Here is a 57,671-nt window from a genome sequence, read left to right as displayed (position 1 = left end):
GATTACAAGCCGGCTAGAAGCTTTAGCGAACAGAAGTGGGTAGGATTTAAGCATTTTGAATTTCTATTTAAGGACGATAATTTCCTGCAAGTGCTTCGCAATACGCTGGCAATGAGCGTTATCAATATGATTCTCGGCTTTGCGACTGCAATTATTCTGGCATTATTGCTGAATGAAATCAGGAAAGTATTTTGGAAAAGAACCGTACAGACGATTTCCTATCTTCCGCACTTTTTATCCTGGATTATCGTAACCGGAATTGTGGCGACGAGCTTGGCCTCGGACGGAATCATCAATGATATCCTTATGAAGCTGCATCTCATCGAGGAGCCGATCCAATGGCTCAGTGAAGGCAAATACTTCTGGGGAATCGTCGGAGCGTCGCATGTTTGGAAAGAAGTCGGCTGGAATACGATTATTTATTTGGCTGCGATGGCATCCATCGACCCGTCGCTTTACGAAGCTGCCGATATAGACGGGGCAAGCCGCTATCGGAAAATGTTCCATGTCACTTTGCCGGGCATTAAGCCGACGATTATTATTTTGATGATTATGCAGGTCGGTCACATTCTGGAGGCAGGCTTCGAGGTACAATACTTGCTGGGCAACGGTCTTGTTGTCGACTGGTCGCAAACGATTGACATTTTCGTACTGAAGTATGGGCTTGCCCAAGGTAATTACTCGTTAGCTACTGCTGCCGGTATATTTAAAACGGTCGTTAGCGTAACGCTGCTATTGATTGCAAACGGAATCTCTAAACGGCTAGGGGAAGAGAGGCTGCTGTAATGGCAAATCATACGACCCGCCCTGGGCCAGCAACTGCTGCCGCAGCGACTAAATCTGTTAGAAGAAATAAAATTGAGCCCATCCTTTTTAATACGTTCAATACCTTGTTTATGATGGGTCTTGTCGTTGTCACACTATATCCTTTCTTGAATACGATCGTCGTTTCCCTGAATGCGGGGAATGATACGATCCGAGGCGGAATCTATCTCTGGCCGAGGGAATTTACATGGCAGAATTACAAGGCCCTGTTCGCTTCGGGAACGATATATGACGCGTTCTGGATTTCCGTGGCTAGAACGGTGCTATCGACCCTGCTGAATCTGGGGCTCACCACGATGCTGGCATATACGCTGAGCCGTCGGGAGTATGTATTCCGCAAGCCGATTACCTTGATCTTTATTTTGACGATGTATTTTAACGCTGGTTTGATTCCTGGATACTTTCTGATGAAGGACTTGCACCTTCTTAACTCGTTCTGGGTATATGTGATTCCGTCGATGATCAGCGCATTTAATATGATCGTTATCCGGACGTATATCGGGACGATTTCGGAAAGCTTGGTCGAATCGGCAAGAATCGATGGAGCCGGAGATTTTAAAATCTTCATCCGGATCATCTTCCCGCTATGTAAACCGGTGCTGGCTACCATTGCGCTGTTCGTGGCCGTGGGGGCTTGGAACTCCTGGTTCGATGCATTTATCTATACCTCCTCCCGTCAAGAACTGAGTACTTTGCAGTATGAGCTGATGAAGCTGCTGTCATCCAGTATGAACGCGAACAGCAACCCGGCAGTGGCTGCCGGCGCCGGGATGACGCAGGACTCTGCGGTGAACATGGTAACGCCGATTTCGATTCGCGCTGCCGCAACGGTAGTGGCATCCGTTCCGATTCTGCTGGTTTATCCGTTCATGCAAAAGTACTTTGTTGTTGGTCTGAATGTTGGTAGTGTCAAGGAGTAAAACATTATCGGCAAGATGGAAATTTTGAGGACGGCTTCCATCCCTCTAGGGAGATGAAAATTGGCTCATAACTGCCTTCAAGAAATACTAATACGAGGAGGAAGAAATATGAATTTTTCAGTACCGGCAGAGTCCGCTCTTAAAGACATATTCGCGGACCACTTCCATATAGGTGCGGCGGTCAGTAGTAATACGATCATAACGCAGGAGAGTCTGCTTACTCATCACTTTAACAGCATTACAGCGGAAAACGAAATGAAATTCGCCAGCGTCCATCCGCAGGAAGATCTTTACACCTTCGAGGAAGCGGATCGGATTGTGGACTTCGCGCGCAAACACGGGATGGCTATCCGCGGACATACGCTGGTTTGGCATAACCAGACCACCGATTGGTTGTTCCGCGACAAGCAGAATCAGCTCGTGAGCAAGGCCGTGCTTTATGAACGAATCCGCTCGCATATACAAACGGTAGTAAGCAGATATAAGGGCGACATTTACGCTTGGGACGTTGTGAACGAGGTCATTGCCGATGACGGCGATCAGTTGCTGCGTGCCTCTAACTGGACGGAAATCGCCGGGGATGAATGTATCGCCAAAGCGTTTGAATACGCGCATGCTGCCGACCCGAATGCGCTCTTGTTCTACAACGACTACAACGAGTCCCACCCACGCAAACGGGATAAAATTTATACCTTGGTCAAGTCTCTTCTGGATCGGGGAGTTCCTATTCACGGTATTGGCCTGCAGGCACACTGGAACCTGTTCGAACCGACCTTGGATGACATCCGGGCAGCCATTGAAAAATACGCTTCGCTAGGATTGCAGCTTCAACTGACGGAACTGGATGTGTCGGTATTCCGCTTTGAAGATAAGCGGATCGATCTGACCGAACCTGAACCGGGAATGCTGGAACGGCAGGCTGAATTCTACGAAGCCGTGTTCAAGTTGCTTAAGGAATACGGCGATGTAATTAGCGCGGTGACGTTCTGGGGAGCCGCGGACGATCACACCTGGCTCAGCGATTTTCCGGTACGGGGGCGCAAAAACTGGCCGCTTTTGTTCGATGAACGGCACAGGCCGAAGCCGGCGTATTACCGTGTAGCTGCTCTTGGAAATCATCTTCGCGGTTTGAAAGCTGATGACAAACGGGCAATTCGTCCTGTGTGATAAAATGTTCGGAATTATTAAACCGCCCTTTTCACGTTTTCAGAGAGTCGTACTTTCGAAATTAGGTTGAGAAAACCTGGCGGACCCGAGGGTCCGCTTTTTCGTCGCAGCCCGGACTTTGCAAACTTTTTTGTTTCATAAATAAATTTACGCCCAGTCCCGCATCCGCTACAATAAGACTAGAGGTCCTATGGACGCGAGGCTCGCGGCCGCAATGCCGGAAGTCCCGGGCCCGGCGGAAGGAGACGGATGCGCATGCTGCAGCAGGAAGAAGGATCTACTCGTTACCGGCTGGTTCAGCTGTTGAAGACGAGAGGCGAATTAAGCATCGGCGAGCTTTCGAAAGAGCTGACGATAACCGAAGTGGCGGTCAGGCGCCATATTCATACGCTGGAGAGAGACGGACTGATCCGTTCGACGCTGGTCAGGCAGGCGATGGGCAGGCCTTCCAGCCGATATGCGCTGACCGAACGAGCGGATGACCTGTTTCCGAAAAATTATCCCCATCTGACGATCGAATTGCTGTCGGAGCTCGAGGAAGCGGCCGGCGCCGAAATGGTCGACCGGCTGTTTCTCGGCCGCAGAGACAAGCTGGCCGCCCGCTATGCGAAGCGGATGGAAGGCCGAAGCCTGGAGGAGAAGGTGGCGGAATTGTCCTCGATTCAGAACGCCGGCGGTTATATGACGGAATGGGAGCCCTCTGAGGAGGCGGGCTCGTTCCGCTTGTACGAGTACAATTGCCCGATCGCGCAAGTGGCGGGACGGTACCGTCAGGCATGCCAATGCGAAAAGTCGCTGTTTCGGCAGCTGCTGGGCGCGGAGGTGGAGCGCACGGAGTGTTTGGCCGACGGTGGCATCCGCTGCGCGTATGCGATCAAGCAGTCGTCGGCATCCCCCTGAGAAAAGCGGCCAAGCCGCTTTTTTTTGTTTTTGTCCGTTGTGTCAAGACGAGCCCATTCTTCTTATACTGTTGTTAGCCGCATAGGCATTTGTCTCGGTTGCGACCGGCGAGTGCCCATAACGGGAATGGGGAGGTGCGTCTTGCATGGCATGGGAATTGGCGGGGTATGCGGTAGCGCTCTTGTGTTTGACCGCCGCCGCGGCGATCGCGGTCGGGGCGGCGGTTTTGAGACGGTCGCTGAAGCGATGGAACGCGGCCGTGAGCCGGCTGGACCGGGAAGCGGAATCGGCGCTTCGGCAGTGGCGAAGGCTCGGACAGGAAACGACCGATACGGTCGTCAAGGGCCGCGAGCTTCTGGAAGGCTTCGAGTCGTTCGCGGAAGGGGGGCGAGCGCTCGGAGAAGCCGCCCGGGATGCCGCCCGGACGGCGGCGGATACGGCCCATTTATGGAGCAGACGGATCGCGTTGCATATGGCCGAATCGGCAGAAAGACAGAAGCGTCGGGTCGGGGAAGCGCTCGATTGGTCGGAGCTGCTGTGGACCCTGTGGCAGCATGCCCGCCGCCGCGGCGGGGACGCACCGAACTCTTCGCCCAGGCAGGGAGACTGATGCCGGCCAAAACAGGCGAGCGGGCTTTCCGGGCAAGGACAAACGTTGGATCGGGAGGCCGCTGCGCGAGGGAAGGGGAAAAACGAAAATGGCGAACAAGAAAAACGTCAAATCGTTCGTATGGGGAACGGTTGCCGGCGCCGTGACGGGGGCCGTTGCCGCTCTGCTGCTGGCGCCGAAGCCGGGCCGGGAGCTGCGCAAGGACATTGCCGACAAGGCTCAGGTAACGTTGGATAAAACCGTCGACCTGGGCCGGCAGGCCGGTGCGACCGCGCAGTCGATCGCGAAGAAAACGACGGGAATCGCTTCGAATCTTCGTTCGAAATTCGGCAAGAAGGAAGATGGGACGGAAATCGCTTCCGTCGCGGCTGTTTCTTCCGCCGATTCGGCCGACAGCTCCGATTCGGAAGAATCGGCCGCTCATTAACCCGGTCACCCGACCGGCTGCGCGAACCGCCCGCTCCCGCAGGGCGGTTTTCTTTTTTTCGGGTCTTGTCCCCATTTTTACGATCGGTTGGTACCTTTTGCGAAAACGCCTCATAATGTATCATGTTCGTTGATCAAACCAAGTGCAGAAAGCGGTGTTCACGTGCAGCAAGCGATCGCAGTCCTGGACTCCGGCGTGGGGGGACTGACTGTTGTCCGAGAAGTGATGCGTCAGTTGCCCAGAGAGAAGATATTGTATTTCGGCGACACCGCACGCGCTCCGTACGGCCCCCGCTCATCGGCGGAAATCAAACGCTTTACCCGCGAAATCGTCGAATATTTGCTCCAGTACGAGCCGAAAATGATCGTGATCGCTTGCAATACGGCGACGGCGGCCGCTCTGGAGGATATTCGCGGCATCGTCGACATCCCGGTTATCGGCGTCATCAAGCCCGGAGCCCGGGCGGCAATCGGACGCACGAAAACAGGGGTTATCGGCGTCATCGGAACCGAAGGCACGATCAATAGCGGAGCTTACGTGCATGCGCTCAAACAGCTCTCTCCGCGGATCGAAGTGGCGTGCAAGGCTTGTCCGAACTTTGTGCCGCTCGTCGAAAACGGCCACTACCGCTCGACGGACGCCTATGAAACGGTCGCGAACGATTTGTTCTCGCTGCGCGGTTTCCCGATGGATTGTCTTATTCTCGGCTGCACGCACTACCCGTTTCTTTCCGAAACGATTTCACAGGTTATGGGGCCCCGCGTAACGCTCATCAGCTCCGCCTACGAGACGGCGCGGGAAATCAGCACGATTCTCCAGGAAAAGAACATGCTCGCCAACAACGAAGAAATGCCGATTCACCAATTTTTTTGCAGCGGGGATCCGCGGAAATTCCAGCTGATCGCCCAAGATTGGCTGGGCGAGCAGATTCGGCTGACGCCGGTCGTCTGGCAGGTGCGAACGGTCGGAGCCTAAAGGCAGCGGGTCCGTTAACCGAAAGGTTGACGGGCCTTTTTTTACGCTTCGGAAGGACGGGTTTGGCTTGATCAAAACGGCATCGTTCGTCGTTAAGGACGAGCTGCCGTTTTTGCCCGGTTCATTCATAATGAACGTTCCGCCTACATATAACGGAAAGAATCCGGAGCGAAAGGTGATGAGCAGCATGAATACGATCGGTTATGTCGTACAGCACGGAGACACGCCAAAACGCATTGCCGCCCGGTTCGGCATCTCGCCCGCCTCCTGGGCGGCATTCAATCCGCAGTGGAACGGCGAGCCGCTCATTCCGGGAGAACTCGTGCAGGTGCCGGTGCGTCTGCCCAGGCGTTACGTCGTGCAACAAGGGGATACGTGGGAATCGATCGCCGAAAAGTCGCAAGCTTCCTTGCGTCGTCTCCGGGAAGTCAACGCCGAATCGCCGGGTCAGCCGGAAGCGGGGCAAATTGTCGAGCTTCCCGCGGCGGATACGGAAAGAATCGTCCGGCTGACGGCCGAATACGGCTCGCGGCAGCTGGATAAGGACCTGGATGCCCTCAAGCGCCGCTATCCGTTTGTTGCCGCTTCGGTTATCGGAAAGAGCGTCATGGGCAAGCCGATCCATTCGCTGCGAATCGGCGAGGGCGCTTTCCGGCTTCATGTAAACGGCGCGATGCACGCGAACGAGTGGATTACGGCATTGGCGCTCATGCGCTTCGCGGAGGAGTACGCGAGAGCCTGCAAGCGGAAAGGGACGATCGGAGGAAAACCGGCCGCAAGGCTGTATGACCGGTGCACGCTATGGATCGTGCCGATGGTGAATCCGGACGGAGTGGACCTCGTGCTGGACGGCATCGCGCCGGATCATCCCCGTTATGCGGAGCTGCTGCGCTGGAATAACGGCAGCGACCGTTTTCATCGTTGGAAAGCGAATATACGCGGCGTCGATTTGAACGATCAGTTTCCCGCGCACTGGGAAGAGGAGCGCTTCCGCCGCGGGGCAGACGACCCCGGTCCGAGGGATTACGGCGGCTCCGCTCCGCTGACCGAGCCCGAAGCGAAGGCGCTGGCCGATTTTGCCCGGGAGACCGATTTTCACGCGGCGATCGCGTTTCATACGCAGGGAGAAGAAATCTATTGGAATTATCGGGGGATGGAGCCTCGACATTCGCTCGCTTGGGCGCAGCGGCTCGGTAAAGCGTCGGGATACCGGCCGGTGCGGCTCGAAGGGAGCGACGCCGGCTTTAAGGACTGGTTTATTTCCGAATTCAAGCGCCCGGGCTTTACGGTGGAGGCGGGCTGGGGAAGAAATCCGCTTCCGTTGGAATCGCTGGCGGAATGGTATACGGAAATATTGGCGCTCTTGGCGGAAGCGATGGAGCTGTCCGATTGATCGAAAGGGCTTTTTCGGGGTACAATTTTGTTGTGCGGGCCTGATCGTCTCCTCGGCTTTGCCCGACGCGGGCTCCGCTCCTTCTTCCGGGGAGGCGGGGCCCGGGCCGAAACGATGCGAGAGGGGGAGGGAAAATGCCCCGGAAATCCGCCCAGTCTTGGATGAGATTGTGGACGCGCTTGCCTGCCAGGGTATGGAGGGTTTTGCGAGCGCCCGAAGTATCGATTGCGGAGAAGCTGCTTTTTGCCGTGCCCGTTTTGCTGTATTGGGTGCTGCCGGACGTTATGCCGTTCGTGCCGATCGACGATATTGCCGTAACGGTCGCGTTGGCCGGCTGGTTTGCCGGCCGGGCGGAGAGGAAATACGGCTTGGCCGATTCCGCGGGAGCGAAGAGAATCAAGGAAAGCCGCTAGAGCGGTTGCGCAGTCGTCCCCGTTTCATTACAATAGAACAAGACCTTCATATCGGGACGGGAGCGATAAACGATGAAATGCAAAATTACGCGAAACGCGGCAAAGGTGCTGCAGCGCGAACTGGATAAGCCGGAGAACGAAGGATTGAAGCTGCGGGTGTTCGTTACGCACAGTCACGGGGATCATGCTCACTATGGCATGGATCTGGGCAAAGCGCAGCCGGGGGAAGAAGCGGTATCGACGGATAAAGGCATCGACGTAATGTTGAAGACCGGCGAAGAATTTCTGGACGGGATCGTCATCGACTATCTGTACTTCCCGCAAGAAGGCTTCGTCATTACGAATCCGTCAAAGGGCAACCATGGCGACCACTGAAATGACTTCCCGCAAGCTGAACGACATTCGCATTTGCGACAAATGCCGCCACATGCGGATGAAGACGGCGCTGTCCAAGCTGCAAAAGCTCGACCCCGACGCCGAAATCAAAGTCGGCTGCAAATCGTACTGCGGTCCGTGCGCGAAGAGGGCATTCGTCTTCATCAACGGCCGCTACGTCACCGCGCCGACCGAAGACGAAGCGATCGACAAAGCGCGGTCTTATTTGAAATAATCCCCGGCCCGGCTCGAAAGCCGATCTTGCGGGACGTCGCCTGAGCGACGCTCGCGAGATCGGCTTTTTCGGTCGGGAAGGTAGCCATGAGCTCTTCGCCGCTGTATCAAAGTCCCGATGCTTGCGAGGAAGCAAACCAAATCGATTGGTCATGGCGACCTCGCCCCCTTCGCCTGCGCGCCGTCGATTCAGTCGAGTCGTGGCGGCTCATCTTGACCCGCCTAATGCATACCCCCTCACGCATTTGAGTAAAAATGACTCATCTTGCCGCTTTAGCCCGCCCGCTGTCGATTCAGCTGAGTCGTGACGACTCATCATCTTGACCCGTTATATGCAAATCACCGGTTAGCGGTCAAGAAGGGGACTGGACGGACTACATGGCGGCACCATGCGGGGCGGACGGTCAAGAAGGGGACTGGACGGACTACATGGCGGCTCCCAGGCGGGGTGGACGGTCAAGAAGGGGACTGGACGGACTACATGGCGGCTCCCAGGCGGGGTGGACGGTCAAGAAGGGGACTGGACGGACTACATGGCGGCTACCAGGCGGGGTGGACGGTCAAGAAGGGGACTGAACGGACTACACGGCGGTATGCGGCGAGGGGAATGGCAGTCACCATGCAAAAAGGCGGCGCGGGGGCTCCATGTCCCCGCGCCGCCTTTGCGGCGATTGAAACTTATTCGCCGATCGAGAGCTGCGTCGTGCCGTCCTCAAGCTCGGTCAGCTCGGCCTCGTACCCGAGCTGCTCGGCGACGAAGCCGAGCGGCACGAGCGCCGTTCCGCCGACGAGCTGCGGCGCGTAATCGAGCGTCGCCGTCCGGCCGGACGATGTCGCTTCCGTGCTGCCCATCGTCAGCTTCAGCTCGGCGTCGCCGCGGGTCAGCACGACGGTTTTCGTCGCCTGATCCCAGGTCAGCTCGGCGCCGAGCTCGGCCGCGAGCTGCTTGACGGGCACGCGCAAATCCTTGCCGTCTTCCTGCAGCGCCCGGCCGGTAAAGACGTGCTTCTCGCCGTTCAACAGCGTCGAGAAATTAACGACGTCATGCTCCGAGTTCAAGACGGCGTCCTCGGCTTCGAACACGAGCTTGTCGTTCAACGCGTCCACGTTGCCGTCCGTTACGCGGTAGGCCGGATCGTCCTTGGCGATCGCTTCCGCGATCCATTTGTTGACGTCCATATGATGGTGCGACAAGTCCTTGTACAGATCCAGGTCGTACGTCCAATCCGCCGTTTGGAAATCGTACAGCTTGACGTTCGGATATTGCGCGAATTGCTCGTACATCCATTTGCGCATTTCGATCTGGTACTGGAACCGCGTCGGATTCGTGTTGTACCAGGCGACCTGGCGAAGCACGCTGTAAGGCGGATAGTAGAAATAAAATTCGACGTCCGGATGCTCCTTGATCAGCGACAAAATATTGCGCTCGAAGTTCGCCTTCAGCACGTCCGGCGTTTCCTCGACGAGACCGAAAAATCCTTCTTCCGCATTTGCCTTCTCGTACGCTTTCGCCACCCGTTCCTTGCCGAACGTGACCATCCAGTTCCAGTTGCTCAAGTAATCAAGGTTTTGCTTGGGCGTCCCCTTCAATTGAAGCGCGACGCTTTTGAAAAATTGTTCGTACGCCGTATAGTTGAACCAATACGGATAATCGTTCCACCACTTGTTATCGTACATATACTCGGGAATTTCATACGTGCTGTCGGCCGACTTGCTTTTAAGCGAGAAGTAATCGAGGCCCCACAGCACTTTTTTCACCTTGCCCGTGCCCAGCGCAAGATTGGCGACGAGATGATGCTCCTCCGAAATGGAGCCTTCCATCGACAGCTTCATGGCGGTTCCGCCCAGCAGTTCGCCGACTTCGGAAGGAACGAAGTTTTGCGTCATCGACGTGCCGATAATGATCGTGTCGTAATCGAAGTTTTTGGCCAGCCCGGGATTTTGGTACCGTTCTTCCGTCGAAAACCGGGCATTGTACCAGGTTGCCTTATGATAAAACTGCAGCGGGTCGATAAACGCGGTAAGCAGGGCGACCGCCGCGGCCACGACAACGGCCAGCATGGCGAACGTAAGGCAAAACCGTCGGGCGCGGACCCGCTTGGGGACGCTTCGATTGCCGTGCAGGGCGGATGAGGCATTGGAAGTCATCGAAGTGGTCACGCCTTTCTTAGAAATTAAAATAGAGGAACTCGCTGATGCGGTTCAAATACAGCAGCGAAACGATGAACAGCACCGCCATGGCGAGCGCGACCTTGACGCTCGGCTTGAAGCTCTCCGCCCGTTCCGAGGAGTTTTTGGCGAAAAAGACGATCGGCAAAAAGACGACGAACAGCAAAATCGGGAAAGCGAAGCTTGTCAGCTGGTCGAGGCCCAGACCGTTCAAGCCGACCATGCCTTTCAAAATCCGCCACGCCTGGTCCATGTCCTCCGCCCGGAAAAAAACCCAGGTGAAGTTAATGAACAGGAACGTAACGGCAATCGCCAGCCATTTGGGCAGCGGATGTCCCCGGCGCGTCCAGATCCGCTGCAGCGCTTGTCCGACGCCGTGCAGGAGGCCCCACAAAATAAAGGTCCAGCCCGCCCCGTGCCAGAAGCCTCCGATCAGGAAGACGATGATCAGGTTGACGTTGGCACGCGCGAAGCCTTTGCGGTTGCCGCCGAGCGGAATGTAGATGTAATCGCGGAGCCAGCGGCTCAGCGTCATATGCCAGCGTCTCCAGAAGTCGGTGATGGAAACCGCTTTATAAGGCGAGTTGAAGTTTTGCGGCAAAATAATGTTGAAAAACAGCGCAATCCCGATCGCCATATCCGTGTAGCCGCTGAAATCGAAATAAAGCTGCAGCGTGTAGGAAAGCGAGGCGACCCAGGAATCGGTAAATTCCGAAGCCGACTTGAAGCCGTCGTTCGCATAAATGGCGAACGTGTCGGCAATGACGACTTTTTTAAACAAGCCGATGCAAAAAATAAACAGGCCCTTCGCCGCGTTCGACCAGTTCCACACTTTGTTGCGCAGCCGGTCGAACTGGGGCATCATTTCGCCATGGTGAAGAATGGGCCCGGCGATGAGATGAGGGAAAAACGTAACGAACAGCACGTAGCTGACGAAGTTCGTTTCGCGTACTTTGCCGCGGTAGGCGTCGACGAGAAACGCAATTTGCGTGAACGTAAAAAAGCTGATGCCGAGCGGCAGGATAATTTGCAGCAGCGTGTACGATTGACCCGTCAGTTCGCCCAGATTTTCCAGGAAAAAGTTCGCGTACTTGTAGTAGCCCAGCAAAGCCAGATTGGCGACGATGCCGAAGGTTAAAATCGCCTTCCGTTTGCCGAGCGACGAGCCGGAGGCCGCGACGATCCAGCGCCCGGTCAAATAGTTGAACAAAATGGAGGCCAAAATCAGCGGGACGTATTCGATGTCCCAGTACCCGTAAAAAAACAAGGACGCGAGAGCGAGCCAAGCCTTCGCCGCCTTCGTCCATCGGAAGCGGATGAACAGAAAGTAGACGATGGCCGTTACCGGCCAAAACACGAACATAAATTGATAGGTATTAAAAAGCATGTCTTCCCTCTTTCTCTCGGCAAACCGCCTTTTGTCGAGTTCTGCCGGAAGTTGCAGAACTGCCCTCATTAATGGTAAACAAAACTCGAAAGGACGTCCATGCTTATTTTCTTAACTTTACCTGAAGTTTTCAAATCAGCCTTCGGATCCGCCTTCAGACGCTTCTTCAGCCTTCCCGTTCTCTCGCAGCGTCTCCACCAAATCGTGCTCGATCACGAGATCGGACACCTTCAGCTCGAGCTTGGCCGCTTCGGCGCCCGCGAGGCATGCCGACATGTCGGTCCGCTCGCCGCTGTCCGTTTGGTAGCACAATCCGTTTTCCATGATGCCGTCGTTCGAGGGCACGTAATAAAAGTTGCCTTGCGCAAAGGCCCCGTCGCGGAAAACGACCGGCTTCCCGGCCTCGGAGATCATGCTGACGCCCATCAGCTTGAGGTCGGAGACGGGAATTCCGAGCAGGTGCAGGAGCGTCGGGGCCGTGTCGATCTGGCCGACCGGCTTTTCGTTTACGCCCGCGTGCGCGTCATGCGGAAAATGAATGAAAAACGGAACTTTGCGCTGGAGGGCGTCTTTTTCGAGGTCGCCGACTTCCCGCCCGAAAAACCGCGCGAACGTTTCCGTATCGTTCAGCGAGCTTTCGTGGTCGCCGTAAAAGACAAGTATGGTTTCATCCCACAAGCCTTCCGTTTTCAGCCGTTCCACCAGCTCGCCCATCGCCTCGTCGACGTAGTGGGCGGCTTCGAGGTAGTCCCCGAACGTCGTTCCGGCGAACGGCCCCGCATCGAAATCGACCGACGACGACGGCAGGTTGTAGGGGTGATGGCTGGAAATCATGATCGTCATCGCATAAAACGGGGAGCTGGCGCGCTGCTTGATCTGGTCGATCGTCTGCCGGAAAAAGGATTTATCCCCGATCGACCAGCCGATCGGCTCGTCGTTCGCATAATCCTGAAGACTGTAAAATTCGTCATACTCCATGTTGCGGTACATGTTGTTCCGGTTCCAGAAGCTTCCGTCGTACGCATGGTGCACGGTCGCGTCATAGCCTTCCTCGTGCAAAATCGAAGGGAGGCAATCGAAAGCGTGATTCGCAAACCGAACGAACACGGAACCCGTCGACGCCGGATGCAGGGAGCAATTCGTCAGAAAATCCGCGTCGGAGGTGTTTCCTTGTCCGGTCTGATGGTAAAAGTTCGGAAAGTAAAGGCTGTCGCCGATCAGCTTGTTCAAATTCGGCGTTACTTCTTCCCCGTTCACGGATTGGCCAAGCACGAACGTCTGAAACGCCTCGGCCTGGACGATCAGGATGTTTTTGCCCTTGTAGGCGCCGAACAGCGGGTCGGTTTCGACCGCTTTTTGCAATTCCGCGCGGTTTTCGAACCAGTCTTCCGCTTCCGCGATTTCGGCTTCGCTCGGCCCGCTGCCGAACCAGTTTTCGTTCGCGTACCTGTACACGTCGTAGCCGTGAAAGCCGAACAGCCCCGTCACGTTGTAGATCGGCACGTTCCACCAATTGCCGACGAACAGTCCGCTGGCCCAGCCGTTCTTTTGCGTATTGACCGGGACGGCGATCATATAGATGCCGGCGACAAGCAGGGCGACTCCGAGCGCGAAGCGAAGCAAAGCGCTGCGCATCGTCCTGCGTCTCGGCACGCGGCCGAGTCGCTCCAGCCGGGACGGGCGCAGCCGCCAGCAGGTGAACACGGCCAGCGCGACCGCCACCGGGATGTCGGCAAGCAAAATCCAGTCGCCCGGCTTGAGCAAGCTTCCGATACTGTCCTCGAGCGCGCTCACCTGGCCGGCCTGAAGCAGCACCGGAACGGAAATGAAGTCTTTAAAGTAGCGAAAATAGACGAGATCGGCCAGCATGACGACCGAAAAGACGAGGTCGAGGAGAGCGAGCGCGACGGCCCGGCTGCGGCGCCCGAGCCAGACGGTCCAGAACGTCGCCAGCACCATCGCGCCAAGGTTGACCGTCCACTTCCAGTGGTTCATGCCGCCGACGTCGAGCTGCCCGTCCAGCCAATTCAGCTTATACAGCATCGAAGCGATAAGCAGCATCGCTCCCCAATACGGCCAAAGACGGAGCCCGTACAGCGAAAGCCGGATACCGCTTCGAGCCGCGGTTTGCAGTTGAGACATCAATGGGATCGCTTCCTTTCCTTATGAAACAATCGCGTCGTTTTGTCATCGGAATGTAATCGTTCTGTAAACTTTATGCCAAAGTTCAGTATATCGGAAACGGCAAGGACGTTACAAATCCAATGATAGGCTCGGCGTTTGCGCCCCGGCGGCGATCCGTTACAATAAGGAAAAAGGAATGACGGGAAGGAAGATCCGCAAAGTGAAGGATAAAAGGAATGAAGACGCGCTTCCGGCCGAGCCGGAAGCTTATTTCGAATCTCTGTTTCCGCAGGACCCGGAGCTTGAGCGCATCGCGGAAACGATTCGGGAGCGGGGGATGCCGGAAATTTCGGTCGAGCCCGCTTACGGAAGGCTGCTGACGATGCTGGCGGCATCGATCGGAGCTGCAGCCGCGCTCGAAATCGGCGCGCTCGGCGGGTACAGCGGAGTCTGTCTCGCCAGGGGGCTTGCGCCGGGCGGCAAGCTTACTTCGCTGGAGCTGAAGCCCGAGTATGCGGAGCTGGCGCAAGCGAATCTTGCCGCCGCGGGCTTCGGCGATCGCGTCGAAATGCTTGTCGGCAGCGCGGCCGAGAGTCTGGCGAAGCTTGCCGCGGAGGGGCGGACGTTCGATTTTTTCTTTATCGATGCCGACAAGGAGAACTATCCGCTTTATCTCGAATGGGCGATTCGTCTCGCCAGGCCCGGCGCGTTGATCGCGGCGGACAATACGCTGCTGCGCGGCCGGACGCTCAACCCGGACAAAACGGGGCCGGCCGTCAGGGCGGTGCGCGAATTCAACCGCATCATCGCCCGCGACGAGCGGCTCATCGGCACGCATTTGCCCTCGTTCGACGGGCTTGCTTTGGCGACGGTAAAAAGAGCCTGACGCTTTTTCCCTCAGGCCGAGCCTGCGGAAGGTCCGGTATCGCGCCGGACCAGCATGGCATAAGTCCAAACGGAAGTCGCGAGCAGAAAGAAGCCCGAAACGATGAACAGCCCCTCGATCCCGATGAAGCCCGACAGGAACCCGCCGGTGACGGGACCGATCATGTTCCCGAGCGACAGCGCGCTGCTGTTGAAGCCGAACGCCCGGCTGTCCAGGCCTTCGGGAGCATAGCGGCGAATCAGCGCATTGACGGTCGGAATCAGGCCGCCCATGAAGCAGCCGAGCAGGAAGCGGGTGACGAGCAGCTGCCCCACGTTGCCGACGAACGCCTGCGGGATGAACAGAAGGCCGGCGCCGACGAGCGAAAAAAACAAAATCCATTTGGAACCGACCCGGTCGCTGATCCTTCCGAGAATCGGCGCGGATACCATGTTGGACAACCCGGTGACGGCGCCGACGAAGCCGGACAAAAACGCCAAATTTTCCGCGCTGCCGTGAAGATGCTGCACATAAAGCGGAATGAGCGCCATCGGCGCGAGCATGGCGAATTGAATCAAAAACGTGATGGACAGGAGCACGGGCATTTGCGGAACGCGCATCAGGCGGCGCAATCCTTTCAGCAGGCTGGCCTGTGCCCGCAGCGCCGCGGCTTTGCGGTCGAAATTTTCCTTGACGACGAAGCTGCAGAGCAGGGAAGCGGCGAACATCAGCGAGCCCGTAATGTAAAAGATCGGCCGGAAGCCGAACGTATCCGCCATCAGCCCGCCGATCAGCGGCCCCAGAATCGTGCCCGCCGTGGCGCCGGACTGCAGGATCCCCATGGCGAAGCCCATGCGCTCCTTCGGCGTGCCCGCGGATACGAGCGACGTGGCTGCCGGGACAAAGCCCGAAATGACGCCGTTTGCGACCCGAAGCAGAAGCAGATGCCAGGGAGAGGTGGCAAATCCCATGAGCACGATGACGATCGACATGCCGAATCCGGAGCGAAGCAGCATCATTTTGCGGCCGTACCGGTCCGACAGCTTGCCCCATAACGGCTGAAAAAGGAAGGCCGTAACGAAGTTCGCGGCGAATATCAGCCCGGCCCACACGCCGATGCGATGTTCGCCCGTTACGCCCAAATCCTGCTGCAAATAAAGAGACAGAAACGGCGTGATCATCGTCATGCCCGCCAAGACGAGAAAATTGCCGAACCACAGTACTCCCAGGTTGATTTTCCATCGCTGCAACTCGTTCACCTTCTAATCGTTCGTCTGTCGATCCTTCCAGTATATCACATTCAGGTAAACGGACTGTCGCCGATTGTCATAGCATTGTCATACTCCCCTCCGGCATCCATGTTGTGGCAGCGCTGCAAAAAGGGCATAATGGAAGCATTGAGAACGTTACATCGACAAAAAAGGGGAAGCTGCTCCATGTTTAATGACCGTTTCTTGCGCGCGTGCCGAAGGCAGTCCGTCGACCGGGTGCCTGTCTGGTATATGCGCCAGGCCGGGCGATACGACCCCGAATACCGGAAAATCAAAGAGAAATATTCCTTGCTGGAAATTTGCCGCCAGCCCGAGCTGGCCGCGGAAGTGACGATGATGCCGGTCCGAAAGCTGGGCGTCGATGCCGCGATTTTATATTCCGATATTATGAATCCCGTGGCCTCGATCGGCATCGATTTCGATATCGTCAAGGACGTCGGTCCCGTCATTCACAATCCGGTGCGCAACGCGGCCGACGTGGAGAAGCTTTCGCCGATCGACGTGGAGGGCGATCTGCCGCACGTGCTGGAGACGATCCGGATTTTGGCGTCGGAGCTTGACGTGCCGCTCATTTCGTTCGGAGGAGCGCCGTTTACGCTCGCCAGCTATATCGTGGAAGGCCGGCCTTCCAAATCGTATATGAACACGAAAGCGCTCATGTACGGAGAGCCCGCCGTTTGGCACAAGCTGATGGACAAGCTGTCCGACATGGCGGCGGAATATTTGCGCGCGCACGTCCGCGCGGGCGCCAAGGCGGTTCAGTTGTTCGACAGCTGGGCGGGCTCGCTTGCTCCGCACGATTTCGCGGAGTTCGTGCTGCCTCATGTCGAATCGATTTTCGCCCGGCTCGCGGATCTGGACGTGCCGAAAATTTATTTCCCGGGCGTTAGCTCCGGAGAGCTGCTTCCGCATCTCGCCAACCTGGAAGCCGACGTCGTCGGGCTCGACTGGCGGGTGCCGATCTCCGAAGGGCGGCGCCGGACCGGCGGCAAGTTTGCCGTTCAAGGCAATCTCGATCCGTACGTTCTCACCGCTCCGCAGCGCGTGATCCGCGAGCATGCCCGCCGAGTGCTGGACGAAGGGATGAAGGAGCCCGGATTTATTTTTAACCTCGGGCACGGGTTGTTTCCCGACGCTTCCCTTGACAAGCTGCGCGAGCTGACGGAGTACGCGCACGAATATTCGGAACAACGGCTGAAGCCGGGGGTGTCGCGATGAGCTTGGGAACGAAGCCGACCGGCGTTCTCGTCATGTCGTACGGAACGCCGGAAAATATGGAAAGCGTCGAAGCCTATTATACGCATATTCGTAGAGGTCATCCGCCGACGGCGGAGCAACTGGAGGATTTGAGCGCCCGCTACCGGGCGATCGTCGGCGGCGTGTTTCCGCTGCGCGAAAATACGAACCGCCAGGCGGCCGCGCTCCAGCGCACGCTGGACGAAAGGGCCGGACCGGGCCGGTACGTTTGCTACCAGGGCCTGAAGCATGCCGCTCCGTTTATCGAAGACGGGATCGCGGCCATGGCCGGGGACGGCATCCGCGAGGCGATCGGCATCGTGCTGGCGCCGCATTATTCGTCGATGAGCGTCGGCGGCTATTTGAAACGCGCGCAGGAGGAAGCCGCGAAGCACGGCATCCGCTTCGCCGGCGTGCAAAGCTATCATCTGCACCCCGAATTGATTTCCGCCCTGGCGGAAAGGGTCCGGCGGGGACTGGACAAGTTCGGGGACGCCCGCGGCGACGCGATCGTTCTGTTCAGCGCCCACAGCTTGCCGAAGCGCATCGAACAAACCGGCGATCCGTATCCGGAGCAGCTGCTGGAAACGTCGCACGCGGTGGCGATGGCCGCCGGCGTCGACCGCTGGCAGTTTACGTGGCAAAGCGCCGGCCAGACCGGCGAGCCGTGGCTCGGACCGGACATTCTCGAAACGGTGGACTCGCTGGCGCGCGAAGGCGTCCGGTCGATTCTGGTCGCTCCGGTCGGCTTCGTTTCGGATCATCTCGAGGTGCTGTACGATCTCGACATCGAGGCGAGCCGGTACGCCGAAGAGCGCGGAGTGCGGCTTGAGAGAATCGAGATGCTGAACGACGATCCGCAGTACATGTCGGCGCTCGCGGATTCGTTGGCGGCGGCGGAGAAAGAGCTGGAAGACGGCCGATAACGGCCAAGGGGAACGAACATTTAGGGGGCTTGCGACATGGGACGGGACGGGCGCAGGATCGCCGTTATCGGCGGCGGACTTACCGGGCTTAGCGCCGCTTATTATTTGCTTCGGCTTGCGCGGGAGCGCGGGCAGAAGGTCGAAGCGATCGTGATCGAGGGCTCCGGCCGGCTCGGCGGCAAGGTGAACACGCTGCGGCGGGACGGTTTCGTCATCGAGCGCGGGCCCGATTCGTTCCTGGGCCGGAAGCTTCCGATGCTGCATCTGGCCCGGGATCTGAACTTGCTGGATGAGCTCGTCGGAACGAATCCCGCCGCGGTTAAAACTTATATCGCCCTGGACGGCAAGCTGAATCCGATGCCGAAGGGCATGAATCTCGGCATTCCGAACGATCTCGGGGCGTTCGCGAGAAACAGCCTCATTTCCCCGTTCGGCAAAATGAGAGCCCTGGACGATTTGCGGCTCCCCCGCCTTGCGGAAGAGAAGGAAGAGACGGTCGGCGCGTTTCTGGAACGGCGTCTCGGCAAAGAAATGGTGGAGCGGATCGCGGAGCCTCTGCTTGCGGGCATTCACGCCGGCGACCTGTACAAGCTCGGCCTGTACGCCACCTTTCCGCAATTTGCGGACATGGAACGGCGTTACGGCAGCGTGATTCGCGGCATGATCGAAGCGCGGCGCACGGCCCCGGCGGCGGGAGCGAAAGCGGCGCAATTGCGCTCGGCCGCGGTCGGCGGCGCGAGCATCCCGCCGACGGCTTTTTTGACGTTTCGCAGCGGCTTGTCGGTCGTGATCGAAACGCTGGAGCGGCGCCTTCGCGACATGGGCTGCGAAATTCGCCTCGGCGGCGAGGTCGAAACGCTCGAAAAAGCCGGAGCCGCGGGTGCGGCCGAAGACGGAAGCAGCGGGCGCTACCGGCTTCGGCTGGCCGACGGAACCGTCTATGAGGCCGACGACGTGCTGCTCACGCTGCCGGCGTATGCCGACGCGCGGCTTCTGGAGCCCCATCTCGACGTTTCGGCGCTTTCGACGATGGACTACGTTTCGGTCGCCAACGTCGTGCTCGCCTACGACGACCGGGAATTCGGCCGCAAGCTGGACGGTTCCGGCTTTCTCGTGCCGAAGTCGGAGGGACGTACCATCACGGCCAGCACGTGGACGTCGTCCAAATGGCTGCATACCGCTCCCCGCGGGAAAAAGCTTATCCGCTGTTATGTCGGCCGGGCGGGAGACGAAGACGCGGTCGAGCTTGACGACGAACGAATGGCGCTCGCGGTGCGGCGAGATTTGCGGGATTTGATGGGGCTGGAAGCGAAGCCGCTATTCGTGGAAATTACCCGGCTTCGCCGGTCGATGCCGCAATATCCCGTCGGCCATCTCGAACGGATCGCCGCGCTGCGGGACGAGCTGAACGCGCGTTTGCCCGGCGTGCTCGTCGCCGGAGCGCCGTTCGAAGGGGTCGGCCTGCCCGATTGCGTCGAGCAAGGAAAAGCGGCGGCCGAGCGGCTGCTTGCGTAAACGCGACTCATGTAAAACGCCGCTTCCTCCTCTTTTCCTAAACACGACAGCAACCAACGCGAAAACGCCAGCGACCAGCGCGAAAACGCCCGCGGTTTACGCCTAATCCCGCCGAATTGTTTCATCATCGCTCCAATACGCGAATACAATGAAAGTAAGCCTGAACGGCACATTGCCTTGACAACGAAAATGTAAGCGCTGACAAGCGCGGAGCCGCGCTTGGCGCTCGGCGATGCCGGCCTAGCCGCCGAACGCCGCCATGCGTCACCGTATGCCGTGCGCAGATTGGCCTTTTCGCGTAAGGATGCGAGTTCATGATTTCGGGAGGGAATGGCGATGGGAACGCGTTTGTTGTCGGAGTCGATCGTGAAACGGCATTTTCCGCAATTGAGATACGTGCGCATTCATTCGAACGGCAAACATGCCGCCGTCATTTACGCGTGGAACGAGCAGCTCCGGCTGCCGGCCAAAGACGAAGCCGAGCTGGCGCGCTTTGCGTCGTCGCATTTGCTTCCGTACGTTTGCTTCAAAGTGAAACCGTATTCGATGGTGCAGGACGACCGGGTTCCCGTCGCGGGCGATTTGCCGGACATCGTCGTGCAGGCCGCGATGAACCGGGAACTGGACCAGCACCGGATCGCCGCCGTTTTGAGCGGGATGCTGGCGGGCGGCAGCATGCATTTTACCCGGTACGAGGTCGCGACCGGAACGATTCATTTCGATGTCCGGACGGCTTCGACGATTACCGATATCGAAAAGGAGCTGATCGGCAAATACTTGAACGAGCTCATTCCGCTGGGCTCGAATCATAAGATCACCTATCGGCAGTTCATTCGCTCCTAGCCGAGAAAGCGAGAAACCTCCGATCCCGCGCGTTGATTCGGGAATCGGAGGCTTCTCGCTTTTTTATGAAATCGAATCAGACCATTTGCTTCAAATACGGGGTTACGTCTACGTTCAGGCTGTCGGCAAGCCGTTGGCCGAGGTCGGCGTCCGCGCGGTAGAAGTTGCAAATCGCGAGGAGCTTCGTTTGCTCCGCGACCTGCTTCAGGTCGTTGGACAGATTTTTGACCAGGGCCGCTTTCTGTTCGTCGGAATAGCGATTGTACACTTGGCCCGCTTGGCCGAAGTCGTTCGGCTTCTCGATTTTGGCGCGGGCGGCCTGGCCGCCGACCGGAGCGCCCGCTTCCCGGAACGACTTATCTTCTTTCGGCGTGTGCTGATGCCGGTTCGGCTCGTAGTTGATCGATTCGGCCTGCTGCTTGAACGGCATCGCTCCGTCGCGCTGATTGTTGCTCACTTGCGCGAACGGGCAGTTGATCGGCAGCTGCAAATAGTTCGTGCCGATGCGGTAGCGCTGCGTATCCGAATAGGAGAACAGACGGCCTTGAAGCAGTTTGTCTTCCGACGGTTCGATGCCGGGCACGACGACCCCGGGGTTGAAGCCGACGGATTCGGTTTCCGCGAATACGTTGTCGGGGTTGCGGTTCAGCGTCATCGTGCCGACGAGCTGAGGCGGAATGACGTCCTCGAACCAATCCTTCGTCGCATCCAGCGGATCGAAATCGAAGTTGTCGATGTCCGCCGGATCGAGGATTTGGACGTACAGATCCCATTCCGGATAATCCCCGCGCTCGATCGCTTCGTACAAATCGCGGCTCGCATGGTTGAAATCGCGGGCCTGAATTTCCGATGCTTCCTCCGCGGACAGATTCCGGATGCCCGCTTTCGGAACCCAGCGAAGCTTCACGTAAACCATGTTGCCGTAAGCGTTGATCCATTTGAACGCGTGGACGCTCGATCCGCGCATTTCGCGATAGTTGGCCGGAATGCCTTCGTCCGAGAACAGATGCACGAGCATGTTCGTCGACTCCGGCGTCAGCGACATGAAATCCCAGTACCGGTCGGGATGCTGGAGGTTGTTCCGCGGATCGGGCTTCAGGGAATGAACCATATCGGGGAACTTCATCGCGTCCCGGATGAAGAAGACGGGCAAGTTGTTGCCGACAAAGTCGTAATTGCCTTCCGTCGTATAAAATTTTACGGCAAAGCCCCGCGGATCGCGAAGCGTTTCCGGCGAATGCTGGCCGTGAATGACCGTCGAAAAACGAACGAACACCGGCGTTTCGGTATCCGGATCCTGCAGGAAAGCCGCTTTCGTATAGCGCTTCATGCTGTTTTTCAGCGTAAAAACGCCATGAGCCCCCGCTCCGCGCGCATGAACGACGCGTTCGGGAACCCGTTCCCGGTCGAAATGGGCGAGCTTTTCGAGCAGTTGATAATCTTCCAGCAGGGTGGGGCCGCGGGTTCCGGCCGTCTTGGAGTTTTGATTGTCGCCGATCGGGACGCCTTGATTGGTTGTCAATCTGCTCATTCATTCGTTCTCCCTTCGAATCATGAAATTGGATAAACATGCCTGGTGCGAGCAACGTTTGTATGACTTAATGTAAGGGAAGAAGGAAGGGGCGTCAATACACTTAATAATATCTTCATAATAAGAATAATTCTAATCTACTAGTACCGCAAAAATTTTCAATTTCTTATCAACGTTCCTAGCCGGGGTCTCGCCGATTCGCATACAGTACAATTTATTGGAATCGGTTACATTGTATTCATCCTATTCGCCGCAGCGCGTCCGATTTCCTTCCGGAAAAGCCATATCCGCGCAAGTTCACGCAAATTATCGTCAGCGGAACGTATCGATGAAATGGAGGGCGCTTTTGGACAAGTACCTGTCTTTCAGCCAGACGATGCCGACCTCCGACTGGAAGCCCGTTTCGGCGATCGGAAGCGTGGCGATGTCGGGAAGGGAGGAGGAGGTCATGACGGATTTGGGCAAAATCGTAAGGCCGATGCCCGCGGAGACGAGCGCGAGCGCGATGGCGACGCTGCTGCACTCGCATAAAATAGGCGGCTCGGCCCCGGACTGGCGGAATTGGTCGAGAACGCGTTCGTGCATGCCGATCGTTTTATCGGTTTTCAGCGTCAAAAACGGATAATCCGCAAGCTCCGCCACGCTGACGGCGCCGGGCGCGAAACGTCCCAGCCAAGCCCGGGGAACGACGGCCACGAACGGATCGGACGGCAGCTGCATGACGTCGTAAGCCTGCGGCCCGGATACGGACTCGAACGGCAGACGGGTGACGACGACTTCGATGCTTCGCTGATTGAGCAGTTCCCCCAGCAAAAAGTGGTCGCCTTCGCGAATTTTAAACGTAACGTACGGATACCGTTCATGGAATCGCTTGATTTTCGGAGGGAGCAAAGCCGTGCAGGAGACGACGGCCCCGATCGCCAGCATGCCCCGGATGCCTTCGTCGAGCTCTTTGACTTCTTTTATCGATTCGTGAAATTGCAAAAGCAGGCTATCGGCCTTTTGGCGGAGAAGCTCTCCGGCATGCGTCAACCGAAGCTCCTTCCCTTTGCGGTCGAACAGGACGACGCCGAGCTCGTCTTCCATTTGCTTCAATTGGCGGCTGAGCGGTGGCTGCTCCATATGGAGACGTTTGGCGGCGCGCGTAATTTGGCCTTCGCTGGCGATCGCCAAAAAATAACGAAGCTGGCGGATGTCCATGGCTAGTCCTTCTTTCCGTTATACCTTTTCGGTATGACCGACCGATAAATCCGATATTACTAATATACGAGCTCTCTTGGTATCATTCAACTACAAGCCATCGAACGCAAGGAGACGAAAAAATCATGAGCCTAACGATACCCGTGATCCATCCGACCGTCAAAAAAACGAAAACGCCGGCCGCAAGCCTCGGGTTCGGCCGCGTTTTTACCGACCACATGTTCATTATGAACTACAACGCGGGCAAGGGGTGGCACGAGCCGCGCATCGTGCCTTATCAGCCGATCACGCTCGATCCGGCCGCCAAAGTTTTTCATTACGGGCAAACGGTGTTCGAAGGGTTGAAAGCGTATCAAACTTCGGACGGCCGCACGCTGCTGTTCCGCCCGGAACGCAACATCGAACGCCTGAACGATTCCAACGCCCGTCTCAGCATTCCGCCGATCGACGAGGAGCTGGCGCTGGAAGCGATCAAGCAGCTCGTGGCGGCGGACCGGGATTGGATTCCCGGCGAACCGGGAACCTCGCTTTATATCCGGCCGTTCGTCATCGCCACGGAGGCCGCGCTCGGCGTGGCGCCGTCCAGCGAATACCGGTTCATGATCATCCTGTCGGCGGTCGGTTCCTATTATGCGGAAGGAATAAATCCTGTTAAAATATACGTGGAGTCCCGTTATGTACGGGCCGTGCCCGGAGGCGTGGGCGCGGCGAAAACGGCGGGAAATTACGCGGCAAGCCTGCTCGCCCAGCAGGATGCCGCGAAGGAAGGCTTTTCCCAGGTGCTGTGGCTGGACGGCGTTCACCATCGGTATATCGAAGAAGTGGGCAGCATGAACGTGTTTTTTAAAGTGGGGGACAAGGTGCTGACTCCGGCGCTTAACGGCAGCATTCTGGACGGCGTGACGCGAAACTCCGTCATCCGCCTGCTGCAGAGCTGGGGAGTCGACGTCGAGGAACGGCAAATTTCGATCGACGAGCTGGCGCAAGCAGGCGCGGACGGCAAGCTGGCCGAAGCGTTCGGCACGGGCACGGCGGCGGTCGTATCCCCGGTCGGCGAGCTGCATTGGCAGGGGGAGAACCTGCGGATCGGAAACGGGCAAACGGGCGAGCTGACCCGCAGACTGTATGAAACAATTACCGGCATTCAGCGCGGGGAGTTGCCGGATCCGTTCGGCTGGACGATGGAGCTGTAAGCCTTTTGTCAAGAAGAGATTTGCGCGCGGCTTGCCGTTGCGGCGCGACAGGCGGAACCTCGGCGTTGCCCAAAGCCGCCAGATGAACGTCCCCTCCGCTTGGGGGCAAGAGGCTGCGCTTCCCGCCGTTTGCCGGTATAATGGGGCTATGAATTCGGAGCGGGCGACAAAATTCGCCGGCGGATGGAGCGTGCGGCGTGGCGGGTGGAAGCGGAATAACCGAAAGCGGAGTAACGGCCGTCATTTTGGCGGGCGGCCGTGGAAGACGGATGGGCGGGCGGAACAAAGCGCTGTTGGCGTTTGACGGCGAGCCTTTTATCCGAAAACAATGCCGTGCGGCGATCGAATGGGCGGAAGAGCTCGTGATCGTCGCCCCGGCGTCGCCCGAGCTGGCCGGCGCGGTCGACGGACTCGCGAGACTTGGCCGCGAGATTCGCTTCGTCCCGGACGATTTCGCGGGCGAAGGGCCGCTCGCCGGGCTGCACGCCGGCTTGAAAGCCGCGGCGCGTCCGCACGTTTGGGCGCTGGCGTGCGATCAGCCGCAGCCGAGCGTCGCCGCGGCCCGATTGCTGCTGGAGCGGCTGACGGAAGAGGCGTGCGCCGCCGCCGTCCCGCTCATCGGCGGCCGGGCGCAGCCGCTGCACGCGCTTTACCGGGCGGAGCTCGCTTCGGCGTGCGCGGAGCTGCTGTCCCGCGGCGAGCGAAGGCTCGGCGCGCTGCTGGACGCCATCGCCTGGACCGGCGTCGCGGAGGAAGAATTCAAACGCGCCGGCGCGTCCGCCGCGTTTGCCTTCGATGTGGATACGCCGGACGATTACGGCCGGCTTTTGCGGGGCGAGGCAGGCTCGACGGAGGCCTAACGGTTCCGTCGGCGGCTAGCGAAGACGCTATGAGGCATTAAAAATCGGCGCCGCTCCGGGAAAGGGGAGAGCAACGTGAATATCCTGCAAGTGGTCGGCTTCAAAAACGCGGGCAAAACGACGCTGGTTTGCGAGCTGGTGACGGCGCTGGCTCGGGATGGGCTCAAAATCGGCACGCTGAAGCGGGACGAGCACGATTCGTTCGAGCCGGACGTGCCCGGCACGGACAGCTGGCGGCATCGGCAGGCGGGGGCGGCGGTTACGGCGATTGCATCTCCGTCCAGGACGGCCTGGTTTGCCGGCGTTCCCCGAACGCTCGACGAATTGATCGACGGGATGAGGCCGTACGGCTTGGATTTGCTGCTGGCCGAAGGCTTCAAATCCGCCCCCTATCCGAAAATCGCCATCCTCCGTTCCGAAGCGGATCGCGAGCTGCTGTCCCTCCCGGGCGTTGCCGCGGCCATGCTGCGGGAAGACTCGCCCCGGGCGCAAGCCGAAGCCGCGGGGCTCGGCATCCCGGCGTTCGGATCGGAAGGAGCCGATCGGCAGGCTTTGATTTCCTTCGCGCGGCGGCTTATCGGCAGCGGAATTCGCGGAGAATGAGCCAGCGCGTTTCTTTATTATTTTCGCCGAACCTCGAACGGTCATCCCGTCCATCGTTTACGGTTCCACCTGCAGCGAACGCGAAGCTGAGCGATAGAGATGCCGAACCTGGCGGATCCGAAATCAGGGGACGCATGGAAATGTCTCGATTGGGCTTGTTCGTTCCGGAAGCCGTAGACGCCCCCCCCCCAGCAGTAGACGATTTTATCCCTCCATCGGACGAATGAGGACTTAAACCGTCCGCCCCGCCGGCCTATAATGAAACTACGATCGCGTTCTCCCTGCTATAATCGGATTGAGCCAACAATCGAAAGGACGGCGCGAAGCGATGAGTTTGGGAAGGCGCGTATTTACGGCATTTTTCGTGTTTATCATCGTGCCCTTGTTCGTGCTCGGCACCGTATCCTATCTCGTGTTTCAGCATGTGACGAGAGAGAAGTACGAGGAGCAGCTGGAGCTGTCCATGAACTCGATCGGACGCAACATCAACAATATGATCAAGGAAGCGAACTATTTTTCGGATTTTTGGGTGACGACGAAAGACAGCGTGCAAAGCGTCGAGCAGTCGATCGGCATGGGCGGAGCGCAGGCCGCTTCGGGGGAGGATCCGTACATCCAGGAGATGCTCGAGCGGCAAAAGCTGAGCCAGCGCGTGCTGCTGACGTACCCGGGCATCAAGTCCGTCACGCTGTACGGCAACGACGGCAAGGTCGTGAACGTCCGGTTCATTCCCGACGAGCCGCTGCCGCTCGAGAAGCTGCAAGCGAACCCGCTGTATGCGGAAGTGCTGAAAAAAAACGGCGCCCCCGTCTGGATCGGGCCTTACGAGGATCGGCTTTTGACCGGGGAAAACAACCTGTTCACCCAAATCCGGGTGCTGCTCGACATCGATACGCTGCAAAGCAAAGGCATTCTCGTCATCCGGTTTCAAATGAACGAGCTGAACCGCCTTTTCGATTTTTACAACACCGGCGCCAACGAAAACCGGCGTTACCTGCTCGTCGGGCGCGGCGGCACCGTCATTTACGACAGCGGGGAGACGCTTGCGGGGGAGAACTTTTACCTGCATGCGGACACGTCGGGCAGGCTCGATTTGACCGAAAGCTACGAAAGCTCGAAAATGGATTTCCTCGGCGAAACGAGCCTCGTTTCCGTTCACAATCTGGGGGACATCAAGCGGCTGGGCACCGGCGACTGGACGCTCGTGACGGTGACCGATTGGGACTATTTGACCGGAGATCAAACCCGCGTGCTGAGCTGGGTCGTCGGGATTACGATCGCGTCGCTCGCCTGCGCGCTGATTTTCAACCTCATGTTCGTCCGGCGGACCGTGCTGTCCTTCGTTCGCGTGGCCGGCGCGATGCGGCGCGTCGAGCGCGGCGATCTGACGACGCGGGTGCCGGTGACCGGCAACGACGAGACGGTTATTCTCGCCAAGGGCTTCAACAGCCTCGTCGCGCGCGTGTCGGAGCTGCTCGACGAGGTCGTGCGCGAGCAGCGGCGCAAGCGCAAGGCGGAAATGATGCTGCTGCAGGCGCAGATCAAGCCGCATTTTCTGTTTAACGCGCTGGAGTCGATCAATATTTTGGCCGTCCGGAACGAAGGGCGCAAAGTCAGCAAAATGGTGCAGCGGCTCGCGAACATTTTCCGCATCAGCATTCAGCAAAAGGAAGAGATCCGCATCGATCAGGAGCTGGAGCATTTGCGCAGCTATTTGGAAATCCAGAAGTTCCGGTTCGAGGAGCTGTTCGAGTTCGAAATCGACGTGCCGGAAAGCCTGCTGCATTGCCGCATCTTGAAGCTGACGCTTCAGCCGCTGGTGGAAAACAGCATCCAGCACGGCTTCGAGGGCATCGACTACTTGGGCAAAATCCGGGTCTCCGCGGCGGAGGAGGGAGATTGCATCGTCTTCTACGTGGAGGACAACGGAATCGGCATTCAGCAGCCGCAAATGGCGCTGTTCGCCTCGGGCGGCGCGACGACGCTCGAAGCGCTGTACGAGGAGGCGGCCGAAACCGGCGAAAGAAGAGGGCTTGGCGTCGGCAACGTGAACGACCGGCTGAGAATCCATTACGGGCCGGGCTTCGGATTGATTTTGTGCAGCGCGGAAGGAATGGGAACGATCATCAAATGCGTGATCCCGAAGTCGGCGAATTGAACGGACATCCCCGAGAAAGGGTGGAGCGGATGAAGCTGAAGATTTTGCTGGCGGACGACGAAATCAACATTCTGAAAAATCTTCAGGCGGTCGTGCCTTGGGAAGAGCTGGGCGTGGAAGTGGTGGGGCTCGCCAAAAACGGTCAAATCGCGCTGGAGCTGGCGCGCGAGCATCGGCCGCACCTGGTGCTGTGCGACATCCGGATGCCCGTCATGGACGGCATCGAATTTTTGGGCGCGCTGCGGGAATTCGACGCCGAGGCCGAGGTGATCATGATGACCGGCTACCAGGATTTCAGCTACGTGCGGTCGGTCATTCGGTACGAGGTCAGGGATTACGTGCTCAAGCCAATCGATTACGAGGAGTTGGCCCGCACGATTCACCGCCTGGCCGAAGGCATCCGCGAACGCAGCGCCGAGCAGCAGACGATCCAGCAGGAGTGGAAGCAGGTGTTCAGGCTCGCCTACGAAAAGGTGCTCTACGATTTGCTCATGGACGTCGGGGGAGGGGCGGCCAAGCCGTTTTTGAAGCTGAGCGAGCTGTCGGGGGAAAACCTTTCCTTCGCCATGCTGCTCATCGATGTCGCCGACTACTCCCGCAAGGAAAACCGCTGGGACGAAAGGGAGCGCAAGCTGTGGAATTTTGCCGTGCACAACATCGTGCAGGAGCATTTCGCCGGGCTCGAGGTTCCGCACTCGGTGCTGCAGATGCGGGGCGGGGAATGGTGCGTGCTGATCGAGCGGATGCCGCCGGACACGTTCAGCCGGAGCGATTGCGCCGTTTGGGCCGACGATTTGCGGCGAAAGGTGGGCAGCTATTTGAAGCTCCAAATCCGCATTGCGCTGCATCCGGCGGCCGTATCGCTGGACCGCCTCGCCAAAACCTACAAGCATTTGCAGCGGTCGCTGAATTTGACTCCGGGGGCGGAAGCGGAGGTCATCGTGCCGGAGCCGAAGCGGGCGGGGCAGGAGGAGACGCAGCGGCTGTGGGATCGGATCGAGGAGATGGTGACCGGGCTGAAGCGATGCGACCGGCGAAAAACGGAAGCCGCGCTGCGGGAGCTGAACGACAGCTTCCAGCGTCTGCCGGATGCGTCGTACGAGCGGGTAGAGCCGATTTTGCACTATGTATGCCTGCATCTGCTGCGGGAAATGCGGGCGCTGGACGTCATCGGGCGGGAGGACGAGATCGACTACTGGAACCGCATCGACCGCAGTCCGGGCATCCGCGAGACGCTGGCGGTCATCAACCGCCTGATCGACCAGTCGATCGACAGCGCGATGAAGAAAAAGACGAGCGACGTGCTCATGCTGTCCGCTAAAGACTATATCGAGCGCAACCTTTCGTCGGAGCTGAGCATCGACCAGCTCGCCGAATATTTGGGCATCAGCGGCAGCTATTTCAGCCTATTGTTCAAACAGCATTTCGGCGAGACGTTCGTGGAGTACGTCACCCGCCAGCGGATGGAAATGGCCAAGTCGCTGCTGGCGCTCAGCGACAAAAACGTGACGACGGTCGGGCTCATGGTCGGATATGCGGAACGGCGCTATTTCACGCGCGTGTTCAGCAAATACACGGGGATGCTGCCCTCGGAATACCGCGAGCGGTCGCATCGGCAGCAAGGGGAGCCGATAATGGCCGCGAATCCTAGATGGACCGACAAGGAGACGTGACGGATGGGGAAAACGGAGCGTGCCTGGCAGGAACTTGATCTGAAATGGAAAATCGGACAGCTGTTCGTCTGCGGCTTCGACGGCCTTTCGCCCTCGGCGGGCATCGAGCGGCTGATCGGGGAGTACGGCATCGGGGGCGTCGTCTATTTTCGGCGCAATTTGCGGGATGCGAAACAGGCCGCCGCATTGTCGGCGCAGCTCCAAAGCTTGTCGTCGGTCCCGCTGCTGACGGCCATCGACCAGGAAGGAGGAATGGTCGTGCGGCTGGAGGAAGGCGTCGCCGTCATGCCGGGCGCGATGGCTGTCGGCGCGGCCGGCAACCCGGAGCTGACGTACGAAGCCGCGTTTCTGGCGGGCCAGGAGCTTCGGTCGATCGGAATCAACCTGAATTTCGCGCCGTGCCTGGACGTCAACAACAATCCGGAAAATCCGGTGATCGGCGTCCGCTCCTACGGCGAAAATCCCGAAGCGGTGGCCGCTCTCGGCGTTCAAGCGCTGCGGGGCTACCAGGACGGCGGCGTGGCGGCGGCGGCCAAGCATTTTCCCGGACACGGCGATACGACGGCGGATTCCCATCGCGAGCTGCCGGTCGTGCCGCACGGACGGGACCGGCTGGACGCGGTCGAGCTGCTGCCGTTCCGGGCGGCGATCGCCGCCGGGGTCGACGCGATCATGACCGCGCACGTCGTGTTTCCGGCGTACGAGCCGGACGGGACGCCGGCGACGTTGTCCCGTCGCATTCTGACGGGACTGCTGCGCGAGCGGCTGGCGTTCCGGGGCGTCGTCGTGACCGACTGCCTGGAGATGAACGCGATCGCGGGGACGATCGGCGTCGCGCGCGGAGCGGTCGAAGCCGTCAAGGGGGGCGCCGATCTGGTGCTCGTCAGCCATCGGCTGGACCGGCAAATCGCGGCGCTCGAAGCGGTGCACGAAGCGGTGCTCGCCGGCGAAATTCCGCTGTCCCGAATCGACGAGGCGGTGGACCGCGTGTGGCGGCTGAAGGAGAAGCGGGGGCTGCTGCGGGCCGAAGCGGAAACGGAAGCCGAAGCCGAGTCCGAGGCCCGCCGCGATGCCGCCGGCCGACCCCGGGGCGCCGCCGAATCCGCCGGAGAAGCCGCGGCTTCCCGGTCATCGGCGCCGCCCGCGTCCGGCATCCCCGTCCGGACGGCCGCGGACGACGCGGCCGCGAGGCTCTCCGAAGCGGCCGTCACGGTCGTGAAGGGAGAAGCGCTGCTGCCGCTCCCGCGCGAAAAGCGCGTACTGGCCGTATGGGCGGAGGCGAGAGTCGGAACCGAGGTGGTCGAGGCGATCGAACAGGAACGGACGCTGGGGGCCGCGCTCCGGGAGGAAGGGTACGCGGTCGCCGAGCTGCGCATCGGCCTCGACCCGACGGCGGCGGAACGGGAAGCCGTCCTGCGGGAAGCGGAGACGGCGGAAACGGTCGTGTTCGCGTCCTACGATGCGGCGTTTCACGCCGGGCAAGCCGCCCTCGCGAACGAGCTTTGCGGACGGCCGGACAGCGCGTTTGTCCTTGCCGCCGTCCGAACGCCTTACGATTTGTCGGCCGTGCCCGCCGCCCCTCTTTATATTTGCGCTTACGAAAATAAACCGGCGATGATGGCCGCGCTCGCGGGCGTCCTCGCGGGGAGACTGCCCGCCGGAGGCGTCCTGCCGGTAACCGTCGGAGCGTATCCGGCCGGAAGACGCGGTTAAGGGAAATCGCGTTTTCCGGTGTGTTAAAGCCATAAAGTCTGCGTTAAAAGCCTGCCGCTCCCGCGTCCGAACGGGAAGCCGCGGGCTCTTTATTTTACGAACGGGAACCGGTTCTGCTAAACTGAAGCTACTTTGTACAGACACCGGGGGGCTTTGTCATGGCCAGAACGAAGAGCCGGCGCGGCGCCGGCGCGAACGGAATCGCGTTTTCCGGCTTAACGGGCAAAATTGCCGAATGGAGCCTGTTTTCCAAATTTTTTTACGGCATCATCGCCATTGTCATTACGGTGTTGTGCTTCTCCAGCGTCACCTCCTATCTGTATTCGCGGCAAATATTCGAACGCCAGGCGGCCGAGACGGCAACGCGTCTCGTGAACAACATCAATACCGGGTTCGAGGACAACCTTGACCAGGTGGACCGGATGATCATGTCCATCTATCTCGAAGCCGAAGACGACGATTCGAAGACGAGCATGAAGGAAGCGCTCTCCCCCGAGCCTTACGCTAACGTAACCGAGCAGTATGAAGCGCAGCTGGTCGTGCAGCGGTTTTACGAAAGGCTGCTTTACCTCCGCAAGGACTTCAACGGCATTTATATTTACGTGTCCCCCGAGAAGCAGTTTTCCTACGCCGCCTACGGCACGGCCAAATGGGGGTACGACCCGACGGTCGAATCCTGGTACGCCAAAACGGTCGCCGCCGGCGGAAGAACGGTCATCTCCCCGCCCCACGAACCGTTTCAATTGACGTACGACAAGCAGGTAATCTCTTTTTCCCGCGTGCTCAAAGGGATCGTACAGGACAATATCAACGTGCCCGACGGCGTCATTTTGATCGATTTGTCCATAGACGTGCTGACCGATATCGTCGAAAAGGCCGACATCCGGCCGCCGACCGGCATTTTGCTATTGGACGAGACGGGCGAGACCGTCTATTCGCATGCGCTCGATCTTCCCCGGGGCAGGCTGGACGACGCGATTATCGAGCGAATGAGCCGGCAGGCGAGCGGATCGTTTACGGCGGAAGTGAACGGGATCCGTTACTTGCTGTCGTACAGCACGATCGAAGTGACCGGCTGGAAATCGCTGACGCTGACTCCCTATTCGGAGCTGAACAAGGCGGGCAACCGGCTGCTGCTGATCCATCTTTTGATCGGGCTGATCGCGATTTTGCTGACGATTTTGATCGCCTATCTGCTGGCCAATCGGATTTTCAAGCCGATTTTCGAGCTGAAAAAGGGGATGGCCCGCGTGAAGCAGGGCCATTTCGACGTTGCGCTTCAGCCGTCCTCGGGGGATGAGCTCGGCCAGCTCGTGCTGAGCTTCAACAGCATGACCAATACGATCAAAAGTCTGATCGTCGAAAAGTACGAGGAGGAGATCGCCCGCAAAAACGCGGAATTCAACTATCTGCAATCGCAGATCAATCCGCATTTTATTTACAATACGCTGCAAATCGTCAGCGGCATGGCGGCGCTCCACAAAGTGCCGGACATCGGGACGGTTTCCAAAAATTTGGCCAAAATGCTTCGCTACGGCATCAATTTGCAGCAGCGGACGGTGCCGATCCGCGATGAGATCGACAACGTCACCTGCTATATGGACATCCAGAAGCTGAGGTTCAGAGGATTTTTCGATTTCGATCTGGATGTCGACGAAGATATTTACTCGTGCTACACGATCAAATTGATTTTGCAGCCGCTTGTCGAGAACGCGATCGCGCACGGACTCGAAGCGAAGGGAGAAGGCGGCCGCGTTCGCGTCTCGGGCAAGCGGTCCGGGCAGGAAGTCGTGTTTGAAATCTACGACAACGGAGCCGGCATGACGGAGGAAGAGGTCGTGGCGCTTATGGCGTCGATCCGTTCGCCGGAGCAGGCGGAGCGAGGCGGGAGCCCGAAGCCGGATTCGGCAAAAGGGAGCCACAATTTCGTGGGCTTGCGCAACATTCATCAGCGAATTCAAACGATGTTCGGGGAGCCTTACGGCCTTTCGATCGACAGTTCCAAAAACGAATGGACCCGGGTCATCATCCGGATCCCGGTCCGAACGACAAGCGAGGGGTAAACGATGCTGCGAGTATTGATCGTCGACGACGAGGAGTGGACCCGGATCAGCATTCGGGAACAAATGGACTGGGCGAAGCTCGGGATGGAAATTGCCGGGGAGGCGCGCAACGGGCAGGCGGCGCTCGAAATGATTCGCGAAAATCCGCCCCATCTGCTCATTACCGACATCCGGATGCCCGTCATGGACGGCATTCAGCTGCTGGAGCGGGTGCATCGGGAATTTCCGCATATCCTTTGCGTGATGCTGAGCGGATATTCGAAATTCGAATACGCGCAAAAAGCGGTCACCTACCAGGCGTTCGATTACGTATTGAAGCCGATCGACGAGGATCAGCTGGAGCGCACGCTGCTCCGGGCAGCCGCGAAGCTGAAAGAAGACGAAACGCGCGAAAACAGCCTCATCGAGCTGCATATTAAAGTCAACGAAAGCGGACCGCTGACGAAGGAACGGCTGTTGACGCGGCTGGCGACCGAACCGGGCTTAAACGCCTCCCAAATTCGGCAAACGGCGGCCAAAGCCGGTCTGGCCGAGCTGTGGCCGAAAATGGCGGTTTTGGTTTTGCAGGCGGACAACTTCGCGGAAATCGCGCGAACGAAATATAAAAGCGATGCGGGACTGACCAGCTTCGTCATGCTGAACTTGCTGGAAGAGCTGTTGCAGCCGCTTGGCGACGGAGTCGTCTTCCGCAAATACGGGCAGCAGAACGAGTTCGTCTGGATCAAAGGGCTCGACGAAGCGGACGACGAGCGGGAATTGAACGAGCTTTACGCGGGCATTCATTCGGTCATGGACAAAATCGAAAGGCTGAACGGGCTTCGGCTGATCGCCGGAGTCGGCAGGGAATTCACCGATGCGGCCGACGCGGTCCATTCGTACGAGGAAGCGGCCGAGGCGGTTCGCAACGCCGGCATCGTGCACGAAGGCCGGATCGTGCATACCGACGAGGTCAGCAGCCGAAACCAGTATTACATGTATCCGGACGACAAGGAAAAAGCGCTTTTGTACTACGTGGAAAACGGATATCGGCGCCAGGTGCGCGATCAGGTCGGCATGCTTTTCGACGAATGGAAAGCGAGCGTCACGATCCATCCCGACAGCATCCGCAATACGATGCATGAGCTGACGGTCAGCGTCCGCAAGCTGCTGAAGAAATACAACGCCGTTTTGGAGCAGGTGCTGCAGCCGTCCGAGCAGGCGGGCATCGCCTGGTCCGAGCTGCAATCGTACGATCAGATGAAGCAGGGGCTCGAGGCGATGCTGGAGGCCGTCATGGCGTTTCTGGGCTCGGCGCAGAAGACCGGAGCGAAAAAGGCGGTCGGCGAAATCATTCACTATATCGACACGAATTACGGACGCGAAATTTCCTTGTACGGCGTCGCGGAAACGTTCCATCTGAACCCGGCCTATTTGTCGAGAATGTTCAAAAACGAAGCGGGAACGACGTTTAACGAATACGTCAGCCAGGTTCGCATGGAAGCCGCCGCCCGATTGTTGAGCGAGGAACAGCTTAAAGTGAACGACATTTCCGCGCTGGTCGGCTACGAGAATGTCAGCTATTTTTTGAAAAAGTTCAAGGATTACTACGGATGCACGCCTTCGGAATACCGGAAAAACAGAACTTGATACAAGATTGCATAGATAAAAGTATCTATGTATTTACTGTGCTTAAGCCTTCTGACTCATTTACAAAAAAAGGATTTTTTACTTATAATCTTTATAAAACCATAAATGAGGTGAAAATATACTAAAGAATAAGGCCGTGTTAATTTTCGGGAGGTAAGTATGAGATTTAAAGAAATTTTATCCTTGGGTGGATTTGTATTGGTAATTGGAGCGGCTATAGCCCTATCGTCCGGCGAAATTAAGGCAACTGGAGAGAAGACACTAATCGAACAACTGGAGGCAGGCACTGCACACATACAATACCAAGAACCTATGTTTGAACAATGGAAAGACGATCCTAAACTCATCCAAGAAATTGTAGACACTTGGGACCGTAGCCAAGCTATCATAGAAAAGAACTTGATTGAGGAATTAAGTACAGAAAACGGTTGGCAAAGGATAAACAGTGCGGATGTTAGTATAGAATTCACCAATTATCTTACCCAAAAAGAAGCATTTTCTTTTAATGCTGCTTTCATGGGAAAAGCGCGTCAGGATGCATTAAAGATTGGGGATTACTGGCCGGCGTTATTGTTAAATAAAGAGCAAGGTAAAGCCTATCTATTCTGGGAACGAAAAAATGGAAATGCTGTCGTGGTGACCCTCTTGACCAAGGTAAATGAAGATGGAGTTCGTGAATGGTATGAAAAAGGTCCGGCTGAAGAATATGCTAAGTAACGATTCGAAAAAGTAAAACGAATCCCTTCAAACAGATTCAGACAATAAAATAAATATAAAGTCAAATTAAGCGGCCTTAGTCCAAAATTTTGCGACTAAGGTCGCTTTCTTTTCACAAAGTAAAAAAAGTATAACGAAACAGGTCAAAGGATTGGAATGTGCCGCCGAAAGCCTACGGCTAGGGTCTGTCAATAATTTTGTGTAAACTCTTTTATAGGCATCTCTCCGAAGGGGAGATTAGCCTCCTCAAGGTAAGTGCTGGCCGATCCGGTCCGGAAAGAAGACGGAGAGCTGCAGGAGCATCTGTCCCCAGTTTTGAACACGACCGGTCCATTTGCGGGTGACGTCCATCGTGACTAAGTACAGCATTTTCAGTAGCGCCTCGTCGCTTGGGAAGATGCTTTTCCCTTTGGTGACTTTTCGCAATTGGCGATGATAGCTCTCAATCATGTTCGTCGTGTAGATGAGCTTACGAAGCTCAGGCGGATACTTGAAGAAGGTGGCGAGTTCGTCCCAATTGCTGCGCCATGAGCGGACAATAAGGGGATACTTGGCGCCCCACGTCTCCTCAAAGCGGTCGAGTTCCAGCAGAGCCATTTCCTCCGTAGCAGCCTTGTAGATGGGCTTCAGATCGGCCGTCACCTTCTTCAGATCCTTGTAGGAGACGTAGCGCGTGGAGTTGCGGATCTGGTGGATGATGCACTTCTGAATCTCCGTCTTCGGATAACAGGCAGAGATCGCCTGGGAGAAGCCCGTGAGGTTGTCGACACAGGTGATAAGGATGTCCTGAACGCGGCGACTCTGAAGATCGTTCAGGGGGCTAAGCGAGAACTTCGGGGACGCGTTCACGGCGATCCACATGCCCAGCACGTCCTTGTTGCCGTCCATGTCGATCCCAATGACCATGTAAGCAGCTTTGTTCACGATCACACCGTCTTGCTTCACCTTGAAGTGGATGGCGTCCAGGAAGACGACCGCGTATACGCCCTGCAACGGCCGATTCTGCCACTCTTTGATGAGCGGAATGATCTTATTCGTGACATTGGAAATAAAGGTTGGCGAGACCTCCAAACCATAGAGATTCTGCAGATGGTCCTGGATCTCCCGCGTGCTGACGCCTTTGGCGTACAGGGCGACGATCTGATCCTCGATCCCCGTCACGTTGGACTGATGCTTCTTCACCACGAGCGGCTCGAACTCGCCCAGGCGATCCCGTGGCACGGCAATCTCCTGGTCGCCGTACTCGCTAGTGACGATTTTCTTGCTCTTACCGTTGCGACTGTTCTTCGTCTGCTTGTTCTGCACGTCATGCTTGCTATAGCCCAGGTGCGTATCCATTTCGGCCTCTAGCATTTCTTGCAGCGTTTCGGCAAACAGGTCCTTTAGCGCATTCTGCGCATCCTGTGCGGTGACCAGATTATTCTCCTTGATGAAACTCCGCAGCTGCTCTTTCGTCCATAATCCCATGTGTGCTCCCCAACCTCTCCATGATTTCATTTTAGTAGGTTTGAGAGTTTACACAAAGTATTTTACAGACTCTACGGCTATAATGAACGACGAGGACATCTTATTCATATACGGAGGGGTCAACATGACACGCAAAAAGAAAACGTTAGCCATCGGCGCGGCGATCGCGCTGGCGGCGACGGTGCTGACGGCTTGCGGATCGAACAACGATTCCGCGCCCGCGGGTTCCGGCGGATCGGAAGGCGAAGGAGCGTCGACGCTGCGTTATTTGACGTGGACATATTCCGGCCGGAACGTTTCCACCGACGCCTGGATCCAGGACGCGAAGGATCAGCTGAACGTTACGATCGATATGCAAAACGTGCCGAGCGACCAATACGGAACGACGCTGAAAACGAAGTTTGCGTCCGACGACTTGCCGGATCTCGTCATGACGCACGGCATCGATAAAAATTTGTATATGATCGCGGAAAAGCTGTCGATTCAGTCGGATCAATTCGTCGACTTGTCCGATCTGCCTTCGGTCGCGGAGTTTTTGCCGTCGGTCATCGAAGCCCGCAAAAATAACCCGGACGGCAAGCTTTATTATGTCCCGGTATCGACGAACGCGCTCGGCGTGCTGTACAACAAGCAGGTTTTCGAGGACAACGGCATTGCGGTTCCGACCAATATCGAGGAGTATACGGCGGCGATGGATAAGCTGAAGGCGGCCGGCATCGCGCCGATGGCCGGCGGCTTCAAGGACACGTGGGCCGCGCAAATCGTTCCGTTCATCGCCTTCGGCCAATATATCAACGCGAAGGACGAAACGATCCGGGAAAAGCTGGCGACCGGAGAGCTGAAGTACGCCGACATTGCGGACGACGTGAAGAAGGTGCTGAACGTTCAACTTGACTGGGCGGAAAAAGGCTACTTCTCCGACGATTACCTCGGCACCGACGCCAATATCGCCAGCCAGATGGTGGCGACCGGCAAAGCCGCGATGATGGTAACCGGAACGTGGCAGCTCAGCGTCATCCAAAGCGCCAATCCGGACGCCGAAATCGGCTTCTTCCCGCTGCCGCTGAACGAGCCGGGCGAACCGACGGTGCTGCCGACCAGCGCCGACGAAGGCATGATGATCAACGCGAAGACGAAGGACGTCGAAACGGCGAAGAAGGCGATGGATCTCTATTTGAGCGCCGAGAACCAATCCCGGATCATTCAGGACCTGAACGGCATCCCGACCAACACGAAGGTGCAGGTCGACAATCCGTTCGTCGAGGAAGTGCAGGGCTATATGGAAACGGCGGAGGTGCAGCCGGACTGGTGGGCGACCAACGGCAACTACCAGCCGACCGGCACGACGTTCAACATGGAAAAACAAATGCAAAATCTGCTGGCGAAAGGCATCACGCCCGACGAATTCATCGCCGATTACGACGCGGCCAACGCCAAAGCGCTGAACAAATAGAGCTGAACAAATAATCGCCCCGCCGTAAACCCGACTGCAGACTTTTGAACCCGCGCGGCCGGCTTCGAACCGTAACGGAGCCGGCCGTACGGCCGTTCAAGGAATGAAAGGACTGCCAAAGATGATCAAACAGAGACGCAATTGGATCGTGGAGATGAAGTGGCTCGTTTTCGTTATTCCCGCTCTCGCGTTTTACCTCGGCTTTTTTTTGATTCCCACGCTTAGCTCGACATATTATTCGTTTACCGATTGGGACGGAATCACGACGGAATTTATCGGCCTCGACAATTACAGGGAGATGTTTCAGGACCGGATGATCCTGGCTTCCTTTCGCAATACGATTTTGTACACGGTCAGCATCACGATTTTGCAAAACGCGATCGGCCTCGCGGCCGCGCTCCTGCTGGTCCGCAAGTTCCGAGGCGTCAACTTCATGCGGACGATGCTGTTCATGCCCTATATTTTCTCGACGCTGCTCATCGGTTACGTTTGGGGCTTCATCCTGGAGCCGAACATCGGCGTCGTCAACAACATTCTGGACGCGCTGCATCTCGAATCGCTCAAAATGGGCTGGCTGAGCGAACCCGGACCGGCCCGCTGGATGATCATTCTGGTCACGATTTGGCAGTGCATGGGCTATTCGATGGTCATCTACATTGCCGGCCTCCAGGGCATTTCCAAGGAATTGTACGAAAGCGGCGATCTGGACGGCGCTTCCCGCTGGAAACGATTCCGGCATATTACGTTCCCGCTGATCGCGCCTTCTTTTACGATCAATATCATTCTCAGCCTCATCGGCAACCTTCAGCTTTTTAACCAGATTTACGCCTTGACGGGGGGCGGGCCGGGCTACGAAACCGAATCGGTCGCCACGATGATTTATCAGCTCGGCTTCGGCAGCGGCATCCGCTGGGGATACGGGTCCGCGCTGTCCGTGACGCTGTTCGTCTGCATTTTGATCATCACGGTCGTCATGGTGACGATTTTGCGCAAAAGAGAGGTGGACATGTAATGAACCGTTCGCTGCCTCTGCTCGGCCGGATCGGAAAGGCGCTGCTGTGGTGCTTTACGCTGGTCTATATTTATCCGATCGTCCTGATTTTTCTGTCCGCGTTCAAGACGCCGGCCGATCTTGCGGCCAATCCGTTCGGACTCCCGGAAGCGTGGACGGGCGCTTCGTTCTCGAAGGCGTTCGATACGATGCATTATTTTCGTTCGATCCTCAATACGATCGGCATCGCCGTCGTGTCCGTCGCGGGCGTCGTCATCTTCGCCTCCATGGCGGCTTACGCGATCTCCCGGCGCAACAATCGCTTCTACAACGCGGTGTACTTGCTGTTCCTGGCGGGGATGATCGTGCCGTTTCAAATGGCGATGATTCCGTTGTACAAGGTGCTGCAAGGCCTGGATATCATCAACACGTACCAGGGCGTCATTTTCATTTATCTCGGCATGCTGGCTCCGTTTTCGGTCTTTCTGCTGAGCGGATTCGTGCGGGGCGTCCCGAGGGAGCTCGAGGAAGCCGCGCTCGTCGACGGCTCGGGCATGTATCGGACGTTTTTCCGCATCGTGCTGCCGCTGCTCAAGCCTGCGGTCACGACGGTTACGGTGCTCAACCTGTTCTCGGTCTGGAACGATTTTCTGATGCCGATGCTTTATTTGTCCGACAGCCGCAAGGCGACGATTACGGTGCAGCTGTCGTCGTTCCAGGGCATGTACTACAACGACTGGTCGCTCATCTTCGCTGGCGTTTGCCTGATCGTGCTTCCGATCCTCGTCGTTTATCTGTTTGCCCAGCGTTTCATTATAAGCGGCATTACGGCCGGAGCGGTAAAAGGGTAAACATCGCAAAAAAATGCGCTTTTATCTTAAAATCGATCAACTCGTTTTCGTTTGGAGTGCGGTACTCTAGTATCGGAAGAAAAGCGCGATTCGAGGGGGGCGGCGGATGAACAGCCGGGGCTTGAGGTTTTTGAGTTTTTGGTCGATCAACGACGAGTTGAAAACGGAGCCGCTTCGGGCGCAATTGGACGAGCTGAAAGCGGCGGGGCTGGACGGCGTTATTTTTCATCCCCGGTTTTATCCGAACCGGCCGGCTTATATGAGCGAAGCGTACTTGGACATCGTTTCGGATCTTGTTTTATATGCGAAATCGATCGGCATGGAGTTCTGGCTGTACGACGAAAACGGCTGGCCGTCGGGCACGGCCGGGGGGGAAGTGCTCGCAAGGCGACCGGATTCGACCTGTAAATGGGTCAAAGGGACGGAAACGGCAAACGGAGAAATGCGGATTTCGTTCGGGTCGAAGTTCGCGGTGTCTTCGTTCGACTCCGAGACGACCCGGCTTTTTATCGACATTACGCACGAAGGCTACCGGAAGGGCTTGAAGCCCGAAGCCTTCGATTATGTGACCGGCTTCTTTGCGGACGAAGTGGCGTTTCTGGACGGACACGGCATTACGGTCAAAACCGGCGCGCTGCCATGGAACGACCGATTCCCGGAGATGTACGAGGAACGGTACGGCGAAGCGCTTTTTCCGCTGCTGCCCCTTTTGTTCAAGGAAGGGGACGGGTTCGAGCGCGTTCGCGCCCGTTTTTGGGAAATGCTGACGGATGCGCTCGTCGAAGGCTTTTACAAGCCGATCGGGGAGTGGTGCGCGGCGCACGGCAAGCGGTTTACGGCGCATTTGAAGGGCGAGGAAAATCCGTTTTTCCAATTGTCCTACAGCGGTTCGTGCTTCCGGGTGCTGAAGGGGGTCGAGACGCCCGCGATCGATGCGCTGGAACGGTACCCGGGCAACAACTTCTATCCGCGGATCGCCCATTCGGTCGCCGTTCAGCAAGGAAGAAACGGCTGTCTCGCCGAAGCGATGGGCGGCAGCGGCTGGGGCGTTTCGCCGGAATCGTTTGCGAACTATATTTTATGGCTGGCCGGCCACGGCATCGGGGAATTCGTGCTGCACTTGAACCAGTTCAGGCTGAAAACGCAGGCGATCCAGGACTGGCCGCCGTCCATGCCGTCCCATTTGACGTGGAAGGAGGCGTTTCCCGAGCTGCTCGCTTCCGTGAAGGAAAAGGCGTCGCGGCTGCCCGATTTGCGCGCGGAGCCGGACGCGCTCGTCGTCACGCCGACTCGCGGCGTCGCGGCGCTGTTCGATCCGGCCGACGCGGGGCAAATGAACGAGCACGACGGCTCGAGCGTGCCGGACTCGGCGAGCGGGCGAATCAGCAATCGTTTCGTCGAGCTGGTGGAGCGGCTGCATGCGGAAGGTATTCATTACGAGCTGTCCGAGGAGCGGGCGATCGAAGAGGACGGCCGCATCGAGGACGGCAAGCTTTGGATCGGCCGGCGGGCCTACCGCAGCGTCCTTGTCCCGGAGGGCTGCCGCTGGAACGATCCGGAGCAGGAGCGGCGGCTGCGCGACGCCGGCATCCGGGTGCTGGGAGGGGACGACTGGCGGGCGGCGTTTGGCGGACGGCGCGGAGCCATCGTGCCCGCCTCCGCGGAAGCATCGGCTCCAGCCCCGGCGGCTCCGGCTCCGGTTATCCCGGAGCAATCGGAATGGGCGTGCGAAGCGCCGCGAACGAACCGTTTGTCCGTCGAGTTCGAAGCACGTCCGGAGGGCTCGCTTGGGGCGGAGTACGAGCTTGCGCAGCCGGTTCGGATCGGCAGCTTGACGCTCGTGCTTCACGATCCCGTCGCAAGCGCAAGCGTAAACGGTCAAGAGCTTGGCTTGACCGAGGAAGGCGGACGGTTCGCGGCCCGCGTCCCGGACGAGCTGCTCGCCGGGCAAACGAAGCTGTCCGTCCGCGTCGTTCCCGCTCCGGGAGGGGAGCCCCGCCCGGCGGCGTTCCTGCTGGGGAGCTTTGCGGCCCGCAGCCTGTCGCCCTTTGCCGAGAAGGACGGTCGGCAATGGAAAACGGAAGGCCCGTTCGCGCTCGCTCCGATCGGGGAGATCGAGGCCGGAAACTGGATCGTTTCCGGGTTTCCGTTCGCGGGCGAGCCGGCGACGGCCCGCAAAACCGCCACGCTTGCCGAGCCGATCGGCGGCGGGCGGCGCGCGCTGCAATTGACCGGCATAGAGGCGGCAGCCGCCTATGTCCGGGTCGGCGAGACCGGCCTCGGCTGGTGCTGGGGGCCGGAGTGGACGGTCGGGCTGCCGGAAGGGCTGCCGCCCGGAGAGCATGAAATCGCCGTCGACCTGTACCCGAGCACGTTCAACGTGTACGGCCCGCACCGCCATATCGACGGCGACCGGCACTTGACGAGCCCTGCGCAATACGCGGGCGAGAAAAACTTCGCCGACCGGCCGGATGCGCCGGAACGGACGCTTGGCAAGGACTGGCATTTCGCGAAGTGGGAGCTGACCGGACCCGTTCGCATCGTAAGCCTGGACGGAGAGTAAGGCTAAGGCCGCGACTGACCGCGATTGGCGGGAAGCCGCGGCTTTCTTGTGACTCATCCCGCCGCTTTCGCACGCGCGCTAACGATTCATTTGAGTCGTGGCGACTCATCTCAGTTCGCCAAACGCATGAAGCCACGCGCACTTGAGTAAAAAATACTCATCTCCCCGGTTTCGCACGCGCGCTAACGATTCATTTGAGTCGTGGCGACTCATCTCAGCCCGCGTTGGGCATGTTTATGGCAGTCGATGGCGAAGGGGCGTTTGTCTTTATCGGAAGTTAGAAGCTGGCAAGCGTCAAGGGCGAAAATTTCGGATGCACCGCGGGCTGGAAACCGGCGAGTCGATCCGTTTACGGATTTGCCGCCAACAGCCCCGCCCGCTGTGCTATACTTTTTTCAAATAGGAAAAAGTTCGGGAGGAGAACGATGGAGCCGTTTACGCAAAGCGTCATTCGCATTGTCCAAAGCATTCCCGAAGGCAAGGTGATGACCTACGGCCAAATTGCCAGATACGCGGGAAGTCCGCGGGGCGCTCGTCAGGTCGTGCGGATTTTGCATTCGCAAAGCCGCAAGCAGGGGCTCCCGTGGCAGCGGGTCGTCAACGCGAAGGGGGAAATCGCTTTGCCGGAAGGGGAAGCTCGATATTCGCAGCTGCATTTGCTGGAGGAAGAGGGCGTCATCTGGGCCGGCAGCGGCAGGGTCGATTTGGCGCAATGTCTGTATGAGCCCGGAATCGAGCAAGGGAGCGAAACGAGATTCGATTGGGAGCCGCGAGCGGAATCCGGAACTGGAACCGAGACGGGCGCCGGGGCGATCTGGGCGTGAATCGCGAAGGCGAAGAAGCTAACGGCCCGGGGCCGGCGCGGATTCGAATCCGGCCGGCATCCGGCACCTGATTTTTCATTGCCGGGCAGGCGCCAAAGGACGTTTCTTTGGCGTTTTTTAATGTTTTGCGTGCCCAGCTAAGCACGCATCTTCTAGCCGGTGAAAGTCCGGTCACAGGAGGGGCCAAGCCCCTGTGTAGCTAGGATACCTGCGTATGCCGAAAGCTGTGCGTAGAAGCGTATCGACGAAAGTACCTGTCGGAGACAGGGCGAGCAACATGTCAGGCCGTAACATAAAGTGAATCCTGCCGCGTCGTCAAAAAGGCCTCGCAAGAGGGAAAAGAGGAAGCCGAGCCCCGCGAGCATGGGCGAAGGCCATGGAAGCTGATAAGAACTTGGAGCGTCAGCGAAGAATCCTCCGGCGTAGAGGGATCGGCATGGGATGAAAGAGGATGCAGTGAACTGGGGAGACCCTCCCCTGCACGGAGATTTTTTTTTTTTTCGAAACCGTAAAGAGACGCTCTATAAGCCAAAAGGTGAAGTGATCCGTCTGCAGGAAGGGAGTCCGAGGGGCGAATAGTACCGGGGAACGCAGGACAACACAACCTGCGGGAGGGAAGGCGCCCTGCTTTGTTCAAGCTTCACAAGGAGGTACGAGTGAGTGAATGCCAGAAGGCTAACGACACCAACAGAAAAAGTTCAACAACTCCAAGAGAAGCTAGGTCATGCGGCCAAGACGAGCAAGAGCAGAAAGTTCCATGCACTGTACGACAAAGTCCCTCGATTGGATGTGCTACAGGAAGCGTGGCGGAGAGTACGGGCAAACAAAGGAGCGGCAGGCATCGACGGTGAAACCTTGGCAGATATAGCGAAGATGGGTGAAGACCGATTCGTAGCGGAATGCCGAGAACGGCTCCAGAAGAAGTCCTACCGCCCCCAGCCCGTGCGCCGTCACTACATTCCGAAGAAAGACGGACGGAAACGCCCGCTCGGCATTCCAACGGTAAGGGACCGCGTCGTGCAAATGGCAACGAAACTCATAGTGGAACCGATCTTTGAAGCCGATTTTCAGGAATGCTCGTTTGGCTTTCGACCGAAGCGAGGCGCAAAACAAGCGCTGGAGCGAATCCGTAAAGCCTGCAACCGCAAAGGCAATTGGGTGGTCGACGTCGACATCCAAGGCTACTTCGACAACATTAACCAAGAGAAGCTCATGAAACTGGTAGAAATGCGAATCAGCGACAGACGCATTCTCAAGCTCATTCGGCAATGGCTCGGAGCAGGAGTGACGGAGGAAGGAACGGTCAGACGTTCCGATCTGGGAACGCCGCAGGGCGGGGTGATCTCGCCGCTACTGGCGAACATCTACCTGAACTACTTCGACCGATTGTGGGAAAAGCATGGCAAAGAGGTCGGGGAACTCACGCGGTACGCAGACGACTTTGTCGTCGTGTGCAAGACAAAGAAAGATGCGCTCCATGGGTACAAACTCATTCAAGCGATAATGGAGCGTCTGGAACTGACCTTGCATCCGGAAAAGACGCGGATTGTGGGGATATGGACGGGAGAAGAAGGGTTTGACTTCCTCGGCATGCACCACCGGAAGACGAAAGCAGAAACGGGGCAGAACCGCGTGTACTATACGACGCAACAATGGCTCTGTGTTAAAGCAGAGAAACACATTCGGGAAGTCGTTAAAGAACGACTCGCGCCGCCGAAAATGCGGCACGTTTCGTTCCAAGAACATGTGGACTGGCTCAACCTGAGAATCCAAGGCTGGAAGAACTACTATTCGACGCCATACAGTTCCAAATGGATGACAAAGTTAGATGGGTACATCCGCACAAGGCTAACGAAGTGGTACGCAAAGAAGCGCCAGCGTAGTCGCTGGCGCAGTTCTGGAAATGAGGTTAAGTTGCTCTGCCAAATGTATGGACTCAAGACGCTTTTGTAAGTCGCACGCACATGAATGACGAACATCGGAAAGCCGTATGAGGGAAAACCTCACGTACGGTTTGATGAGGAGGGGCTGAATTTATTTCAGTCCTTCACTCTAGCGCGGTCGGCGAGGCGAACGGGTTATGGTATAATACGGGGCAGGAAATGGAAGTGGGGGGAAGAAACGTTATGCCGTATTCTCGCACCCGTTCGAGGCAGAAGTCGCGAAGGCGCGCCCGTCTGCTGCTTTACGTGAACCTGTTTTTAATCGTCGCGCTCTTTGCCGTCGTCGGAGTTTGGGGCGCCTCTTGGCTGCAACAGCGAGGGGAAGCGGCGACGGGAGCGCCTCCGGAGACGGAGCAGGCGGCCGGTTCCCCGACCGCGCCCGCAACGGGGACGAACGATTCCGCAAACGCCCCGGAGTCTGCAAACGGGAGCGCGACGGATTCGGCAGGCGAGCCGTCCCGTGAGCCGTCTCAAGAACCTTCGCCGGAGCCGTCGGGCGGAGATTCCGGCAATCGGCCTCCGGAAGCGGGCGGCGGCGATTCGGCCGAGCCCGGGAACGGCGGGCTTCCCGGAGAAGCAACCGGGCCGGACGCCGGCGGGTCGACGGACGGGCCGCAAGTGACGCTCGCTTTTGTCGGGGACATTTTGCCGGCGGCGAGGGTCGGGGAGCTAATGGACAAAAACGGCGTCGATTACCCGTTCGCGGCGTCCAAGAGCATCCTGGAAGCGGCCGACATTACGGCCGGTAATCTGGAGGCGCCGATTACGGAGCGCGGCACCCCCGCGGAAAACAAGAAATACGTTTTTAAAGGCAAGCCCGAATATTTGGCCGGGCTTAAAAACGCAGGCTTCGACATCGTGTCGCTGGCGAACAATCATACGCTAGACCAGGGCTGGGAGGGCCTCAGCGACACGATGGATCATTTGAACGACGCCGGCATCCAGCATGTCGGGGCGGGCAGGGACGATACGGAGGCGTTCACGCCCGTCTATATCGAGAGCAACGGGATCACCGTCGCCTATATCGGGGTGACCAACATCGTGCCCGTAACGGAGTGGAAAGCCGACAAGAACAATCCGGGCGTCGCCGAGGCTTACGATTTGACGCGCTCGAAGGCGGCCATTCAGGCGGCGAGGAAGCTTGCCGACGTCGTTGTCGTAATGGTTCACTGGGGCGAGGAGCTGAACGAAAATCCGGTCGAGCGGCAAACGGACCGAAGCCATGCGTTTATCGATGCCGGCGCCGATCTGGTCATCGGCAGCCACCCGCATATTTTGCAGGGCTTCGAATCGTATAAAGGCAAATGGATCGCGTACAGCCTGGGCAATTTCGTGTTTACGTCGAACGGAAATACGTTGACCCAGCAGACGGGCGTGCTCAACGCGACTTGCGGCAAAGACGGAGGCTGTTCCCTGGCATTCGTGCCGATGTTCGCGGAACAATCGCAGCCCGCGCCGATGGTGCCGATCGATTCCCAACTGCTGCTCGGCCGTCTCGACGATTTGTCCATTCGCGCGGAAGTCGACGAACTGGGCAACATCGTTCCGGCTCCGGATAAAGCCGCAAAAGCCCCGCAACCGTCGGAAAGCTCCGAAGGCGCGGAAGGGGAGTCCCCGGAAAAAACGACCGAAAGCGCAACAAACGAGTAGAATCGTCTTCCGGTTCTGCGGCCGAAGGGAGATCCTCAATGGAAGTATCGCAGCAATCGTATCTTCATCCGTGCGTCGCTCATCGCGGCTGGTCCGGAGGAGCGCCGGAAAATACATTGGCAGCCTTCCGTCTGGCGATGAGCGAGCCTTCCGTTCAATGGATCGAACTCGACGTCCATTTAAGCAAGGACGAAGTGCCCGTGGTCATTCATGACGCGACGTTAAACCGGACGACCAATGCCAAAGGCAAAGTTAGGGACAAGACCGCGCAGGAGCTATCGGCCGTGGACGCGGGCCGCTGGTTTCATCCGATTTACGAGGGCGAGCCGGTCCCGGCGCTGGAGCAGGTGCTGAAGCTCGCGGCGGGCCGCTGCCGGCTGAACATCGAATTGAAGGAAGGCGGGCTCGATAAGGACCTCCTGGCAAAAAACGTAACGGAACTGCTTCGAAGCTACCGGATCGAACAAGAGGCCGTCATCACTTCGTTCGACCCCGAATTGATCGTTGCGGCAAGGCGGCACCTGCCGGAAGTCTGCACCGGTCTGATCGTCGACAAGCGAAGCCCCCGGCTCGTGGAACGATTGCGAGCGCTCGGGGCGGACGTGCTGTCGATCGATTACAGGCGCCTGAACGCCGCCCTGCTGCGGGATGCCGAGGAGGCGGGAATCCGCATCATGGCCTGGACGGTCAACGACCGGCGAGAACTCGCGAAATTGGCCGCGATGCCGCAAGCTTTTCAAATTTGCACCAATTATCCCGACCGTTGGCTTCAAGCGGTCCGACAAGGAGCAGATAGCAGAAGATGAAGAATCCGACTCCCATCCGCAACATCTATTGCGTAGGACGCAATTACTGGCTGCATGCCGCCGAACTCGGAAATGCGGTCCCGGAGAGGCCGATGATTTTCACAAAGCCGACGCACGCGGCCGTGCCGTGGGAGCGCGAGGCGGCGCTGCCGGGCTCGCAAGGCTCGGTCCATTACGAGGCGGAGCTGGTGCTCCTGTTCGCAAAACCCTATGAGCCCGGCGTTTCGCTCGACGACGTCGTGTCGCATTTCACGGTCGGCCTCGATTTTACGCTGCGCGACGTTCAGGACGGAATCAAAGCGAAAGGCTATCCGTGGCTGCCGGCCAAAGGCTTCAAAAACTCGGCCGGGCTCGGCGCCTGGCTGCCGTTTCCCGGAACCGAGGAGCTGGCCGAAAAAGACTTTTCCCTTCGCATCGGAGGGACGGAAGTTCAGCGCGGCAACGTCCGCGACATGGTGTTCGGCCTAGACGAATTGTCCGCCTTCGTCGCGGCCCATTACGGCCTCGGACCGGGCGACGCGCTGTTCACCGGAACGCCGGCGGGCGTCGGGCGGGTAAGCGACGGGGACGAGCTGACGCTCCTCTGGGCCGAGGAATCGGTTGGCAGCGCCGTCGTTAGACTGAAAACGGACGAATAAAACGAAAAAAGCTCCTTCCCCGCCGCATGGACAGGGGGAGGAGCTTTTCGCGCTTTTGGTCAAAATGCCCAGTTGCCTTTGCGAAAGACGGGTTCTTCCTTGCCGTCTTCGGTAACGCCGAAAATGTCCATTTCCGCCGAGCCGACCATGAAGTCGACGTGCGCCAGGCTGCGGTTTAAGCCTTTCGCCGCAAGCTCCTCCTGCGACATCGACGTACCGTCCTGCAAGCAAAAGGCGTAGGCGCTGCCGATGGCGAAATGGTTGGACGCGTTCTCATCGAACAGGGTATTGTAGTACAAAATGTTCGATTCCGAAATCGGGGAGCGGTGCGGCACAAGCGCCACTTCGCCGAGCCGGCGCGAACCTTCGTCCATCTCGATGAGCCGCTTGAGCGTTTCTTCGCCCTTTTCCGCTTCCGCCTGCACGATCCGGCCGTTCTCGAACGTCAGCTTGAAGCCGTCGATGACCGTTCCGCCGTAGCTGAGCGGCTTCGTCGCGGAGACATAGCCGCGAGTACGCTCGGCATGCGGCGCGGTGAACACTTCTTCGGTCGGCATATTGGCGACGAAGTTCGTTCCCCGCTCGTTGACGCTGTCGGCCGCCACCCACAGATGGCCATCCGGAAGACCTACGTACAGATCCGTGCCGGGGGCGACGTAGTGAAGCTCCTTATACTGCTTGGCATTCAAATAATCGGCTTTTTCGTTCAGCGTCGAGATGTGCCGTTCCCAGGCCGCGTTCGGATCCTCCCGGTCGACGCGCACCGCCTGGAAAATCGCTTCCCACAGCTTCGCGACCCGCTCGGTTTCGGGGGCGTCGGGGAACACTTTGGCCGCCCACGCCTCGGAAGGAGCGGCGACGACGCACCAGCTGAATTTGTTGGCTTGCGAATATTGCCTGTATTTGGCCATCGCCTTGCCGTACGTTTTCTGATGGTTGGCGATCCGCTCCTGCGCGACGCCCTTCAGCAAATCCGGGTCGGAGGAGACGACGCTGACGACGGCCGCGTTGTTTTCGACGAGTTCCATCATTTCGCCGGCGTACCATTTCGGTTCCTCCAAAAAAGCCTCGTCCGGCGCATGGTCGTAACGAAGCCGCGCGACGGTGTCGTCCGACCAGTTGACTTTGACGGTATAGGCTCCGGCCTCGTAGCCTTTGCGGGCGATTTCGCGCACGAGCTCGGCGGCGTCGACGGCCGCGTTGACGACAAGCTTTTGGCCGGGTTGCAGATGAACGCCGATGTTCACGATCAGGTCCGCGTAGCGGGCCAGCTTTTCCTGGAACGATGCCATTTACTTTTCCTCCAGTTCGTTGTCTTTTTCGAATACATACAGCCGGCCGTTTTCCGGTACGAAAAAGGACGGTCCCTTGAAGCCTCTTGCGATGAGCTCTTTGCGCAAATAGACCATCATCGCGGCATGGCTGACGATAAGCGTGTCGGCTTCGGATTCCGAGAGCGCCTCGTCGAGCACGCGCGCGATGCGCCGCTTCGCTTCCTTGATGTCCCGCCGCGACTTGCGGTTGATCCATTCCGACGCCCGGATGAGCACGAACCAGGCCGGAACGGGCAGCTTCAGCCAACGGCCGAACTCCGGCGCCGGAATTTCCCGAAGATCGGGAAGGAAACGCACGGGTCCCCGGAAAACATGTTCGGCCGTTTTGGCGGCTCGCGGCAGGTCGCTGGAAAAGCAGCGGCTCCAGCGGGTATCGCCGAGCGCGGTCGTTCCCAATTCGATATCGGCTTCCTCGTACTCGGCGAACCAGCGTCCAAGCTCCGCTCCCGATACGAGCTTTTTGTCCGGGAGCGGCTTCAATACCCGGTAGTGGCGAATCAATCCGATTTTCATATTTGGAATGATAGCCCATTTGCCGACTCATTTCAACCGGAGCCCGCAAGACGATTGTATCCCTCTTTTATCGGAATGACGCACTTACTTCGGGCCCGATCCCTTTTACAATAAAGATACAGCAAGCAACCAAATTTTGTTTTGGGAGGGTCTTACACGTGAAAAAGAAATGGACATCCGTCTTGGCCGTCTGCGTCGCTTTATCCGCGGTCTTGGCCGGGTGCGGCGGCAACGGCAACGCTCCGGAAGCGAGCGGCAGCCCGTCGGCAAGCCCGAGCCCGAGCGCTTCGGCATCGCCGACCGAATCCCCGTCTCCGGAGAAGGTTGAAAACTTTACGGTATCGCTCCGTCATATTCAAATCGGCGATCCGCAGAAGTTCCGCAAAGCGATTCTCGACGACGTCGTCAAAAAAACCGAAGAAGAAGTGCCCGGCCTCAAATTCGAGCTGGACGGCGTGGAAGACAGCGTCAACCGCTTCACGAAGCTTCCGGCCGAAATGGCCGCCGGCAATCCTCCTAAAATCATGTCCATCTTCGGCGGCGCGGGCGACACGCAAAAATACGCAAAGGCGGGACGCCTGCTCGATCTGACGCCGATTCTCGACGAGCTGGGGCTTAAGGACCAGTTCCTCAACGTGCTCGACCCGTTCTCGGTCGACGGCAAAGTATACGGGCTGCCGATCGGCGGCAATACCGAGGGCATTTTCTACAACACCGAATTGTTCGCGCAGTACGGCCTGAACCCGCCGACGACGTGGGACGATCTGATCAAGGCGGCCGATACGCTGAAGGAAAACGGCATCACGCCGTTCGCCGTAGGCTCCAAGGGCGCATGGGTGCCGAACATGACGATCAACACGTTCATCGGCCGCCTGGCCGGGCCCGAGACGATCACGGGCTTCACGACAGGCGCCGCCAAGTGGAATTCGCCCGACGTCGTCGCAGCCTATACGCTCTACAAGGAATGGGTCGATAAAGGCTACTTCACGAAGGGCGAGCTGGGCAAGGAATACGGCGACATGCTGAACGATTTCGTGGCGGGCAAAGCCGGGATGATGTTCGACGGTTCGTGGCGCTCCTCGGCGTTCAAGAACGATGCCGTAGGCGCGGCCGTCGCCGGCAAAGTGGCGTTCGTGACGCTGCCGGCGCTGCCGAACGGCAAGGGCGACCAAACGTCCGTCAACGCCAACTACGGCGAAGGCTACGGGTTCTCCGCCGATCTGAACGAAAACGAGCTGAAAGCGGTCAAAGCGTTCATCAAAAATATGTACAGCGACGAAATGCAGCTTCGCGGCTTGCTCGAGGACGGCGTGCTGCCTTCGATGAAGCTGTCGGAGGCGTCCGTCGCCCAGGTGAGCGACCCGATCGTGAAGCAGGTGCTCGACGTATTGAACGGAGCGGGCGTGACGTTCCCGCATTTCGATTCCGTCGTTCAATCGAAAGTTTACACCGAAACCGAGACGCAGCTGCAAAAGCTGATCGCCGGCAAAGCGACGCCTCAGGAAGTGGCCGACGCCATCCAGAAGGTGCAGGACGCCGAAAACGCGGCCGCAGTCCAATAACGTTTGCAAAGGGGAGAGGAGCCGCCCGGGTTGCGGGCGGCTCCTTGCTCTTCCCGACTTTAACGACGGCGGAGGAGTTTCACCATGAAAAATGCGCTTCGCAATCCTTATGTATATTTGATGTTCGTTTTGCCTACGATCGCGCTTTACTTTCTGTTTTTCATCTATCCGATGCTTACTTCCGTATATTACGGATTTACGGACTGGGACGGGCTCAACCGGCAAAATTTCATCGGCTTCGACAATTTCGCCACCGCCTTTCAAGACCCCGAGTTTCGGGCCTCGATCGTGAACAACGTCTATATTTTGCTGTTTTCGTGCTGCGTGCAGGTGCCGCTCATCGTCGTTTTCTCCCTGCTTATCAGCAACGTCAAACGGTTTCAGGGATTTTACAAAACGACCGTGTTCATGCCGTCCATTCTGTCCACCTCGGTCATCGGCATTTTGTGGGGGTACATTTACGATCCGGATGTGGGGCTCCTCAACAATTTGCTGGGGCTGCTCGGCATCGACCCGATCTACTGGCTGGCGGAATCGCGGTGGGCGATGATCTCGATTTTGATCACGAACGCCTGGCAGTGGATGGGCTTTTATATCGTCCTCATTCTCGCCGCCATCCTGGCCATCCCGAGGGACATCGACGAGGCGGCCAAAATCGACGGCGCGACCGGCGTGCAGCGGGCGTGGTACTTGACCGTGCCGCTCATCAAACCGATCGTCAACGTCGTCATCATGCTGTCGATCGCGGGCGCCCTGCGCGTCGTCGACATCGTGCTCGTCATGACGAACGGGGGGCCGGCGGGCGCGACCGAAGTGATGGCTTCCTACATGGTGAACAAAGCGATCAAGTACGGGGAATACGGCTACGGCACGGCGCTGTCGATCGTCATTTTCATTTGTGCGCTCGTTCTTACCGCCTTGTACCAGGTCTTGTTCGCGAGAAGACAGGAAAGGATTGAATACTGATGCCGGCCGCCGTCAAAAAATCGATACCGCATGTCGTCATGATGGCGTACGTCGTCGTCATTCTGCTGCCGTTCCTGTTCGTCCTGCTGTCTTCCTTCAAGGCGAACAATACCGAGATCGCGACGCGCCCGTTCGGCCTGCCGACCGTTTGGGAATTCGGGAATTACAAGGAAGCGTGGGTCAAGGCGAACATCAACGTCTATTTTTTCAACAGCCTGTACTTGTCGCTCTCCTCGGCGGTCGTCGGCGTCCTGCTGGCGGCGGGAACCGCGTTCGCGCTGACCCGCATGAAGTTCGTCCGGGCAAGCGGCTGGATTTACCAGTTCGTGCTGATCGGCATGCTCATCCCCGGCAACGTGCTGTTTATCGCGCAATATTTGCTCGTGCGGAATCTGGGCATCCTGAACACGCATTGGTCGCTGTTTTTGCCGTATACGGCCGGAGCGCTGCCGCTCAGCGTCCTGCTGATCTCGGCGTTCATGCGTTCGATTCCGAACGAGCTGGAAGAAGCGGCGATCGTCGACGGCCTGAGCGCCCCGGGGCTGTTTTTCCGGATCGTGCTGCCGCTGACGGTGCCGGCTCTCGTGACGGTGTTCATCGTCAATTTTCTGGGCAACTGGAACGAATACTTGCTGGCGAATTTCTTTTTGAGCAAGGACTCGCTTCGGACGCTTCCGACCGGCATGGTCGGCTTTCGCGACGCGTTCCAAACGAATTACGCGCTCGTCTGCACCGGCATCGTGTTCAGCGTCGTGCCGGTTCTCGTCATCTACGCCTTCCTGCAGAAAAAAATCATCGAAGGGCTGACGGCGGGAAGCGTTAAGGGGTAAGGTTCGCCCTCCATTCGGTCTTCTCGGCCGGCGGAGGGCAATTTCGTAGGCTAAAAGAAAGTTCAGGTTATTTGCCGTGCGAAAGCGCCCGGACAAGTTTGCTTGGATCGGACGCGCCGCTCGGGCAGCGGGAACCTTTCTCCAGCGGCATCGCCTCCGTCCGTGCCGAAAGTCGGCTCGGCCCTTCGGGGGCAACGGTCGAGTTGTGGATACTCATCCGAACCGTTTGTACGCGTGCGGCCGTACTCAGTGGGGTAAATGTTACTCACCTCGGCCGGTCAAACGCATGCGGCCGGGATCAGTTGGGTAAATTTTTATACGAAAATGAAGTGCCGTAAGAAGGCAAAAAAAAGACCCACTACCCCGAAATCTCAACCCTAATTTTTTTAAAATTTAGGTTGTTCCAGTAGGTTTCAAATCGACATTATATCCAAGCTGGTGCAACTGTTTCGTTAAACGTTCCACCATCTTGGAGGTCGACTCCTGAAATACGATGGATTCAATTTCCTGGTAATTTACCCGGTCTCGAAGCATCGCATAGGCGATTCGCAAAATCAGATGGGCTGTGGCGACAGCTGCTTTTTGGTCACCTCGGCGCTTTCTTACCCTCCTGAAATAGTCGCCAATTCGGTTGCTGCTTCTAGCGTTTGCCCATGCCGCTTGGCATAAGATCCCTTTTGCATATTTGTTCCCTTTACGGGCTTTAGCTTTTTTTTTCACGCCTGCACTTTCGTTGTTCCCAGGGGCTACACCGACCCAAGAGGCCAGCTTGGCATCTGACGAGAAATGCTTAGCCGCATTAGGCGTAATTTCAGCCAGCAGCGTGATTGCCGCTGTGCGATCCATGCCGGGAATCGTATCTAGCAATTTCACCTCTTCTTCGTATGGTTGGATCAGCACTTGAACTTTNAGAGTAAGCGTCAAATAGCCCCCACCTAGCGGCGGGAGCTCAGTTCGACTAATCTGTAGTTACTTTTTACTTAATCGGCACTCAGCCGGTAGCTCGTGCGACCATGGCATGAAGGGGTCGAGCGCGTCGGCATCGAGCGGTCCAGAGATTTGCGGCAACTGCTCGAAGAGGGACTTTTAGTAGTTGAACGGGTGCAGAACATTCTCCTTGGCCGATTCGATCACGCTGTAGATTACCGCGCTAGCCTTCGCGCCGCGAGGCGTGTTGGCGAACAGCCAGTTTTTGCGCCCGATCACGAACGGTTTGATCGACCGCTCGCTCCGATTGTTGTCGAGCTCCAGCCGCCCATCTGACAGGAACGCAGTAAGCTTATCCCACTGATTCAAGCTGTAGGCGATCGCTTGACCAGACAGGCTCTTCAGCAGGGTTTTGGCCCGTTGCTCCTTCAGCCATCCATGATAGGCGTTAAGCACCGGCAGGCTTTGCTCCTGCCTCTTCGCCTGTCGCTCTTCAGCGGAGACTTCGGCAAGGTCCCGTTCAATCGCATACAGCTGGTTACAGTAAGCCAGGCCCTGTCCTGCAACGGTTCCCAGCTTCCTCATCTCCGGCGGCCCTGCCTTCAGCGCCTCGTCGTACTTGCGCCGGGCATGTGCCCAACAACCGACGAGCTTCACGTCTGCCACCTTGTGGTACCCAGGGTACCCATCCACATGCAAATAGCCTTTGAATCCGGACAGGAAGTTGCGCGGATGTTCGCCGCCCCGCGTCCGTTGGTATTCGTAGAGTATTGCCGGCGGCACATCACGTCCGGTCCGATATAGCCACAGGTAGGACGTCGCTTCCGCGGACTTGCCTTCTTCGCGCAGCACCTGAAGCGTCGTCTCGTCGGCATGCAGCACTTCTTGCCGCAGCAGATACGCCTTCATGGCAGCAAACAGCGGAGACAGCCATTGCTCCGCACCATACATCATCCAGTTCGCCATCGTCTGGCGAGACAACGTATAGCCAAGACGCGCGAACTGCTGCTCTTGCCGGTACAGGGGCAAGCCATCCACATATTTCTGCGTCATGACGTAGGCCATGCTGGACGGCGAAGCCAAGCTTCCGGGATAGACGGGCCTCGGCATGGGCGCCGTGACGATGGGTGTCTGGATCTCATGACGCTCGCAGTGGCGGCAAGCATAGACTTGACGAATATGCCGCATGACCTTGACCTGCGGGGGCACCAGCGCGATCTCGCTGCGCATCTCAGTCGTCATCTCATGCAGCGAGCCGCCGCAGCAAGCACAGGACCGTTCGCCTTCCTCGAGTTTGTACACGACGGTCTCTACCGGCAGGTCGGAGAAGTCGTCTTCACGCTTGCCCGTCTGTTTGCGGCGCTCGTACGTGATCTTCTCTGTAGGTGGCTCTTGTCCGGCTGGTGTGGCCAGCACTTCGGCTTCGTTGAACAGATTCAGCTCCATCTGGTCCGGATTCGTCTTCTCGCTGGAAGTGCCGAAGCGCTTTTGCTGCGCCAGACGGAACTGTTCCTCGTACCACTTGAGCTTGGCCGATAGCTCGATATTTTGTTGTTCCAGCTTCGCATTTTGTTGCCGAAGCTCTTCGATCTGAGGCGATTCCGCTCGATTTTCCATATGGTATACTTCGGCACGGATGGGGGCAACGCCTGCCATAACATATGTCGAATTAAGTAAGGAATAGATTGCTAAATGACCGTAGCGGCGGTCACTTTCGGGTGAGCCTGCCGCTGGCTGAGCGAAAGTCCGTCCAGCAGCCAGCGGAGCTCGCGGGTCGTGACCGTGACCGGATCGCTGTGATCCCTGGGCCACTGGAACGTGCCGCGCTCGAGCCGGCGGTAGAACAGCCAGAAACCGTTGTGCTCCCAATACAAGATCTTTAACTTGTTCCGCTCGCGGTTGCAAAAGACGAACAAGCATGGAGAGAATGGATTCAGTCCGAGCCCCTCTTGGACAAGAGCAGCCAATCCGTCGATGGATTTACGTAAATCCGTGCTGCCACAAGCCAGAAATACCTGACGGCTGGTTAATTCGCTCAGCATATGACCTCCAAAGCCTGCACCACGTCGCGGAGCAAAGCGGGATTGAACCCGGCGTCAACCTCGATGACGGCTGCGCCGATTCGGATGCGAAGGCAAGCCGAAGGTGTGGCTTCCGGCTCGGGAGTAATATGAGCTTTGACGAAGGTGGCTGACTTGACAGCAGCAGGGGATGAACCGCTTAGTCTCTTCATCCATGTATAGAGCCCGCGACGATCCACCTGATTGGCTTTGCACCATCTTGCTGCTTTTTCTCCACTGGAACGGAAAGCGGCAATTCGTTCTTCCCATTTCTTCTGTACGTCTTCTCTGGCCATAAAAAATCCTCCCCCAATTGGACTATGAGGAGGATTATCTCACGGTTATTGCAAGGAACGAAGGTGGGGAGAGTTTGACGCTTAC

49 protein-coding genes and 1 pseudogene (1 of these 50 only partly in view) are annotated in these 57,671 nt (G+C 57.9%); 37 read left to right on the top strand and 13 right to left on the bottom strand.

Features of this window, described 5'->3' with window-relative positions; all coding sequences use genetic code 11:
- The 11 genes from B7E11_RS27865 to B7E11_RS27820 all read left to right on the top strand — a co-directional run.
- Positions 1-786 carry the 3' portion of an ABC transporter permease gene (locus tag B7E11_RS27865; protein WP_080840687.1) on the top strand. Its footprint begins 174 nt before the window's first position, so only the last 786 of its 960 coding nucleotides appear in the window; its start codon lies beyond the left edge, outside the window; the stop codon is at positions 784-786.
- Positions 786-1,745: a carbohydrate ABC transporter permease gene (locus B7E11_RS27860; protein WP_080840686.1), complete on the top strand. Its 960-nt coding sequence runs from the start codon at positions 786-788 to the stop codon at positions 1,743-1,745. Before B7E11_RS27865 ends, B7E11_RS27860 begins: the two co-directional genes overlap by 1 nt.
- 108 nt (positions 1,746-1,853) lie before the next feature.
- Positions 1,854-2,912 (top strand): endo-1,4-beta-xylanase, encoded by a 1,059-nt coding sequence (locus B7E11_RS27855; RefSeq protein ID WP_080840685.1) that lies wholly within the window; start codon positions 1,854-1,856, stop codon positions 2,910-2,912.
- Positions 2,913-3,167: 255 nt separating this feature from the next.
- Positions 3,168-3,812 carry a helix-turn-helix transcriptional regulator gene (locus tag B7E11_RS27850; protein WP_080840684.1) on the top strand — a complete coding sequence of 215 codons (645 nt, stop codon included), beginning with the start codon at positions 3,168-3,170 and terminating at the stop codon, positions 3,810-3,812.
- A gap of 145 nt (positions 3,813-3,957) precedes the next feature.
- Entirely contained in the window at positions 3,958-4,422 is a 465-nt protein-coding gene (locus tag B7E11_RS29265; RefSeq protein ID WP_139787337.1) for a hypothetical protein, read from the top strand.
- An 88-nt stretch (positions 4,423-4,510) separates the two neighbouring features.
- A complete protein-coding gene (locus tag B7E11_RS29260) occupies positions 4,511-4,849 on the top strand; it encodes a YtxH domain-containing protein (protein ID WP_139787336.1) in 339 nt (112 codons plus the stop codon).
- 162 nt (positions 4,850-5,011) lie between these two features.
- On the top strand, positions 5,012-5,824 hold the full coding sequence (racE, locus tag B7E11_RS27840) for a glutamate racemase (protein WP_080840682.1): 813 nt from the start codon (positions 5,012-5,014) through the stop codon (positions 5,822-5,824).
- Positions 5,825-6,002: 178 nt separating this feature from the next.
- The gene (locus B7E11_RS27835; protein ID WP_342744490.1) at positions 6,003-7,217 is read left to right on the top strand and encodes a M14 family zinc carboxypeptidase; all 1,215 of its coding nucleotides are present in this window, start codon (positions 6,003-6,005) and stop codon (positions 7,215-7,217) included.
- 161 nt (positions 7,218-7,378) lie between these two features.
- The gene (locus tag B7E11_RS27830) at positions 7,379-7,630 is read left to right on the top strand and encodes a hypothetical protein (protein WP_139787381.1); all 252 of its coding nucleotides are present in this window, start codon (positions 7,379-7,381) and stop codon (positions 7,628-7,630) included.
- Between the two features lie 72 nt (positions 7,631-7,702).
- A complete protein-coding gene (locus B7E11_RS27825; RefSeq protein ID WP_080840680.1) occupies positions 7,703-8,005 on the top strand; it encodes a heme biosynthesis protein HemY in 303 nt (100 codons plus the stop codon).
- A 1-nt stretch (position 8,006) separates the two neighbouring features.
- Positions 8,007-8,240, top strand: coding sequence for a YuzB family protein (locus B7E11_RS27820; RefSeq protein WP_080840679.1), 234 nt, complete (start codon positions 8,007-8,009; stop codon positions 8,238-8,240).
- Between the two features lie 677 nt (positions 8,241-8,917).
- Here B7E11_RS27820 and B7E11_RS27815 read toward each other — a convergent pair.
- The 3 genes from B7E11_RS27815 to B7E11_RS27805 form a co-directional block, all read right to left on the bottom strand.
- Complete coding sequence (locus tag B7E11_RS27815; protein ID WP_080840678.1) at positions 8,918-10,387, bottom strand: copper amine oxidase N-terminal domain-containing protein; 1,470 nt, start codon at positions 10,385-10,387, stop codon at positions 8,918-8,920.
- Between the two features lie 19 nt (positions 10,388-10,406).
- Positions 10,407-11,795 (bottom strand): MBOAT family O-acyltransferase, encoded by a 1,389-nt coding sequence (locus B7E11_RS27810; protein WP_080840677.1) that lies wholly within the window; start codon positions 11,793-11,795, stop codon positions 10,407-10,409.
- A gap of 135 nt (positions 11,796-11,930) precedes the next feature.
- Positions 11,931-13,937: an LTA synthase family protein gene (locus B7E11_RS27805; RefSeq protein WP_080840676.1), complete on the bottom strand. Its 2,007-nt coding sequence runs from the start codon at positions 13,935-13,937 to the stop codon at positions 11,931-11,933.
- A 193-nt stretch (positions 13,938-14,130) separates the two neighbouring features.
- Here B7E11_RS27805 and B7E11_RS27800 point away from each other — a divergent pair, with 193 nt between their 5' ends.
- Complete coding sequence (locus tag B7E11_RS27800; RefSeq protein WP_425430086.1) at positions 14,131-14,805, top strand: O-methyltransferase; 675 nt, start codon at positions 14,131-14,133, stop codon at positions 14,803-14,805.
- Positions 14,806-14,816: 11 nt separating this feature from the next.
- Here the strand turns inward: B7E11_RS27800 and B7E11_RS27795 are convergent, their stop codons facing one another.
- Complete coding sequence (locus B7E11_RS27795; protein WP_080840674.1) at positions 14,817-16,034, bottom strand: MFS transporter; 1,218 nt, start codon at positions 16,032-16,034, stop codon at positions 14,817-14,819.
- A gap of 186 nt (positions 16,035-16,220) precedes the next feature.
- Here B7E11_RS27795 and hemE point away from each other — a divergent pair, with 186 nt between their 5' ends.
- From hemE to B7E11_RS27775, 4 genes are all read left to right on the top strand, one after another.
- Entirely contained in the window at positions 16,221-17,273 is a 1,053-nt protein-coding gene (gene hemE / locus B7E11_RS27790) for a uroporphyrinogen decarboxylase (RefSeq protein WP_080840673.1), read from the top strand.
- Positions 17,270-18,217 (top strand): ferrochelatase, encoded by a 948-nt coding sequence (gene hemH, locus B7E11_RS27785; protein ID WP_080840672.1) that lies wholly within the window; start codon positions 17,270-17,272, stop codon positions 18,215-18,217. Before hemE ends, hemH begins: the two co-directional genes overlap by 4 nt.
- Positions 18,218-18,253: 36 nt before the next feature.
- Positions 18,254-19,732, top strand: a complete 1,479-nt coding sequence (gene hemG, locus B7E11_RS27780; protein ID WP_080840671.1) for a protoporphyrinogen oxidase — start codon at positions 18,254-18,256, stop codon at positions 19,730-19,732.
- A 336-nt stretch (positions 19,733-20,068) separates the two neighbouring features.
- Positions 20,069-20,575, top strand: coding sequence for a hypothetical protein (locus B7E11_RS27775; RefSeq protein WP_176220924.1), 507 nt, complete (start codon positions 20,069-20,071; stop codon positions 20,573-20,575).
- A gap of 76 nt (positions 20,576-20,651) precedes the next feature.
- On the opposite strand, the gene B7E11_RS27770 is transcribed toward B7E11_RS27775, so the two are convergent.
- Positions 20,652-22,106: a catalase gene (locus tag B7E11_RS27770; RefSeq protein ID WP_080840669.1), complete on the bottom strand. Its 1,455-nt coding sequence runs from the start codon at positions 22,104-22,106 to the stop codon at positions 20,652-20,654.
- Between the two features lie 312 nt (positions 22,107-22,418).
- A complete protein-coding gene (locus B7E11_RS27765; RefSeq protein ID WP_080840668.1) occupies positions 22,419-23,306 on the bottom strand; it encodes a LysR family transcriptional regulator in 888 nt (295 codons plus the stop codon).
- Positions 23,307-23,431: 125 nt separating this feature from the next.
- Here B7E11_RS27765 and B7E11_RS27760 point away from each other — a divergent pair, with 125 nt between their 5' ends.
- The 9 genes from B7E11_RS27760 to B7E11_RS27720 all read left to right on the top strand — a co-directional run bounded on the left by B7E11_RS27760 (position 23,432) and on the right by B7E11_RS27720 (position 35,912).
- Complete coding sequence (locus tag B7E11_RS27760) at positions 23,432-24,499, top strand: branched-chain amino acid aminotransferase (protein ID WP_080840667.1); 1,068 nt, start codon at positions 23,432-23,434, stop codon at positions 24,497-24,499.
- A gap of 197 nt (positions 24,500-24,696) precedes the next feature.
- Positions 24,697-25,359, top strand: coding sequence for a molybdenum cofactor guanylyltransferase (gene mobA / locus B7E11_RS27755; RefSeq protein WP_139787335.1), 663 nt, complete (start codon positions 24,697-24,699; stop codon positions 25,357-25,359).
- Positions 25,360-25,434: 75 nt separating this feature from the next.
- Complete coding sequence (mobB, locus tag B7E11_RS27750; RefSeq protein ID WP_176220923.1) at positions 25,435-25,962, top strand: molybdopterin-guanine dinucleotide biosynthesis protein B; 528 nt, start codon at positions 25,435-25,437, stop codon at positions 25,960-25,962.
- A 328-nt stretch (positions 25,963-26,290) separates the two neighbouring features.
- On the top strand, positions 26,291-28,120 hold the full coding sequence (locus tag B7E11_RS27745) for a cache domain-containing sensor histidine kinase (protein WP_080840664.1): 1,830 nt from the start codon (positions 26,291-26,293) through the stop codon (positions 28,118-28,120).
- Positions 28,093-29,793 carry a response regulator gene (locus tag B7E11_RS27740; RefSeq protein WP_080840663.1) on the top strand — a complete coding sequence of 567 codons (1,701 nt, stop codon included), beginning with the start codon at positions 28,093-28,095 and terminating at the stop codon, positions 29,791-29,793. Before B7E11_RS27745 ends, B7E11_RS27740 begins: the two co-directional genes overlap by 28 nt.
- 3 nt (positions 29,794-29,796) lie before the next feature.
- A complete protein-coding gene (gene nagZ / locus B7E11_RS27735) occupies positions 29,797-31,506 on the top strand; it encodes a beta-N-acetylhexosaminidase (RefSeq protein ID WP_080840662.1) in 1,710 nt (569 codons plus the stop codon).
- Between the two features lie 158 nt (positions 31,507-31,664).
- Positions 31,665-33,569 carry a cache domain-containing sensor histidine kinase gene (locus B7E11_RS27730; RefSeq protein WP_080840661.1) on the top strand — a complete coding sequence of 635 codons (1,905 nt, stop codon included), beginning with the start codon at positions 31,665-31,667 and terminating at the stop codon, positions 33,567-33,569.
- Positions 33,570-33,572: 3 nt separating this feature from the next.
- The gene (locus tag B7E11_RS27725) at positions 33,573-35,195 is read left to right on the top strand and encodes a response regulator (protein ID WP_080840660.1); all 1,623 of its coding nucleotides are present in this window, start codon (positions 33,573-33,575) and stop codon (positions 35,193-35,195) included.
- A 159-nt stretch (positions 35,196-35,354) separates the two neighbouring features.
- Positions 35,355-35,912: a hypothetical protein gene (locus B7E11_RS27720; RefSeq protein ID WP_080840659.1), complete on the top strand. Its 558-nt coding sequence runs from the start codon at positions 35,355-35,357 to the stop codon at positions 35,910-35,912.
- A 246-nt stretch (positions 35,913-36,158) separates the two neighbouring features.
- Here the strand turns inward: B7E11_RS27720 and B7E11_RS27715 are convergent, their stop codons facing one another.
- On the bottom strand, positions 36,159-37,379 hold the full coding sequence (locus B7E11_RS27715) for an IS256 family transposase (protein ID WP_080840658.1): 1,221 nt from the start codon (positions 37,377-37,379) through the stop codon (positions 36,159-36,161).
- A 124-nt stretch (positions 37,380-37,503) separates the two neighbouring features.
- On the opposite strand from B7E11_RS27715, the gene B7E11_RS27710 reads away from it, so the two are divergent.
- The 9 genes from B7E11_RS27710 (at position 37,504) to B7E11_RS27670 (ending at position 49,098) form a co-directional block, all read left to right on the top strand.
- Positions 37,504-38,832, top strand: coding sequence for an ABC transporter substrate-binding protein (locus B7E11_RS27710; protein WP_176220922.1), 1,329 nt, complete (start codon positions 37,504-37,506; stop codon positions 38,830-38,832).
- Between the two features lie 121 nt (positions 38,833-38,953).
- Positions 38,954-39,844, top strand: coding sequence for a carbohydrate ABC transporter permease (locus B7E11_RS27705; protein ID WP_176220921.1), 891 nt, complete (start codon positions 38,954-38,956; stop codon positions 39,842-39,844).
- A complete protein-coding gene (locus B7E11_RS27700) occupies positions 39,844-40,674 on the top strand; it encodes a carbohydrate ABC transporter permease (RefSeq protein ID WP_080840655.1) in 831 nt (276 codons plus the stop codon). Before B7E11_RS27705 ends, B7E11_RS27700 begins: the two co-directional genes overlap by 1 nt.
- Positions 40,675-40,780: 106 nt before the next feature.
- Positions 40,781-43,237, top strand: coding sequence for a hypothetical protein (locus B7E11_RS27695; protein ID WP_080840654.1), 2,457 nt, complete (start codon positions 40,781-40,783; stop codon positions 43,235-43,237).
- A 425-nt stretch (positions 43,238-43,662) separates the two neighbouring features.
- Positions 43,663-44,061 (top strand): MGMT family protein, encoded by a 399-nt coding sequence (locus B7E11_RS27690; protein WP_080840653.1) that lies wholly within the window; start codon positions 43,663-43,665, stop codon positions 44,059-44,061.
- A gap of 660 nt (positions 44,062-44,721) precedes the next feature.
- Positions 44,722-46,014: a group II intron reverse transcriptase/maturase gene (gene ltrA / locus B7E11_RS27685; RefSeq protein ID WP_080840652.1), complete on the top strand. Its 1,293-nt coding sequence runs from the start codon at positions 44,722-44,724 to the stop codon at positions 46,012-46,014.
- Between the two features lie 173 nt (positions 46,015-46,187).
- The gene (locus B7E11_RS27680; protein WP_245809836.1) at positions 46,188-47,654 is read left to right on the top strand and encodes a CapA family protein; all 1,467 of its coding nucleotides are present in this window, start codon (positions 46,188-46,190) and stop codon (positions 47,652-47,654) included.
- A 38-nt stretch (positions 47,655-47,692) separates the two neighbouring features.
- Positions 47,693-48,460, top strand: coding sequence for a glycerophosphodiester phosphodiesterase (locus B7E11_RS27675; RefSeq protein WP_080840651.1), 768 nt, complete (start codon positions 47,693-47,695; stop codon positions 48,458-48,460).
- Positions 48,457-49,098 (top strand): fumarylacetoacetate hydrolase family protein, encoded by a 642-nt coding sequence (locus B7E11_RS27670; RefSeq protein ID WP_080840650.1) that lies wholly within the window; start codon positions 48,457-48,459, stop codon positions 49,096-49,098. Before B7E11_RS27675 ends, B7E11_RS27670 begins: the two co-directional genes overlap by 4 nt.
- 59 nt (positions 49,099-49,157) lie before the next feature.
- Here the strand turns inward: B7E11_RS27670 and B7E11_RS27665 are convergent, their stop codons facing one another.
- Together B7E11_RS27665 and B7E11_RS27660 are read right to left on the bottom strand one after the other, a co-directional pair.
- Entirely contained in the window at positions 49,158-50,390 is a 1,233-nt protein-coding gene (locus B7E11_RS27665; protein ID WP_080840649.1) for an aminopeptidase, read from the bottom strand.
- The gene (locus tag B7E11_RS27660) at positions 50,391-50,945 is read right to left on the bottom strand and encodes a histidine phosphatase family protein (RefSeq protein WP_080840648.1); all 555 of its coding nucleotides are present in this window, start codon (positions 50,943-50,945) and stop codon (positions 50,391-50,393) included.
- A 158-nt stretch (positions 50,946-51,103) separates the two neighbouring features.
- Between B7E11_RS27660 and B7E11_RS27655 the strand changes: the two genes are divergently transcribed.
- The 3 genes from B7E11_RS27655 to B7E11_RS27645 all read left to right on the top strand — a co-directional run bounded on the left by B7E11_RS27655 (position 51,104) and on the right by B7E11_RS27645 (position 54,303).
- On the top strand, positions 51,104-52,507 hold the full coding sequence (locus B7E11_RS27655) for an extracellular solute-binding protein (protein WP_080840647.1): 1,404 nt from the start codon (positions 51,104-51,106) through the stop codon (positions 52,505-52,507).
- Positions 52,508-52,591: 84 nt separating this feature from the next.
- Positions 52,592-53,473 carry a carbohydrate ABC transporter permease gene (locus B7E11_RS27650; protein ID WP_080840646.1) on the top strand — a complete coding sequence of 294 codons (882 nt, stop codon included), beginning with the start codon at positions 52,592-52,594 and terminating at the stop codon, positions 53,471-53,473.
- Positions 53,473-54,303 carry a carbohydrate ABC transporter permease gene (locus B7E11_RS27645; protein ID WP_080840645.1) on the top strand — a complete coding sequence of 277 codons (831 nt, stop codon included), beginning with the start codon at positions 53,473-53,475 and terminating at the stop codon, positions 54,301-54,303. Before B7E11_RS27650 ends, B7E11_RS27645 begins: the two co-directional genes overlap by 1 nt.
- Positions 54,304-54,696: 393 nt before the next feature.
- On the opposite strand, the gene B7E11_RS27640 is transcribed toward B7E11_RS27645, so the two are convergent.
- The 4 genes and pseudogenes from B7E11_RS27640 to tnpA all read right to left on the bottom strand — a co-directional run bounded on the left by B7E11_RS27640 (position 54,697) and on the right by tnpA (position 57,586).
- Positions 54,697-55,176, bottom strand: coding sequence for a transposase (locus B7E11_RS27640; RefSeq protein ID WP_425430085.1), 480 nt, complete (start codon positions 55,174-55,176; stop codon positions 54,697-54,699).
- A 96-nt stretch (positions 55,177-55,272) separates the two neighbouring features.
- A pseudogene (gene tnpC, locus B7E11_RS27635) lies at positions 55,273-56,847 on the bottom strand (IS66 family transposase).
- Positions 56,848-56,918: 71 nt separating this feature from the next.
- A complete protein-coding gene (gene tnpB / locus B7E11_RS27630; RefSeq protein WP_028598474.1) occupies positions 56,919-57,272 on the bottom strand; it encodes an IS66 family insertion sequence element accessory protein TnpB in 354 nt (117 codons plus the stop codon).
- Positions 57,266-57,586 (bottom strand): IS66 family insertion sequence element accessory protein TnpA, encoded by a 321-nt coding sequence (gene tnpA / locus B7E11_RS27625; RefSeq protein ID WP_080836822.1) that lies wholly within the window; start codon positions 57,584-57,586, stop codon positions 57,266-57,268. The genes tnpB and tnpA overlap by 7 nt, the downstream gene beginning before the upstream one ends.
- Positions 57,587-57,671 lie beyond the last annotated feature (85 nt).

It is taken from the genome of Cohnella massiliensis, from assembly GCF_900169535.1.
GTDB lineage: Bacteria > Bacillota > Bacilli > Paenibacillales > Paenibacillaceae > Cohnella > Cohnella algarum.
The sequence above is the reverse complement of the archived record's forward strand: the minus strand, read 5'-3'. Positions and strand labels throughout refer to the sequence as shown.

What these genes read in the sequence shown, in the direction of transcription:
- B7E11_RS27860 (WP_080840686.1), top strand. Translation starts at nt 786, where the DNA reads ATGGCAAATCATACGACCCGCCCTGGGCCAGCAACTGCTGCCGCAGCG.
- B7E11_RS27855 (WP_080840685.1), top strand. Translation starts at nt 1,854, where the DNA reads ATGAATTTTTCAGTACCGGCAGAGTCCGCTCTTAAAGACATATTCGCG.
- B7E11_RS27850 (WP_080840684.1), top strand. Translation starts at nt 3,168, where the DNA reads ATGCTGCAGCAGGAAGAAGGATCTACTCGTTACCGGCTGGTTCAGCTG.
- B7E11_RS29265 (WP_139787337.1), top strand. Translation starts at nt 3,958, where the DNA reads ATGGCATGGGAATTGGCGGGGTATGCGGTAGCGCTCTTGTGTTTGACC.
- B7E11_RS29260 (WP_139787336.1), top strand. Translation starts at nt 4,511, where the DNA reads ATGGCGAACAAGAAAAACGTCAAATCGTTCGTATGGGGAACGGTTGCC.
- B7E11_RS27835 (WP_342744490.1), top strand. Translation starts at nt 6,003, where the DNA reads ATGAGCAGCATGAATACGATCGGTTATGTCGTACAGCACGGAGACACG.
- B7E11_RS27830 (WP_139787381.1), top strand. Translation starts at nt 7,379, where the DNA reads ATGAGATTGTGGACGCGCTTGCCTGCCAGGGTATGGAGGGTTTTGCGA.
- B7E11_RS27825 (WP_080840680.1), top strand. Translation starts at nt 7,703, where the DNA reads ATGAAATGCAAAATTACGCGAAACGCGGCAAAGGTGCTGCAGCGCGAA.
- B7E11_RS27820 (WP_080840679.1), top strand. Translation starts at nt 8,007, where the DNA reads ATGACTTCCCGCAAGCTGAACGACATTCGCATTTGCGACAAATGCCGC.
- B7E11_RS27815 (WP_080840678.1), bottom strand. Translation starts at nt 10,387, where the DNA reads ATGACTTCCAATGCCTCATCCGCCCTGCACGGCAATCGAAGCGTCCCC.
- B7E11_RS27810 (WP_080840677.1), bottom strand. Translation starts at nt 11,795, where the DNA reads ATGCTTTTTAATACCTATCAATTTATGTTCGTGTTTTGGCCGGTAACG.
- B7E11_RS27805 (WP_080840676.1), bottom strand. Translation starts at nt 13,937, where the DNA reads ATGTCTCAACTGCAAACCGCGGCTCGAAGCGGTATCCGGCTTTCGCTG.
- hemE (WP_080840673.1), top strand. Translation starts at nt 16,221, where the DNA reads ATGTTTAATGACCGTTTCTTGCGCGCGTGCCGAAGGCAGTCCGTCGAC.
- hemH (WP_080840672.1), top strand. Translation starts at nt 17,270, where the DNA reads ATGAGCTTGGGAACGAAGCCGACCGGCGTTCTCGTCATGTCGTACGGA.
- hemG (WP_080840671.1), top strand. Translation starts at nt 18,254, where the DNA reads ATGGGACGGGACGGGCGCAGGATCGCCGTTATCGGCGGCGGACTTACC.
- B7E11_RS27775 (WP_176220924.1), top strand. Translation starts at nt 20,069, where the DNA reads ATGGGAACGCGTTTGTTGTCGGAGTCGATCGTGAAACGGCATTTTCCG.
- B7E11_RS27770 (WP_080840669.1), bottom strand. Translation starts at nt 22,106, where the DNA reads ATGAGCAGATTGACAACCAATCAAGGCGTCCCGATCGGCGACAATCAA.
- B7E11_RS27765 (WP_080840668.1), bottom strand. Translation starts at nt 23,306, where the DNA reads ATGGACATCCGCCAGCTTCGTTATTTTTTGGCGATCGCCAGCGAAGGC.
- B7E11_RS27760 (WP_080840667.1), top strand. Translation starts at nt 23,432, where the DNA reads ATGAGCCTAACGATACCCGTGATCCATCCGACCGTCAAAAAAACGAAA.
- B7E11_RS27745 (WP_080840664.1), top strand. Translation starts at nt 26,291, where the DNA reads ATGAGTTTGGGAAGGCGCGTATTTACGGCATTTTTCGTGTTTATCATC.
- B7E11_RS27740 (WP_080840663.1), top strand. Translation starts at nt 28,093, where the DNA reads ATGCGTGATCCCGAAGTCGGCGAATTGAACGGACATCCCCGAGAAAGG.
- nagZ (WP_080840662.1), top strand. Translation starts at nt 29,797, where the DNA reads ATGGGGAAAACGGAGCGTGCCTGGCAGGAACTTGATCTGAAATGGAAA.
- B7E11_RS27730 (WP_080840661.1), top strand. Translation starts at nt 31,665, where the DNA reads ATGGCCAGAACGAAGAGCCGGCGCGGCGCCGGCGCGAACGGAATCGCG.
- B7E11_RS27725 (WP_080840660.1), top strand. Translation starts at nt 33,573, where the DNA reads ATGCTGCGAGTATTGATCGTCGACGACGAGGAGTGGACCCGGATCAGC.
- B7E11_RS27720 (WP_080840659.1), top strand. Translation starts at nt 35,355, where the DNA reads ATGAGATTTAAAGAAATTTTATCCTTGGGTGGATTTGTATTGGTAATT.
- B7E11_RS27715 (WP_080840658.1), bottom strand. Translation starts at nt 37,379, where the DNA reads ATGGGATTATGGACGAAAGAGCAGCTGCGGAGTTTCATCAAGGAGAAT.
- B7E11_RS27710 (WP_176220922.1), top strand. Translation starts at nt 37,504, where the DNA reads ATGACACGCAAAAAGAAAACGTTAGCCATCGGCGCGGCGATCGCGCTG.
- B7E11_RS27705 (WP_176220921.1), top strand. Translation starts at nt 38,954, where the DNA reads ATGATCAAACAGAGACGCAATTGGATCGTGGAGATGAAGTGGCTCGTT.
- B7E11_RS27700 (WP_080840655.1), top strand. Translation starts at nt 39,844, where the DNA reads ATGAACCGTTCGCTGCCTCTGCTCGGCCGGATCGGAAAGGCGCTGCTG.
- B7E11_RS27695 (WP_080840654.1), top strand. Translation starts at nt 40,781, where the DNA reads ATGAACAGCCGGGGCTTGAGGTTTTTGAGTTTTTGGTCGATCAACGAC.
- B7E11_RS27690 (WP_080840653.1), top strand. Translation starts at nt 43,663, where the DNA reads ATGGAGCCGTTTACGCAAAGCGTCATTCGCATTGTCCAAAGCATTCCC.
- B7E11_RS27680 (WP_245809836.1), top strand. Translation starts at nt 46,188, where the DNA reads ATGCCGTATTCTCGCACCCGTTCGAGGCAGAAGTCGCGAAGGCGCGCC.
- B7E11_RS27675 (WP_080840651.1), top strand. Translation starts at nt 47,693, where the DNA reads ATGGAAGTATCGCAGCAATCGTATCTTCATCCGTGCGTCGCTCATCGC.
- B7E11_RS27670 (WP_080840650.1), top strand. Translation starts at nt 48,457, where the DNA reads ATGAAGAATCCGACTCCCATCCGCAACATCTATTGCGTAGGACGCAAT.
- B7E11_RS27665 (WP_080840649.1), bottom strand. Translation starts at nt 50,390, where the DNA reads ATGGCATCGTTCCAGGAAAAGCTGGCCCGCTACGCGGACCTGATCGTG.
- B7E11_RS27660 (WP_080840648.1), bottom strand. Translation starts at nt 50,945, where the DNA reads ATGAAAATCGGATTGATTCGCCACTACCGGGTATTGAAGCCGCTCCCG.
- B7E11_RS27650 (WP_080840646.1), top strand. Translation starts at nt 52,592, where the DNA reads ATGAAAAATGCGCTTCGCAATCCTTATGTATATTTGATGTTCGTTTTG.
- B7E11_RS27645 (WP_080840645.1), top strand. Translation starts at nt 53,473, where the DNA reads ATGCCGGCCGCCGTCAAAAAATCGATACCGCATGTCGTCATGATGGCG.
- tnpB (WP_028598474.1), bottom strand. Translation starts at nt 57,272, where the DNA reads ATGCTGAGCGAATTAACCAGCCGTCAGGTATTTCTGGCTTGTGGCAGC.
- tnpA (WP_080836822.1), bottom strand. Translation starts at nt 57,586, where the DNA reads ATGGCCAGAGAAGACGTACAGAAGAAATGGGAAGAACGAATTGCCGCT.